The organism is Clostridium beijerinckii (assembly GCF_008705175.1).
Lineage (GTDB): Bacteria > Bacillota > Clostridia > Clostridiales > Clostridiaceae > Clostridium > Clostridium beijerinckii.
This window is the reverse complement of sequence record NZ_CP043998.1, coordinates 1,020,343-1,078,013: the sequence shown is the minus strand read 5'-3', so window position 1 is coordinate 1,078,013 and position 57,671 is coordinate 1,020,343. Positions and strand designations below refer to the sequence as shown.

Genomic DNA, 57,671 nt, shown 5'->3' with positions numbered 1-57,671 from the left:
GTGAATGCGTTATTAATTTGCCGACTAGAGAAATGGTTAAGATCGTTGATTATTGTGGAGTTCGCTCTGGAAAGAAAGAAGATAAAATTAAACATTTTGGTTTGCAACTTAATAAAGGTGAAAGTATATCCACACCTTCATTGCAAAAATCGCCGATAGCTTTAGAATGTAAGTTAAAATCAATTACGCCTCTAGGTACACATGATCTATTCCTGTTTGAAGTAACAAACGTAAAGGTCGACGAAGACTTAATTGATTCAAATGGTAAGATATGCTTTAACAAAGCCAACTTGATTTGTTATAGCCATGGTGAATATTATGGCCTAAACGCTAAACCATTGGGCACATTTGGATATTCAGTAAAAAAGAAAAAAAAAGTACATAAAAAATAATAATCCTCAATTTATTTTTATATTTATATGTTGCAATTCACAATGCACAATTTCAGCTAAAATTTTTGCGATATTTTTATAATTATGATGAATAATTATTTTGCAATATATATATTTAAATTTAAAGCAGTTACAATGTCTTTCGCTATGTAACTGCTTTCTTGTTTATATAATATATTTTCAATGTAGAATAAATTTAATATTAAAAGACAATCTAATAGTAAATCTTACAATTTGAAATTGTCATATGGAGGATTGAAATGAAAATATTAAAAAAGATACTATCGTTCATAATTATATTAGCTATTATACCTACTTATAATCTTAAAACTGCTTTATATGCAAATGCACAAGTTCTTCCAGAGAAGCCAGTAAAGGTAGCCACACTGTTATTTGCTTTAGATGATCCTTATATATCTTTAGTAAGAAATAGCCTTGAGGAAATTCAAAATAAAAGCAAAGATTCTATTAGCTTTACTTTTTTGGATGGCAGAAGAAATCAAGGTATACAAAATGCTTTATTAGATTCAGCTCTCCAAAGTGATTACGATCTTTTATTAATAAATTTAGTAAGCTTAGATAGAAATACTGTAGAATCAGTTATTAGAAAAGCAAAACAAAGAAATATTCCTGTGATTCTATTTAATACAGTACCTTTTGATACTGAACCCATCAAATCTTATAATAGAGCTCTTGTTGTATCAACAAATGCTGATCAATCTGGGATTTTGCAAGGAAATCTAATTGTTAAAGAATGGAATTCTGATAAAAAAACTATTGATAGAAATGGTGATAACGTATTACAATATTTTATGTTAAAAGGTCCAAATAATAGTACTGTAACAAATGCAAGAAGCACATACTCTATATCAACTATTAATGATGCTGGAATTAAAACACAAGAAATTTTATCTAAATTCTGTTATTGGGATGAAATATGCGCCAAAGATTCTACTGAATTACTATTTTTGAGATATGGAGATAAAATCGAGGCAATAATTTCAAATAATGATGCCATGGCTATAGGTGCAATTGAAGCATTACAGAAATACGGATACAATAAAGAAGATAAATCAAAATATATACCTGTTTTCGGAATTGATGGAATACCAGCAGCTAAAGACCTAATTAATAAAGGTGTTATGACAGGCACTGTTTTTCAGGATCCTAATCAAACAGCTGAAGCCCTTTATTCCATAGGAATGAACTTAGTTGGTAATAAAAATCCTCTTGAAAATACAAATTATAAATTTGATGAAACAGGAGTTACAATTCAAATGCCCTATCAAGAATATACTCCTCAAAAATAACACTATACACATTCTATTAATTAATAAGGCTGTTTTAAAGTAATTAAGATATATATACCCAATTAATTTAAAGCAGCCTTATTATATGTAGCTAAGAACCGAAATTTACAAATTAAAATAACCCAGCTCATCCCTATGTCCGCCAAGTAAATAATTAATGTAATTTTATGAACTTACTTATAATATAAAATGTTTTTCTAATTCTTCAATCATTTTAGATTTAAAAGCAGTAAATTTATTATTATATTTACAAATTACTTTTTCATGCTTCTTGTCATATACCACAAAAGAAATATAAACTGTATCATTATCATAACAAAGCAAATATCCTAGTTCTGAATTTTCTTCTAAATCTATTTTTTTATACTCATTGGATACTATTTCATATAAATTGGTTTCTTTTTTTTCTAAAATAACATATTGTGATCTCTTCTCATCATTTTCATTCATATTACAATATCTTTCATCACTTAAGTTTATAAAAATATTATCATCATTATATTTCCCAAATGGAAGATACAAATACCTCTTCTCTTTAATGAAAGAAATAACAGAATCTTTTATTTCGTCTTTTCTCCCCTTGTATTTTCTTCCATCCTTGTTGATTGAAAACATTAAATCCGTATACTTTCCATCCCATTTAAAATATTTCCTTTGCCATTCCTCAAGAAACAATAACATATTCAAGAAATCTAATTCACTGTACTTCTTTTTTATTAAATAGTCCTTCTTAAGTAAATTCTCTAACTGCTCCCCTACATTTTTATCTATTTCTTCTAAAATAGTAGCTTGTCCTCGCTTACTCAAAAAATCTCCAAATTCATCTCCAAAACTACTTGTTAAAATTATCTTAAGAATCATTTTGTTATACTTCAAGGATTTTTCTTTAATATTCTTAGCGTATGTATTTTCACTACAACTATCTAAATATTCTTTAATCAAAGTTGAATCTTTTTGAATATACCCTTCTTTTCTCAGCCTCATCTGGCTTAGATCCTTTTTTACATACTCATCCATAAGATGATTCTGCTTGTCCACATCTTTGGCTTTTATCGATGTAATTATAGGTATAGTCTTTGATACTTTTTCTTCTAAAGCTTCTTCCACATTAGTTAAGTAGCTTTTAGGAAATTTCAAAGCACATTTACTATCTAACTTTTCTTTAAATTTGTTAACTATATTTATTTCTTCCATAATATTTACTTCTTTTTTAGATACAACTTTTTCCTCAACTTCAGATATAATAAGCAATTTACTTCTTTCAAAAGCATACCCTAGTCCATAAGTTATAAGAACTTCATCATCGTGAGCCATATTTAATCTTCTCCTACACCAGCATTAATTTTTTAATATCATAAACTATCATTTTTTAAATTATTCATAATTACTCTATCTTAAATAATTATAATTTGCTTTTCTTCCTATAATCAACAAGTAAATATTACTAAACCTCTTTTATAGTCCCATTATTTATAATATACATGTATAAATATATTTTTTGTAAATTCTAATACTTATATTTACCTTATAATCTACCTATTCCACTTCATATATTGCCACTTATAAGAAAATAACGGATTATTTCTAAATAATTTCTTTAGAATAACCCGTTATTTTTACTGCTAACTTTTAATAGTCTTTTTAAGCTTTTACTTTATTATATGATATATGTATAATGCTAAATTATATACTAACGGAGCAATCATCACTGTCATTATTCCTGCAATGCCAATTGATAGACTACTCATTGCCCCTTCTACTTCCCCAAGCTCTAAAGCCTTACTAGTACCAACTGCATGAGATGCCGTTCCTATAGATACACCAACTGCAACCTTATCTTTTATCTTAAAAATTTTACATATAGTCGGTCCAAATACAGCCCCAACTATACCTGTGATTATAATTGCAAGGACTGTTATTGGAACAACTCCTCCTAATTGACTGCTTATTGATATTCCTATAGGAGTTGTTACTGATTTTGGAACTAATGATTTTATTACACTTGAATTAAGTCCAACTAAATAAGATATTCCTATTATAGAAATTATCCCTATAGCGCTACCAACAAATATACCTGTTAAAATGGCCTTAGCATTCTTTTTCAAAAGATCCAGCTGTTTATATAAAGGTACTGCAAGTACAACAGTTGATGGTCCAAGAAACATATTTATAAATTGACCACCTTTATTATATGTATCAAAATCAATATGAAATGCAAACAAAAAACATATTATAATTCCTATTGCAATTAATAGTGGATTTAAAATTGGTATTCTTGTATTTCTGTTAATGAATATACCAACTTCAAAAGCCGCAAGTGAAAGTACTAGTCCAAATAAAACATTGTTCGTTAATATTTGCATATATTCTCCTCTTTTCTTATCACTTTATCTGTACGTAAACTAACTATTTTTCCTTGGCTTTCTTGAAATAGCCTGAACGACAATACCAGTCACCCCAATTATTATTATAGTCGTCAATATACATACTAATAATAATTGCCACCATGTCGCTTTTATTATTCCAAGCGACGTCATTAAACCAACTCCTGCTGGAATAAAGAAAAACGCCAGATGGTCTAGTAAAAAATTTGTTATATTTGAAATGCTCTCCACTTTAATTACCTTTGTGTATAATAATATAAATAATATTATCATTCCTAATATATTTCCTGGTATCGGTAGATGAAGCATTGATGATATAAATTCTCCTAATAGATAAATTCCAAATATAATTAGTGCTTCTCTAAATAACTTCAATTTTATCACACTCCAATTATTTAAGCATATTTGTTAAAAAACCAACTTCTCTCTATTCTTAATATGACCTTTACAATTTAATTTACCATCATTACATGGATAAGTAAAATTCCTTTACACTTTAAGTAAAGGTTACCTTTTTGTTAAATATCCTTATATTTTCAGTATTATATATTAATTGCACTTTAAATATAAGTTTCTAAAAATATGTTTAATTTTATTCATTATAAAAATTAAAACGACTTATTTATTTTATAAATAAGTCGTTTTAAGAGAGTATTTGTAAAGTTTAATAGTATACTTTTAACTTCTATCCTTTACTAGTTTATTTTCTACTATTGCAACCACCTCATACATGATAAATGCAATTGCTGATAATATCACAATGCTCATCATTACCATATCTAGCTGAGCCACTTGTCCTCCATATACTATCAAAAATCCAAGACCATTCTTCGCTACTAAAAATTCTCCCATTATTACCCCAACCCAAGATAAACCAACATTTATCTTTAGAGCTGATATGAGGATAGGAATAGAGTATGGAAATATTAAATATCTTAATATCTGTATTTTTGTCGCTCTAAAAGTATTCATAAGCATAATTTTCTCTTTATCTATTTCATTAAATCCAGTTAATACACTTATAATTGTTGTTATTACTGATATTAAAAGAGCAATCACTATTATTGCTGGAATACCATTTCCAATCCAAAATATTATTATTGGAGCCAAAGCAACTTTAGGAAGTGCATTTAAAACTACTAAATATGGATCTAGTATTTTTGATACAAAAGGACTCCACCATAAGATTACTGCAATTAGTGAGCCTAGGATTGTTCCTAAAGAAAATCCTAAGATAGTTTCATAGCATGTGACTGCGATATGCTTAATTAAACCTCCACCTTCATATAAAGATACAAATGATTCAATTACTCTAGTTGGACTAGATGTAAGAAACGGATCTATCCACTTAAGATTTGCAGCTATTTGCCATAAGGCTATGAAAATAACCAATATAAGAATTCTAGTAATTAAAATTTTTCTTTTTGTTTTCTTTACCTTATTCAAATATATTTCATGTTCCTTAGACATATTATTTGATTCACTAACATTTACACTTTTCTTAGCCATTTCCATCATTCAACTCCTTCCATAACATGTTAAAATATTCACTAAACTCTGGAGCTCTTCTCTTTTGGAAAGGAGTTAATTCTTCATCACTAAAATGTATAGGAATTTCTGCCTTCACACTAGATGGTCTCTTAGATAATACTATTACTTTTTCAGACAAAGAAATCGCTTCTGCTATATCATGTGTCACCATTATTGCTGTCTTTTTTTCTGTTTTTATTATCTTATAAACATCATCACATACCAAAAGTCTCGATTGATAATCTAGTGCTGAAAATGGTTCATCTAAAAAGAGTATCTCTGGATTTAATGCTAAAGTCCTTATAAGTGCAACTCTTTGCCTCATACCACCTGAAAGTTCACTAGGATGATGGTTCTTAAATCTCGTTAACCCATAAGCATCTAATAATCCACTTACTCTTTCTTTTGATTCACTATTTAGCTGCTTTTTTATCTTTAATCCTAAGATTACATTTTCCCAAACCGTATTCCACTCAAATAAATGATCCTTTTGAAACATATATCCTATCTTATCCAAATTCTTTTTTACATCTTCACCTTTGTATAATACGCTCCCATTAGATGGTTCTAACAGTCCACTCATTATATTTAATAATGTAGATTTTCCACATCCTGACGGTCCTAAAATAGAAATAAACTTACCATCATCTACTTGAAAATTAACATTATTTAAAGCCTGTGTTTCACCTTTAATAGAATGATAATTCATTGATATATTTGATATTTCTAACAAGCTCAAATAAAATCACCACCTTTTCATCTTTATGTGACCTTTATTTAGCTGCCTTTTCAGCAAACGAATTATCCACAATCTTGCTAAATTCAGGTCTTTGCGGCATTAAGCTTGAATCATAATCAGTAATTATATCCATAAGTCTATTTAAATTTTCTTCTTTAATTTCTGGTGTATGAGCTATAGCATCAATCTTTTTATAGTTATCTATAACTGTCATAATTGTATCTTTATCTGTACCTGGGAAATAATCAATTATACTATCTGCAACTTCCTCTGTACTGTGACTAAAAAACCACTGTTGACCTTTATAGATAGCATTTGTAAACCCTTGTATTACTTGTGGATTTTTATCCATATAAGATTTTGTTGTAAAATAACAAGTATAAGGAATTAATCCTGATTCTTCACCAACAGATGCAAGAATATATCCAGTTCCTTCTTTCTGAATTGCAGAAGCTGTAGGTTCAAAGAGAGCCACATAATCACCTGTACCACCTTTAAATGCTCGGTACATGAAAAAGCGATTTTAGAAAACTGTATTTTGAGAATTGATTTAAAAGATGAGTTTAAAGATCTTCCAGCAAATACGGTTGCTGAAAATTTGGTTAGATTAAGAAAGTTAAATGATTTAACACAAAAAGAATTGTCATTAATTATAGGTATTAGCAAATCGATTATATCAAAATATGAACGTGGCGAGTTATTCCCCACAAAAGAGCAATCAATAAAACTAGCTAGTTATTTCAATATTAATAGTAAGTATTTTTTTGATTCGTATTTAGAATCTATGGATAACTTTCATCAATATTTATCCACCGTACTTAATAAAAATATCCACATTAATAAGGATAAGTTGTGTAAATCTTTGGATATATCTAAAAGAACTTTATATAGATATTGTTATCAAAATTATATACCTACTCGAAGTGTATTTGAAAAGATGAAAAGTTATTTGAATACTTAAAATTAAGATTTATTCTCTTAAAATCGTGTTAATCAATTATTTTATTGGAATATATTTTTATAACTTTATGTATATTTTATCTTAATAGTGTTAAAAATTAAGATACGATTTCCTATTTTTAATAAATAAAGAGATAGCTTGGATCATTATTCTCCTAATATTTTTTGCTATCTCTTTTTTGCGCAAAAAAATAAGGGTAATAAAGATTTCTCTTTACTACCCTACAAGACTTAATGCTTAAAAAAGAATCTTGTAATTATCTTGGGAGTCTAACGCTATCTACTATCGCTGTTAGCTTTGTGTGTAACATTATAATATCATAATTTCATGAATTATACAAGACTATTTTCATCTGATTTATAAGAATTATTATATTAAAGCAAAAAAGGTAGACTAAGTATTCTACCTAGTCTACCTTTACTAAACAGAGTATATGCAATTTAGTAATAATCATTATACCATATTACTTTATATCATAAAACCAGCTTCCCAAAGTTTCTTTTAACTCTAAACATTTGCTCATAGATAGATTTTGAGTTTCAATCCATACCCCTTTTTCGTTTCCCCTAAAATAACATCTAACTCCTTTAAAATATTGGAGCACATAATCAGCATCAACACCATTAAAACTATTATCTCCTTGATAGCCATTAGGTAAATAGTTTGTAACAACATATCCAGTAGTTTTATTTAATATTCCATCATTAAACTCATTCATATCACATTCTGTATTTATTCCGCTTAAAGATCCTGTTTCACTATATTGGTGTCCTACTCTATTAGTGAAGAAATTAGAATTTAATCTCCATGGATCATTATTATAGTTTGCTTCCCATAATGGATAATCTGCAATTCTATTATCTAAGTTATCCATAAAACTAGTATAAGTATAAATACCTATTTGCATATTAGATAGCTCTTTAAATTTAGCAATAAATCTTAAAATATAATCCATTAGTCCATCAAAATTAGTTTCCACATCTAGCATTGGAATGAGATCACTGGTTTTATCTTTTATGGCATTATAAAAATTATTAGCCTGAGTTTCTGGCTCACTAGTTCCAACTAAGAAATGATAGAACCCTGTTTTTAATCCTACGTAATGTGCGTTAGAATAATTTGTATCTAAATAGCTATCTTTAAACGTTGTTCCTTCTGTAGCTTTAATATAAACAGCCTCTACTCCTGCTGTTTTTACTTGGTTAAAATTTATATTTCCGTTATGATTACTTATATCTATACCTTTCATTTATATCTTCCTTTCTTATTTTAAATATAAAAATAAGAGTAACCTTAAAGGCTACCCTAAAAACTAAGCTTATACTGTTTGCTGCACATCTGCGTTTACTGTTGCTGCTGCAAGCGATTGAAATTTGCTTAATTGATCTTTTAGACTTGCGTTTTCTGCTTGTAATTTAGCGTTTGATTCTTGTAATTCCTTCATAATTACGGAATTATCTAATACTGCTTCCTTACCCACATTAACGCTTCCTGCAATTGCTTGCCTAAAATATATAACATCTTCATTAGTTAGTTCTGGAAATTTAGCAAGCAATAATTTATCGAATTCTTCAGTTTTACTTCTAAATTTATCTTCAACTTTTTCTGTAATCCTAAAGTTCTCATCTACAATGCTCCATACCTCTCTAGCTGCTGTCATGTATGTTTTATTTTTTAATATACTTATTACTAGTCCTAAAATTTGTTTTATCATTTTACATACCTCCAATTATTTATTAAATATTCCTGTTTGAACTGCATAAAAAAAGAAGCTAATTAAAGCTCCTCCCATTGCGGTTATAAACCACTTCATCGTGCTAGTTAAGTTTTTAAGATTTTCACATAGATTTTTAAGCTCCGTCTTTAGTTCTCTTCCATCTTGTTCAAGCTTATCAATCCTATCCCCATGATTATTAAGCCTTCTTTCGTGAGTTTCAATTTTGTCTTTTACTAATTCTTCATTCATATTACACCTCTTTTTACTAGTTATTTTCATAAAATAAAAGCACCTACATTTCTGTAAGTACTTATGTAAAATTTATTATTATAGAATACATATTTATAAAATTCTAATGTATTGCTTTTTTTGCATACTTTTTACCAGTTCCTTCAACACTTGTAATTGTAATTAATGCTCCCTTGTCAAAATGATGTACAATATTTTTTAATTTAGCAACTTCAAGTCTAGATAAAACTAAATATATAACTTCTGTTTCACTCCCACTATAAGCGCCTTTTCCATCTAATAAAGTAATCCCTCTGCCAAGTCTAGACATTATCGCCTCTGATATTTCTTTGTTTTTATCTGAAACAATAATTACCGCCTTGGACTCATTTATACCTTCAACTGTTATATCTATGGTTTTAAAAGCAATAAAATAAGCTATTAGCGAATACATCGCCCTATCCCATCCAAATAAGAAACCTGAAGATCCTAAAATAAATAAATTAAAAAACATAACTATTTCTCCAATAGAAAATGAAGTTCTTTTATCTAAAAGAATAGCGACAATTTCAGTTCCGTCTAACGATCCCCCATTTCTTATAATTAATCCTACCCCAACACCTAGTATTATACCTCCAAATATAGTAGCCAAAAGTGTATCTTGTGTTATACCCGGAACTGGATGAAGTAGAGTTACTACAATTGAAAAACACATTACTGAAAATATAGTTGAAAGAGCAAAAGTTTTACCTATCTGTTTATATCCAATAATTACAAATGGTAAATTAAGTACAAATATAAATATACCTAATTCTACATTGGTTAAGCGGCTTGCCATAATTGATATTCCAGTTATTCCTCCATCAATTATACTATTAGGTATTAAGAATATCTCTAATCCAATTGCAGCTAAAATTGAACCTAATATCATAAATACCACTCTACTAAATTGAATTAAAATGCTATTAGTCTTCTTCATTAAATTCCTCCCTTATTTAATTATAGTATTTTATACCTGATTTAATATCATAATTATATTGTAACATAGTTTTTAATACCTCATATTAATCATTTAAGAATTTACACTTTATTAACTTTTTCAATCAGCATAAAAGAACCATTAAAAGCTCCTAATGTTGCTCTGAATTTTTTAATACTACATCTAATTTTCCTATGATGCACTACTTTCTGTAGTTGTATCTTCCATAGCTCCCATATCTACAAGGACTAATTTTACCTGTTCTTGTAGATTCAAAAGATTAGGAACATCCTTATATTCGTAAGTACCTCCTACTATTAATGTAACCCATACTTTTACGCATCCACTATTTTTGTTAAATTGCATTTTAAACACTCTCCTTAAGATCAAATTTATTATACTAAGCATTAGTAGTTTCCATAGTTGCTACTATGCTTGTTAATTCTGCATTTGCTTGCGCTAAGTCATTTACTTTTTCCTTTAAAATCTCTGATTCTGTTTTAGGTATATCTTCAAATATTGCTTCTTTTGTTTCAATATTTACTGACTTTGTTATTTTTCAATCTGGAACTTCACAAGATAAATTTGTTAATATGTTATCTTCTAATTCGGTTCCACCTGATTGTGATATGCTCCCTTTATATTAGACAGTTAAAATAATAAAACTGTTAGTATGGAGGGAGTATATTTTTATGGATAGAAAAGCTAATTATGAAGAAAGAGCTGAGATTGTTGCATTCTGCATTTCGAATAATGATGATTATCAAGCTACTGCTGATAAGTTTAAGGTTTCTTATCAACAAGTTTATACGTGGGTAAAAAATAAAAAGCTAATGGATATGAAGAACTAATTGACCGTCGTGGTAAGCGTAAAGAGGCTGCTGAGCTTACTGAGTCTGATAAATTATCTGCACAATTAAAACTTATTGAAGCAGAAAATACACGTTTAAAGATGGATATTGATTTCTTAAAAAAAATTGAAGGAAGTAGAAAGAAAGCGATAGGTACTAGAATACTCCAAGAATATAAATATATTTCTATAAAAGAATTACATGAGCAAAATGGATATCCGATAGCTGATTTATGCAATCTATCTAATACTGCACGATCATCTTACTACAAATTAATCAACCGTTCAGAGACTGAATTAGATAGAGAGAATTCAATAATATTAAAAGAGATTGTTAAGCCTTATGAAGACGTAAATGGTATCTATGGATACCCTCGGATAACAATGAGTATAAATAGACTTCTGAATAAACAATATAATCATAAACGAATTTATAGATTAATGAAATCTATAGACATAATGTCAGTTATAAGAAAAAAGAGAAAGTCTTATATTCAAAGTACTCCGCAAATTACTGCTGAAAACAAATTAAATAGAGAATTTTATGCGAATAGACCAAATGAAAAATGGTTAACAGATGTTACAGAATTTAAGCTACTTAATGGTAAAAAGGCTTACCTTAGCGCAATATTTGATTTAGCAGTAAGTGCTAATCCGAATGCAAATCCACTGTTTCATAGTGACAGGGGATTTCAGGTGCGACAAGAAGTCGCGTAATACATTGTCGTTAGACTGCCCCATCCATTCGGGGTAACTCTATCGTGACTAGCGTGAATGGTAACGTTTGGGTTAGAAAGCTCACGAGACAATGTGGAAGTTCGAGTAGCCTAAACTGGGACAACTGCTAGAGTAAGAATGCTATGGAGAACGTAAAGTGAATCATTGTAGGCATCGTTACGCTGGAGAAAGCGAAATAGGCTGAAACGCTTTGACCAAAATGGTAAGGAGCTGAGCAAAGGCCAACTGTTAAACCAATGCGAATGGATAAAGAACTCCCGGTTTAAAGATGACTCCTAAGGCATTTACAATTATGTATTACGTGTAACTTGGTAAACCCTATATGTTCCTTCAGTGAGAGGTATCTAACCGCAAGGGGCGAAAAGACATAGAGGGCGGAAGAAAAGGATAAAAAGCGAATGCTGATTTTGTAATGGAAACAGATAAAGGTTCAAAATTTGCCTTAACTCGAAAGAGTGCAGACTTATCCTATGGTATTTCTTAGCAAGAAAGGATTATATATTTATGAATTTTAGTAATTCAACGACGGTTAAAACCGAGAGACTAAAAGACACGAAATCACTTGAATTTCAATGGGAAACAATTGACTGGAAGCAAGTTGAACTCGATGTTAATAGACTACAAACCCGAATCGCTAAGGCAACAAAAAATGGAGACAATAATAAAGCCAAAAGATTACAATACTTATTAACCCACTCTTTTTCAGCTAAGGCTTATGCTGTAAGAAAAGTAACAACAAATAAAGGGAAGAATACATCTGGAGTAGACAAAAAACTATGGTCTACCTCTGCCTCGAAGATGAAAGCTGTGCTTTCACTTACTGACAAAAACTATAAAGCAAAACCTTTAAAACGAGTATATATCGAAAAGAAAGGTAAAAAGCAGAAACGTCCATTAGGCATACCAACAATGTATGATAGAGCAATGCAAACATTATATGCATTAGCGCTTGAGCCAATTGCAGAAACAAAAGGTGATTCCATTTCCTTTGGATTCCGCCGTGGACGAAGTGCAAAAGATGCCTGTGAGCAGATATTTTGTGTATTAGCTAGAAAATGTTCTCCAACATGGATACTTGAAGGTGATATTAAAGGTTGTTTTGATAATATTAACCATGAATGGTTACAAAACAATATACCAATGGATAAAATTATTATGAAGCAGTTCCTAAAATCAGGATATATATATGAAGAAAAGCTGTTTCCAACGGAAACAGGTTCGCCACAAGGCGGTGCAATCTCAAGTATATATGCAAATATGACATTAGATGGACTCGAAAAAGTGATTCAAGATAAATATCATAGAAATTCAAAAGGTAAAATAGAAAATCATTACAGAGCCAAAACTAAAGTGAACTTGATTCGGTATGCTGATGACTTTGTTATTACTGCAAACTCAAAAGAAATTGCTGAAGAACTTAAAACTACGGTTAGTCAATTCCTCCAATCAAGAGGTCTAGCACTATCAGAAGAAAAGACTGCAATTACACATATAGATAAAGGGTTTGACTTTCTTGGCTGGACATTTAAGAAATACAGCGGGAAATTAATAGTTAAACCTTCTAAAAATTCAATTAAAAACATAATTAGGAAATGTTCAACAATAATCCTTAAGGAGGGTAAAGCTAGCACCCAATCTGACCTAATAAGAAGGCTTAACCAAGTCGTAAGAGGTTGGACAAATTACCACAAACATGTTGTTGCTAGCAAAGCCTTTTCAAATATTAACAACACCCTTTATCAGTTACTACAGCAATGGGCAAAACATAGACACCCCAATAAGAACAAATGGTGGAAATTAAATAAATACTGGCAGGAAAAAGGTTGGAAAAGATGGCTTTTCAAGACGGATGAGTACAGTCTAATTAATTTGAGACGGATTAAAATAGTCAGACATCCAAAGCAGGTTACAAAAACACCTTTCTTAGACAAGGACTATTTTGATAAAAGAAAGATAAAACTGCATATATTTGTTGCCGCCTGAAAGGGTGAAGAAATGCTTGAGCCGTATGAGTGGGAAACTCTCACGACGGTTCTTAGATTAGGGAAAGGGAGCAATCCCTTTTTCTTAATCGATTATACTAATAGAACTTTCAAAGCTAAACTTGATAAAATCAAAGCAACTCAAAGCATATCACGTGTCAGTAGGTGTATCGACAACGGACCAATGGAAGGTTTTTGGAGAATTCTAAAATGTGAGATGTATTATTTGCAAAAATTTTATACATATGAAGAATTGAGACAATCAATTGATGACTACATAGTATTTTATAATACAAAAAGGTTACAGACAAATTTAAAAGGTCTGACTCCAATTGAATATCGAAATCAGACCTTATCGGCATAAATTTTTATTTTTTCATCTGTCTACTTGACAGGGTACAGTTCATTATAAGTGCTTTTTAAGTATTATTTATTATGTTAATTTCTTGCATATCCATTTATATCTAAATTTATAGCTTTATCATAAATATCTGGTGTTATTAATGAATCTAATATATTTGTGAGCTTTTCTATATCATCTACATTTATTTCTTCCGTTCCTAAATCAACATCTCCATGTGCATATGAACATCTATCCAATATTATCATATCCAGAGGTTCAACCAAACCAGTTCTATCACTTATGAATACTCTTTCTACTTTAGCTAGTTTACTTGCCAAACTATGCATTGCGCAATCATTCCATTTACTATACTTAAATGCATAATATACTTGATAGTAATCTGCCAAAAAAATAAGTGCCAAGCATTTTGAAGCATTTAACGCAAGCACGTTATCAGTTTCAACTCTTATAAGCTCTCTAATTTGCTTGAGCTTATCTTTCAAATTATGGAAGTTCACTTTTAATTACCTCAACTTTTACATTTCCATATTTATTTGTGCCCAAAGCCATCATAGCTCTAGTAGCCACCAATGATGCTCTTCTTTTATCTAAATGTGTCTTTACTATAACAGTATTAGTAATAGGATCTACTTTTAAATCTTGAACTAATCCTTTTCTTACAAGCTCTTTTTTAACTAAATCAACATATTTATCTTTAAAAATATTAATCATTCTCTTACCTCCACATTTATTGAATAGCTATCAGCTTGATATTCTACATATAAAGCACCACTTATCATTTCCTCTATTTCAGCAGGATCTATACCTTTGCAAACATTAACTATTATTTTATCTGTAATATCATACGATTTTATTAGTTTCTCATCCGCATAAACATCTAACATATCTCTTATGAATTTACTTTCTTTTAAATCTACCATCACATTACTCCTCTCTAAAAAGATAATCATCTTTTATAGATAAGTACAATTTATTTATTGTTTTCTTTAATTATAACATTTTTTATAAGTAAAATCACAGGAAAATTTATTGAACATTATCTGCAAAACATTTTCAAACGTTCGTTTTTTTCGATTTGAATGTTTGATTATATAGGAGAATCACACATTCATTTTTAATTTTCTCTTCTTCTATATGTCTTTATTTTTTTACCTCGAATGTTAATACCTTCGAAAAATAAAAAATATCATCAATATTCAAAATCACTTAATGATTTTGAATATTGATGATATTTTTCTTTATATATAATTCTGTTTCCTGAGTAGTTCTATGGCCTAATAACTTTTGCACTGCTACGATATCCTTACCACTTTCAATATAGATCTTATAGGCGTAAGTTTTTCTCATGCTATGAGCTGAAATATCATATAAGCCAAAATACTCTCCTGCTTCTTTTAAGATATTGCTAACAGCTTGAACTCCAATAGGTTTATTAATGCCTTTTCTAGATTGAAATATATTCTTTAAGGAGCTTTGTGACTTTAGGTATTACTTCAACTGTTCTAGGCTTTCTGTTTTTTTCTCTAATATTTTTTGAATTCTTTTTCTTACCTTCAAAAATAGTAAATTCATTTCTCCTAAGAGCTTCCCTTATGTCTCTGGCTTTTAATTTAACTAAATCACCTGCTCTATATCCAGTAATTATACCAACTACGAATAAAACATAATCACGTTCATTTTTATATTTTATATAACTTCTGTTTCATCTATGTCTAATCTTTTTAATGCATTATCAATTCTCTTATTGGCAATTTCATTAAACCTTATTTTCTTTTCCAAAATTTCTATTTCATTCATAACATAATCATTATTTTTGCACTTCATTGAGCTTTGAACTTTTTCCTCATAATTCATTGTTCCAAGTTGCTCCCCAATTTTTAATTCTTCAACTTTCAGCTTCATATCATCAATTTCAATTTCTCTTAGTCTATATAATGCTAATTCCTTTTTTACTCTCTCGCTCATATTTTCCCACCTATCCTTTATAATACTTTTATGTTATAATCTAGATAGATTGATTAGAGAATTCACTTTCCATGATTCATTCTCTAATTAGAATAGGTGTTCATTATGAACACCTTTTATTTTTACCTTCACTACGCTAAATTTTAGAATTACGCAATAAAAAATCGCAAATTCAATTTCTTCTTGAATAATGCGATTTTACAATTTGTTATTTGCTTTTATTGATTTATAATTTACCAACATTATGAAGTAAAACAACTTCTAATTATTCTTAATATCTACGACGTGTGTAGGGAATGCACGGATTTGGGGCTGTATACATAACTACATTTTTCTAATCAGTCCAACCAAACGCAATCAACAATATCTCTATCAACTTTAACAAATTTTTCATCTACAAAAACAGCTGCCCAACCATGCTCTTCCTCCCACGGACAACTAAGTACGAATATCACACATACATCAACATTTTGTGATTCATACTTGTTCTTCTCTGTTTTACTTTTGGCATATATGCTGTCTTCCAAAGCATAAAGCGTAACATCTGTCCCAGTGTATTTTACAAGGTCTGCGGGTGACTTGATTTCCTGCCAATACTCTTTACTTTCTTCCTCATCATCAGGACCCCATTGTTCATACATATCATCATAATAAATGTTTATAAAGGCTTCTAACATCTGAGTTTCCAGTTCAGGTGTCCATTTCTCTATAAGCCTTTTGCAAGCGGCTGTCCCTTTTGCCATATCTTCGCAACATTCTTCATCAATCTTAAAATCGTTTGGATTTAGTAGCCTGCTATTTATCATCTTGTTTCCTCCAAAAATATAAATCATTTATAATTCATAATATCTTACTATTCTATATTAATTATAGCATATTTTGTAAAAATCATATTATTCAATTTTCAAAGAACATTATCTAAATTAAATACTACGCATTTTCTATAGTTTTCGCATTATTTAATAACTTTTAAAATAGGTTTATTTTTATTGTTTATATATTCTTCGCTGAACTCATTAATATAATAATCAACATTTGCTTTTACTTTTAATAATCCTTTTTGCTTGTCCCAACTTAAAGCATATATTTTATTTATCCTTACTTCTGTATCATTTTCACATACTGTCCAACTATCCTCCCACATATTTAGTGGCGGAATGTCCATATACAAATTAAAAGGAAGTATTAAATCTTGTGTTCTTATGCATCCTCTTGAATCCATACTAAAAAATAAACATCCAGTTTCATTTCTGTTTATATCCTTCCCATGACATTCTCCACCATGTCTATGATTCCGCTTACAATACGCACATTCTAATCGATTAGGTAAGTCTTTTGGTCTATCCATCCTAAACTCCCTCCACTCCACATACTACGATTTACTTCTAAACTTCTTCCTCTCTTAACCAATCTTCTGAATATATACCATTTCTTCAAGCTCCTTAATGAATTAAATTACTTGAATACTTTTTTTCAAATAGTACATAATATAATTGGTTGTTGATTATATTATTATTAAAAAAATCCATTGTATGCCCCTTAATTGGGGCATATTTTGCGTTTAATTGTAGTATTACGTAGTAAGTAAAATTTTTATTTTGAATATATTTTTTTAAATATCACATAATATAATTTGAACTCATCAATCTTGAGAAGTTGTAATCTGGGAGGTCAGTAAATATGATCAAAAAATTTATTACTATCTTTTCTATTTTTTTATTTCTGTCCTTTGCTATGAACTCATCAAATGCCATAGCTCAATATTCTCCTAAAACTCTTACTCAAGGACTTTATAGCTTAAAAGATACAGGTTTAGTAACTGGTTCAGCTTATAACGTTAAAAACTCATCTTCTACTGATAAATCTATTGTTATAATTTTTGATGGAAATCAGCAAATGCAAGAATTTATAAGATTAGAACCTAACTCCCCTGCGTATATTATTAAACCGCTTAATTTTGATTCCATAATCGTAATTATTGGTGGTGGCTCAGTTAAGTTTTCTTAAAAGGTACTGTAAAAGTATCTTTTTTATTTTTATTTATTTCGTCAAATCTACAGTTTGTGCATTATTTAATAACCCTTTTTGCTTACCCCAACTTAAAGCATATATTTTATTTATTCTAACTTCTCCTCCACTTTATCATCCTTCTGAATATATCCCATTTCCCTAAGCTCTTTATTTAAAGCTTCTTTAATATCTAATCCTTCTTCTTCCATTCTCTTTTGTACTCTTGGAACCACTATATCAACTATATCTTTAATAATTCCCATACTTATAGCTCCTTTTTAGGAAGAGAGCTTTAGTTAACTCTCTTCTTATTTATCTTTTGCAGTAACCTTAACATTAACATCGTAATCCCTGCTAATGCGCCTTCCAGTCCTGCAAGGTATTAATGAATATTTCTATCATATTTCCACATAATAATTTTATCTATTTAATTTACACTCTAAAATCCAAGAAAGAAGGCTCGTCAAATGAAAAAATTTATATATATTCTTTCTATATCATTGCTTTTATTCTTTACTTTCAACACAGTAACTACCGTAGCTCAGCCAAAAATGTATTCACAAGGTTTTTATAATATGAAAGATTTGAACTTAAGTGAAAATGTTAGTTATAAGGTTCAGAATAATCAGCCTTATGTTGAAGGGATATTAATAATTATTGATGCTGATAAAAAAATCCAACAACTTATACGAATACCCGCTAACGCAACTCAAATCCCTTTGGCACCTCTTAAATATGATTATAGATTTATAATATATAATAATGTTCTTCTGACTTTTTCTTAAATTATGAAAGGTGGCTTATCGAATGAAAAAATTTATATACATTCTTTCTATCCCTTTAATCTCATTATTTATTTTCAATACAGCAGCTACAGCAGCACCACAAGAAATGCATTCACAAGGTTTTTATAACATGAAAGATTTAAACTTAAGTGAAAATATCTCTTACAAGGTTCAAAATCATGAAGCATATGTTGAGGGATTATTAATAATTCTTGATTCTGATAGAAAGATCCAGCAACTTGTACGAATACCTGCCAATTCTAATAACATTTATATTTCACCTCTTAAATATGGCTATAAATTCATAATATATAATGATATTCTTTTAACTTTTTCTTAAATCATGAAAGGTGGCTGATCAAATGAAAAAATATTGACTGTACTCTCTGCTCTTTTACTTTTATCTTTTAGCATGAATAATTTAGCTGTTAACGCTGCACCACTAAATGTAAAATTAACTGAAGGTATTTATGATATAAAAGATTTAAAGTTAATGGAGAATACTACATACAATATTCAAAACACCTCTGCCGGAATTAATCTTATGATAAGAATGGATGGTCAGCAAGAAGTAATGGAATCACACCGTTTATTAGAAAACTCACCAAAATACACTATTGGTCCTTTCAGGTATGTTGACAAAATTGTACTCTTGGGTCCTGGTACTGTAACAATAACAGAATAAATATTTTCAAATTGCACATAATATAATGATTTAGTTAACATATTATTCATATAATCCATTTTGGCCCCATTAATTGGGGCTTTTTTTATGCACAAAATTATTTATCACCACTTGGAATTATTCGAAGTTAGTTTTCATATAATTAAATGTAGATTCTTCGCTATAACTTTATTTCTCTTTTATTTACTCTTTTGTCCATAATATTTTTTGCTTTTGCCTAGTAACTATAAGCCCCTTTTTAGGGGCTTCCTTCATGTTGCCCACCAATTAATTAAATTGCATTTTTCATATTTATTTCTTTAAGCTTCTTTACTGCTTTATAATAAAAAGCTGTCTGCTTACCATCCCATTTAACATTTAAGGTTTCACCATTGTTATAAATTCTTACTACCTTGCCTATATGCCTTTTGCCTTTATACTTTATTTCTACCAGATCATTTTCCTCAAAATCTATAAGGTTATGAGCAAATGTTGATGGTTTAATAGTGCTTTGCTCATCAATATCTGTTTCTGCACTTAAGATATGCAAGCCTATATTTTCTTTAGGAACCTCAATTTTATATACTTCGTCCTCATGGTATTTGGGTTTTTGCAAGTATTCTAGAATCCATCCTTTAGGATTTATAACAATTGCCTTATCTTGCTTTTGAATTATTATATTAGCATCACCTTTACGTTTAATGTATTCTGTAACGTGCATGTCTTTAAGTTTTTTAAGCTGCATATCATTTAAATTTCTATCTTGATTTACAAATAAAATTTCATCAGCTGGAAGCAGATCTATATCTTTTTTCAACTCCAATTCTTTTACTCCATCACTGTTAAAATACAATGTCTTTTCTTCAAGCTCCACAAGCAATGCTCCATATATTCTTTTAACTATTCTTGCTGCATTTGGTTTATATAGATTAATAATTTCTGCAAATTTATCTTTATGACTTTTGACTATTGGTGCATACTCTTTTTTAGGCTCTTTAACTTCATTAAGCACTAAATCAAATATGCTTATTTGGCCATCTAAAACTTCATCCATTTTATTTTTAATCATCGTTATCCCACCCAAGGAGCCTCTTTTCTAAATTGTCATAGTCATAGTTTCTTGGCTCGAAATTATTAAATCTGAGTGGCTGCACCTCTTTATTCTTAGCTGTCTTAACTGGATTTTCTTTATCTACGTAATTGCCTTCTAAGATCTTAATAAAATTATTTGGCTTCACTAACCAATCAAAGGTTACTGTCCAGTTCTTATTATTTTGACCTTTTAAGAAACTGCTGTATTTTATATTTTCTATAGCTTGAAGTATTTTATCTTGTCCATATTCTTTAAGTCTTGCTTGAAGTAATTTATATCTGTTAGTGCCTTTATTTATGGATATGAGCTTTTGGAGTCCAAGTTCATTCCACTTATCTATTATGGGTTGCACTTTAGTGCTACTAACTATATCTTTAGATATAGTATTTATATTATTAATTGTATTATTAAGTATTGTATTATTATCTTCACAGTTTTCCGAATACCCTCTGTCGATATCTCGAGTACCTCTATCGATATTTCGAACACCGCAGTCGATATTCCGAATACCCCCTATCGATAATTCGAGTAGCTTAATTATTCTACTTTCTATTGCTTTTGTGCCTGCTTTGTATTTATAAGAAACACTTAAAAAGCCTTTCTTCTCTAAAGATTTTATTATTTCACTACACCTGTTTTTAGATAAGCCAAAAAACTCAGCAAAATAGTCATTAGACGCAAAACATCCCTTTTCATTGTCTAAGCTATCTATTTCAACTAAAAATAATTTTTCATTCATAGTTAAGTGAGTATTCAGCCAAATTTCTTTTGGTATCCATATGCCTTTAAAATCTCTTTCCACAGTCTCGCCTCACTTTCATTATTTGTAATTTACATTAACTAAAAAACTTAGCTGCATCTACTTAAAGCAACACAGCACCTTTTACATATTTCAATAAATTCTTCAGGTGTAGTCTTTTTATTAAAACTTGTCCTATTAAACCTTATGTCTTCTCTTGTCATAGCAAAAATAATATTAAACTCTTCTTTGCTGACTTTTGATTTTAAATCATTTAAGAATTCTAAAACCATTTACTTTTCCTCCATTTCAATTTATAATGGAGATACGGATGGGCGTCCGTATCTCAAACATTGATTGAACCTTTATATAAGGTTCTTTTTTTATTTATAAAATTCATCTTCTTTCATGTTTTTATGTTCATAAAAATCAATACATTTTTTTGTATTCACATCAGTAAATTCAACATATAAATCTCCACATTGATTAAAACAAATTTCTCCAACAGTTACTGTATAGATATCATTAAGCAGCTCATTTTCAACTGTAATAGCTCCATCTTTTATCTGCTTCCACATACGTCTTTTTCTTTCTGGAGCATACATTATTGTATATTCACATTTTTCAGAATCACTTTTAATAACGTCATAGCCTATTTTCCATAAGATTTCTATTATATTCATCTTCTGAATTTCTCCTTTAATATGTTTAAAATCAGTTAATTTGCTTTTAATATCTTTAGAGCATTATTTAAAACCTGAAGTCTTAGCTCTGGAGGACACATTTTCATAACAGCAGCAACTTGTAACTCTGCCACAAGCTCATCAAAGCCTTTTTTATCTTCTAATCCTATAATGGTTACCTTTAATTCATCGCCTTTCATATCCATTCCCCCGTAAATATAAATCATTTCATAATATGTTTTCTTATCACAATGTGTTACCTAGCAAACTTTATAGTTATAATTGCACATACCATTTCATCAAGTGTTTTCATTATCATTTGCCAATCTTCTTTTTCATCTTCATCAACTTGACCATCACGTGAAATCTTAATCATTAATTTCTTAATGTTCTCTAGATCTTCAAGCTCATCTAAAAATGTTAATACTGCTTCAGCTAAATGTTTAACTTCTACCTTTGGAAAAAGTTCTTTTCCTATCAAAGTATTTTGATAATGCTGCAAAATTAAATATGGACGATTATATATCTTAGCCATATCAATTACTATGTTTTCTGGTGGTGTTCTCTTCCCTCCTTCATATGCTCTTAAACTATCAACAGATATATCTAGTAGTTCTGATGACTTTTCTTGAGTTAAGCTTGTACACTCTCTCGCTATTTGGTAAATATTTCTGTAGTATTGTTCCATTTCTTTCCTCCATCTTTTATATTAAAATAAAATTGCGTCTACACCAACGTTTTGTTGTATTGCTGATTAAAAAAAAGTTCCTCTATTGTTACTTTATAAAAGTTGGCTAGTGCATAAGCTACTTCTATTGACGGATTTCGTTTACCAACCTCCAGCATGCCATAATAGCTTGTAGTCTTCTTTATTGCTTTAGCTACATCTTGTTGAGTTAGACTATTTTTATTTCTTAATAACAACAACTTATTTTTCATACTATTCTCCTTTCCCAACACTTCGTTGTATTAAGATCACTACAACATTTAGTTGATGTCAACACTTTTTTACAACTGTTTGTTGGTATAGTTTATTAATACAACTTTTGGTTGTATAATTATTGTAAGAATCTAGATGGAGGTATTATAAAATGTTTGCACAAAGATTAAGGGAATTACGTTCTGAAAAAGGCGTTGTACAAAAGGATGTTGCAAATTTTCTAAATATAACTACAAGTGCATACGGTTTTTATGAGCAGGGAAAACGAGTTCCTGATACAGACATAATGATTAAATTATCTAATTATTTTAACGTTTCTTTAGATTACCTCCTTGGTAAAACCGATGTAAGAAATTATACTGATGATTCAAATATTACTATTGCACTTAATAGTGATACTGATTATGATGAACTTCCAAAGGAAGCTAAAGATGAGATTAATAATTTTATTGAATATGTAAAACAAAAATATAAAGATAAAAAATAAATATTAATTGATGCTTTTAAAAAAGGAATCCGTAATATAAAATAATTTATAAAAACAACAAGACTAAGATTCTATCTAAAACTAATTTTATCAAAGATAATTTAGACAATCTTAAGAAATATATTTTAAAAAATTATCAAATTTTATTAAATTTAAGATGTCAATAATTATTTGCAGAAATCTTGTGTTTAAAACTTACACCTAGAATCCAAGTTCTGTTATTTCCTTTCAAAAATAATAAAAAAGGGAGTGTCGCAAAATGATTAAATTTTAATCAGGAGCGATGCTCCTTTTCGGTTTAAGCCAGCAAATCTCCAAATATTTGAAATACAATATTAATTATTTAAAGAATTCTGATTTTTAAGCACACTAAAATAAGCCTAGTTAATTTATTCCATAATTAGGCAGTAGGTTTCAATTCATGAAGATGATTCTGAGTTTTTTCATTTTGTATTTTTGAATGTAATTTGTTAATATTATAACCAAAACAAAGCAAAATAAATTCAGTTTGAACGCTATTTTTTCCACGTGTTAAAAATCTATTGAATTCATAATCACTTTTTAGAACTCCAAATGCTCCTTCGACCTGAATAGATCTATTCATTCTTAATTTAGTTCCAAATTCAGTTGTAATATTTTTATAGGATATTTCACGCTTTTCCACAAAAGTTTTTGAAACCTGCATTTTTCTATTTCCTTTTGCTTTTGTGCATTTTACTTTGTAATCGCAATTATCACAGTTTTCGCATTCATACACAGTTACTTCTGATTTGTATCCACTTGCGGATTTTCTATAAATAATAGAGGTAGGTATTAATTTTCTATTGTTATGACAAATATAAAAATCCGATTCAGCATCATACTTCATATTTTCGCGCTTACTTATATCATTTTTAAAACTTCTTTTTTTCCACTTCTCATAAGTTTGTGGTTTTATATAAGGAGTTTGCTTATTTGATTCTAAGAATAAATAGTTTTCTTCGCTTTCATAACCTGAGTCTGCAATTATATTAAGATATTTACGACCAATTTTTTCTTTCATATTATTAAGCATAGGTATTAATGTTGCTATATCATTTCTATCATCAAATATTCCGACGCCGGTTACGTATTCACTTTCAACTGCGATTTGCACATTATATGCAGGTTTTAATTGACTATTTCTCATATGATCATCTTTCATATGCATGAAAGTTGCGTCTGGATCAGTTTTAGAATAACTATTTCTTTTTGAAAATATTTTTTTACTCAAATTATATTTTTCTTCTCTCTCTTTATATTCAGATAGTTGCTCTGTCCACTTTTGAATTTTGGTTTTTCTTTTACCAATTCCATGAACAAACTCTATGTTTCTTTTCTTTTTTTCATATTCAAGCCATTGAAGAATTTTATCAATATCATCTATTAATGTTTCTTTCTGAACAGTAAATTTTTTTAATTCTCCAAGGTTAATATTTTCTAAAAGAACAAGAATTTTATCAAACATTTTTTCTTCATTTTTTAAAATAGTTTTTTTCCAAACAAATGTATAACGATTAGCATTCGCTTCGATTTTAGTACCATCAATAAATGCATTTTCAAATAGTATTTCATTTTGATTTGCTAAATAATTAACTTGTTGATAAAATAAATCTTCAATTACCTCATTTGAAATATAGTCTTTACGAAATCTACTGATTGTAGCATGATCCGGTGCCTTATAACATTGAAGTAACCACTTAAAATTTATATCTCTTTTGCATGCTTTTTCGATTTTCCTGCTTGAATAAATATTTTGAGAATAAGCATATGATATTATTTTGAACATAATTTTAGGTTCCACTGCCGGTTTTCTTCCAACGGAAGAGTACGCCTTATACAACTTCGTGTAATCTAATCCCTCCAATACATGGCTTAGCAAGCGGACTGAATCATCTGATGGTATTAAATTTTCTAGATTTAATGGTAATATAAGTTGAAAATCATCATTAATCTCAGTATAATCTTTATTGTGTAATTTGGTTTTTAGCATAAGTAAATTATACAATGAATGTGAGTTCTTCGGAATTCACATTTTTTATATCTAAAAAAATGAGCCGCTACAAAACTAACTATGTTAGTTTTGCAACAGCCCCTTTTTTATTATTTAGCTTCTTTTATTATTTCAAAATATCTTTCAATCAATTCCTTATACTTTTTGTTTATTTCCTGCTCTGAGATTCTTCCTTTAGAAACTCTATTTTCAATTGTATATTTCAGCAAGCTTTTATAATCATCTCTAGCGGTAATACTACACACAAATGCGTCCTTATTAGCATAGTTATTGATATCTTTTTTATCATTTAAAGTTATTGGTGAAATTATTTTATATGAATGGCAGTTATAATTTCCAAGACCTCTAGATAATGTACCATCGATATGTACTGCAAGATCGAAATATCTCTCTATAGCTGGTATCATACTTCTTTGTCTCATCTCACCTATATTTCTAAATACTATTTCTTCCTCCCCTTCATGAACTAATAATTTTATAAAATATTCTTCTGTCTCATCATCCATTTTTACACCAATTCTATCGATTCTGCCATCTACTTTAAATAACAGTATTTTATCTACATTGTTTAGAACCTTAATTTCTTTTACTACAAGATCATTTAATAAACCTATAATCTCATTATCAACCAAAATTAAATTATTATCAATCTCAATATTATTAGATATAATATTTTCTAATTGTTTATATTGCTTTTTATAAGCCTTTTCATATAGACTTTGGTTATCTATTCTTATATATGAAACATCGGGGTATATCTCAAAAAAATCTTTCAAGTTTTTTTCTTTCATTATGAACTTCCCATTTTCTTTTTCCAACATCCATATTTTCTTCGAGTTATCCTTATTTTCCAACATTATATATTCTTTAGGATTAAATTTTTCTATCATCCTATTTCCCAATATTATAAAACCTAATTTACTTATATTACCTGCATTTCCCTCTTTATTTTCGTCTATTTTCTCTTTCAGCAAATTTAGATATATTTTTTTACATTCTTCAGCTATCTTTTTAATTTGATCATTTCCCTCTGATGTTAAATCTTTTCTACTTAATTTTAATGTCTTCTTGGTATCTAATCCATAAACATCGATTTGTACACTAGTAAAATCATCATAATATTTAGCGAAAATTCTATTAACAACCATTCCTTTAAAAACTATAAAAATATCACCATTGTTAACTTTATTTATGTTACTCATCTCTATAGTTACATACGAGCAGGATTCTTTATGCCAAATAGAGATATTGCTTAAATCTTCTGATATTTTATACATAATATCATTTTTTTCAATAAATTCTTTTCTTGAAACTTTAATAATACTTGCACGTTCGGTACTCATAATACTATCTTTAAACTTAATATCTATTGGGAACAAATCTCCCCCATAATTTTTAGCTATACTATCTAACATCTTGTATATATTGGAGCTTTTATACATTATTGGATCATACTCATTAATTATATAATTATGTTGATATCCATTCATAGGGTATGATATTTCTTTATTATCTATTATTAGACTTATATGAAATTCCGTTCCTCTTTTTATATCCTTATCACAATTCTTTACCTGTATATATCCATTTGATTTTCTCGATTCAAAAACCATTTCAATTGTGCTATTACCTTCAGTTTTAGTATAAGCACTAAATTTTTTCGTTACCAAAAATGCTGACTGCAATCCAATGCCAAACCCGCCAGTTGGTTTTAGCCATAATGGCATCTCGTTTATCTCTTTTTTTAGTTTATAGTTACCATTATAACTATTTCCAACATCACACAGAGACTTTAATGCCTCTAATGATATTCCTATACCTCTATCTTTTATAATTATTTCTACTTCTTTTTCATTCTTATCTTGAATTATAATCTCCAACTTATAATTTTTATAGATTTCTTCATTGATATCAAAGGGTAATAGATCATTTAAATTAACATTTTCTTCTCTACCGTAATTTGAATATAATTCATTTTTTAAATCTCTCCAAAGTTGTATCTTTGTAGCATCTAGAGCATTCTGTAAAAACTCTCTTATGAAAATATAATCTTCCCCATATATACTTGAACCCTCAATTATATTAAATGCCTTCTCTTGTGATATATTAAATCTTAAATCTGCAAGATTATTAAAATCTACTGAACCATTTAGAAAAACTTCTTTCTTAGTTAATTTGGGTGCATATCCGGTCAATCCACAAGGCACTATATCTATCCAATTCATTGTAAGATTTTTTATCTCATCTTCAATCCATGTAATCCAATTTCTTGCTTCTCTATATACTTCATCATTACAACAATCGATAGTTACTTCAATTTCATTAGGGGTCACCAAGACATGCTTGGTTGATTTATGTTTTTCCTTGTGATTTTTGGATACCTTAGGCAATTCGCCATTAACCTTTTCGATATAACTATTAAATCTTCCATTATCTAAATCTAATAAATCTCCAATTCTTATCATTTCGGCTATAAATCTTGGATGAATATAGTCTGATTTATAACCATTAGTCTTGTAGCTTAATTCCATTACTTTATTAAAATTTTGAGTATGCAAAAAAGATATTTCACCTATCAAAGATATTATTCTTTCTTGGATAAATTCATTATGACTTATATCTATATCCCAATCATTAAGCATACTTAGATATTCCTTAGTCAAATTGGAATGTTTTGCTCTAAAATAATCCGAAATTATGTATGTAACATACTTGCGAACTTTTAATGGCCAAATTAATTCAAACTCTTCATTTTGTAAATTATTTTTTAAATTTTTTATATATTCAATTGCTTCAATTAAATCGGTGTCATATGAATCTTTTTGATCATTAAGATATGACTGAAACTCATCTGTTGACCATTCTTCTTCAACTTTTTTGTACAGCAATGCCATCCCAAAATCATGTAGATATGAACAATGAAGTAGCATCCATGTATCTGTTGGTGATAATCTTCTTATTCTATCTTCTCCTAGTAACATCTCTATATTAGTAATTATAGTCTCTGAATGACTATCATCATGTAAACTATAATGTGGATAATTCATAATTACTGTTTTTAAAACATTTCTATACGTTTTTTTATTTAATTCCCATGTAGCATACAAATTTGTGTATTCATCATTAGAATCACTTATTGTTCTTAAATGAGTCTCTAATTTATACATATACTTTTGATAGTCTTCCACTTTTATCTTCCTCCATGATATACAAATAAAATTTCACGAATTATGTTATTTTACAGTTAAATCATTAAATAATTAACCTTTAAAATCACCTTTATTATACCATATATTTCAATAATGAGCATTATAATAGCACTGTTTACAATATATGTATATTAGTCTTACATATCTATAATCACTACTTAATCTACCGCTTGAACATATGTTCCTATTGCATTATAATGATATCATTAATACTGATAATGGCGGTGATAGACTAATGAGAAAGTTAAATGATATTTTTTGCATTGTTGAGAAAGAGAAAATTCATCTTGAGGAAAGGAATCTTAATCAGTATTCATTTAATGGAATTTATTTTAAAGCTCCAGATCTTCCTCCAGTTATAATAGTAGAAAAATCTATTATTAATGATAGATGTAAATACATATCTATTCTCGCTGAAGAGTTAGGACATCATTTTACTAGTTTGGGTAATTTAACTATTGAATCTAAAAACTATTCTGAAAAACTTATGAAAAACAAGCAAGAGCATAGAGCAAAATCATGGGCTGCTAATTTTCTTGTAAGTGATGATGAATTCCTACAAGCATTATGTAATTGCATATCTACTCCATGTGAGATATGTGATTTTTTTAATATAACTAATGAAATGCTACAATATAAGATTCATTCTATAGTTGTTGATGAAAATAGATATAATCATATAAGATCTGCATTAAAGAGAAAGGAAGTCCCATATAATAGTTGTGAAATATAGTATTTTTCCTACTACTTTTTAATAAATATATGTAGCTATACTCAATTAACTTAACCTATTTATAAAACTACAATCAATGTATAACACTTTGGAGGTATACTATGAAAGCAGCTATTTATTCTAGAAAATCAAAATTCACTGGCAAGGGTGAAAGTGTAGAGAACCAAATAGAGCTATGTAAGTCTTATGCTAAAAATAACTGCTATGATGATATTTATATATATGAAGATGAAGGCTTTTCAGGTGGTAATATAAACAGACCTGAATTTAAATCTATGATGAAGGATGCTGCCGCAAAAAAGTTTGATGCAATTATTTGTTATAGACTTGATAGAATTAGCAGAAATGTTTCTGACTTCTCTACCCTAATTGATGAATTAAAAGTCCTTGGCATTGATTTTATTTCAATACGTGAACAGTTTGACACTTCTAGTCCTATGGGTACTGCTATGATGTTTATTAGCAGCGTGTTTGCTCAATTAGAACGTGAAACCATAGCTGAGCGTATTAAAGATAATATGTATGAGCTTGCTAAAACTGGTCGTTGGCTTGGTGGCACTCCCCCTTTTGGTTTTTCTTCTGAACCTATATATTATTTAGATAATAATTCTAAGCAAAAAAAGATGATGAAATTATCTCCTATTAATGAAGAAATTTCTCTAGTTAAACTTTTCTTTGAGAAATATTTAACTCTTGGAAGCCTTGGAAAGCTTCAAAAGTATCTAATTCAAAATGATATTAAAACTAAAAGAAATTCTGCTTGGGATATAAAAGCCTTGCAGCTCTTACTTAGAAATCCTGTTTATGTTAAATCTTCTGAACTTGTTATAAGTTATCTTTCAATTAAAGGTGCAACTGTATTTGGTGATCCAAATGGTAATGGCATATTAAGCTATAACAAAAAAGATTCTAAGGATAAATATAAAGATATTAGTGAATGGATCCTTTCTGTTTCAAAACATGAAGGTGTAATTGATGATAATTTATGGATTAAAGTTCAAAGGCAATTAGATAAGAATAAAGATCTTGCACCTAGACTTGTTAATGGCAGCGAATATGGTGTATTCAATTCAGTACTTCATTGTGCTAAGTGTGGTGGAAGGATGATTCAAAAGCAAGGTCATGTTTCTAGAAAGACTGGAGAAACTCTTCGTTATTATATATGTATAAATAAGATTAATCCAAGTGATAATACTTGTGATTCTAAGAACATAAGACTTGATAAATTAGAAAAGAGTGTTATGAAAGAACTCTTTAAGGCTACTGATAATAAAGGCTCACTTATTAAAGCCATTGAAGAATATAAAAAATCTTTAGAATCTGAAGCTATAGATAAAAGCAGTATTAAATCATATGAAAAGCAAATATCTCAAAAGGAACTGCAGGTAAAAAACTTAATTGATAAGCTTTCTTTAAATCCTAACATATATGATTTGCTTTCTTCTAGAATTGAAGAATTAAATAAAGAGATTAAGGAATTGAAATTTAAAAAGTTTGAATTAGAAAATACTAATAGTAATTTAAAAGCAGCTATTAAAGAAATCAACGCTTCTACTTCTATGCTTTTGAATTTTAAGAAGCTATGGGAAAATGCTGATTATTCTATGAGAAAGCTCCTTATAAATTCTTTTGTTGATTATATTTCTTATAACTCAGATACTCAGGAAGTAGTTATAAAGCCATTTTGCACTAATAAAAAAAAAGGCGCTCTTTAATGTAGCGCCCAAATGCACCTGCAGTTGCAGCAAAATCTATATTATTTACCATATTGACATCTGTTTTTGGATTAATATTATTGTGTTTCATAGCATATTCAAAAGCCATTTCTGGAACACCACCCGGTCTTCCTCCTATAATATTTTTCCCTTTAATATTTTGCCACTTAAAATTGTCTTCCTTAGTTCGTCCAACCACGAAAGAGCCATCTTTTTGGGTAAGCTGTCCAAAAAGTACTGGGTAGTCTTCTCTTCCTTGATTATTAATGTAAATAGTTTGTTCTGGTCCACAAAAACCAATATCTGCTGATTTACTTAAAACTGCTTGCATAGTTTTATCTGCGCCTTGACCTGTTTGTAAATCAATTTCGATTCCATTCTCTGCAAAATAGCCTTCTTTCATTGCAACATACATAGGAGCGTAAAAAACTGAACGTGTAACTTCATTTAAGCGTACAGTTACTTTACCTTCCTTAGTTTTATTATTGCTACTACAGCCAAACATAGATATGGCAGTTATACTCGAAATCAATAAAGCAGTTAATACTTTTAACTTTTTTTTCATTAAATAAAGCATCTCCTAATACTGTTTTATGATGTATCATATGATATTTAATCAAAGATTGTTCTAATATATATGCTCTATTTGCTGGATACAATAAGTCTTAATTTATATAAACTATTTGGGCTTAAAACTTTATTTTGTAAACAATTCACATTTAACAATTTTAGCTTAAAGCAACGCACAAAGTATAAACTTCTAAATTTAATTGTCGATTTTTAAATAATATGATAATATAATCATATCGTTTTTATAAAAAAGGTATTTTATCCACTTATCATTTCTAAGAACAATATCAACAACATTAAATGTATAGAAAGGGGAATTTAATATGAAACTATGGTCCATTATAGCAATAGGAGTATATTTACTTATTTTGCTTACAATAGGATACTACTCTTACAAAAAAACATCTAATCTTTCAGATTATATGATAGGAGGAAGAGGACTCGGACCTCTTGTTACAGCATTATCAGCAGGCGCAAGTGATATGAGCGGTTGGATGCTTATGGGACTTCCTGGAGCAGTTTACCTAACTGGTATATCTAATATTTGGATAGGAATTGGTTTAACCGTAGGTGCCTACTTTAACTACCTTCTACTGGCTCCAAGATTTAGAGTCTACACAGAGATTGCAAATGACTCTATGACAATTCCAGACTATTTAGAAAATCGTTTTAAAGATAAGTCTAACATACTTAGGCTTGTATCTGGTATCGTAATACTTGTTTTCTTTATTCTTTATGTTTCATCAGGACTTGTTGCTGGAGGAAAATTATTCGTTGATACATATAAGCTAACTTATACAATGGGTGTAGTTGTCACTCTATCTGTTGTTGTTCTTTATACGTATTATGGTGGATTCTTAGCAGTTAGCCTTACTGACTTCTTCCAAGGGACTTTAATGTTTATATGTTTAATCACTGTTCCAGTTGTAGCGTATATGAATATAGGGGTAGATCCTGGAACATTTGTAAATAAGGTAAAAGCAATTGATCCTAAATTATTTGATATATTTAGAGGGACTAGCATAGCTAGTATTATTAGCCTTCTAGCTTGGGGCTTAGGCTATTTTGGACAGCCTCACATTATTGTTCGTTTCATGGCAATAAAATCTGCAAAAGAATTAAAATCAGCAAGAAGAATTGGTATTGGATGGATGGCAATAGGTCTTTTAGGTGCTGTTGTAAGTGGTATTATAGGTCTTGTATATTTTACTGAACATAACACTCCATTAAGTGATCCTGAAACAGTTTTTCTTAGACTTGGTGATATATTATTTCATCCATTTATTACAGGAATTATATTATCTGCAGTACTAGCTGCTATTATGAGTACTATCTCATCTCAGCTTTTAGTTTGTTCAAGTTCTATTACAAAAGATTTTTATCTAGCTTTCTTTAATAAAGAAGCTTCCGAAAAACAACAAATGGTAATAGGTAAATTAGCTGTATTAGTCATAGCAGCATTTGCGACAGTACTTGCATACCTTCCAAATAAGACTATTTTAGATATTGTTGGCCAAGCATGGGCTGGTTTTGGTTCGTCTTTTGGTCCAGTTCTTCTATTAAGTCTGTACTGGAAAAGAATGACTAAATGGGGTGCCTTATCTGGAATGATTGTTGGTGGTATAACAGTTCTTTTATGGATTGTTTTAGGTTTATCTAGTTTTCTATATGAGATGATTCCAGGATTTTCATTATCACTTCTATCTGTAATTATCGTTAGTCTTTTAACTAAAAAGCCAGATAGTGATGTCAGTAACCAGTTTAATAAAATGGAAAATATATTAACAGATATGAAATAATACATTTGTTTTCTAAAGGTATAGTATTCAATTAATATTGTACCTTTAACTTATAAAAAATAACAGTAAGACTAATAATTCTATGGTCTTACTGTTATTTTTTATCCTTATTTGCTTATTTTAAATTTTGATACTAACTCATTTAATCTATGGGCCAATTTCGCTAATTGATTAGCTGAATCTCCTATTTCGTCCATAGTAACAGCCTGTTCTTCAGCTGATGCTGATACCTCTTCTGTTGCTGATGCCGTGTGTTCTGATATAATTGATGTTTCTTGCATTTCTACTACTGTATCTTTTGCTGTTTTAATCATAGATTCTGTAGAATTATATACATCTCGAACTACATCAAAAATGTTTCTTATAGCTTTTTCTATATTATCAAAATGAGTTTCAGCCTTTAACGCTGTTTCCATACCAACAGTAATTTCCTTAGAACCTTCATCCATACTACTACTAATGGTCTCAATTTGATTTTGTATTCCACTTATTAAAGCCGAAATCTGACTGGCAGCAGTAGCAGATTGTTCCGCAAGGGTTCTTACTTCATCTGCAACGACGGCAAATCCTTTTCCTTGTTCTCCTGCTCTAGCAGCTTCTATTGCTGCATTTAAAGCAAGCAAATTAGTCTGACTTGCAATATTAGTTATAACTTCAACAATCTTACCAATTTCATTTGATCTGTCAAGTAACATTTTACTTTCTTCTAAATTGGTTTTATTATTTTCAACAATTAGCTTCATACTTTCAACAGCTTTATCCACCGCTTCAAAAGCAACCGCACTTATGTTATGTGATTCTTCAGCAGTTTCAAGCATATCATTACACTTATTAACAACAATTCTACTTACTTCTTCCATTTCACTTGTTTTCTCGCTAGCTAAAGTCACTTGTCTTGACTGCTCAGTTGTATTTTCTGCTATTACTTGTATTGCTTTAGCAACTTCTCCAGTGACTTTAATACTATCATCACACGAGTTTGCAAGATTAGTTGAAACTTCATTTACCTTTGATGATTCATTATTTATATCTGTAATTATGCCTCTTAATGCTTCTATCGTATGATTAAACGCTGTAGCAAGATTTCCAAATTCATCTTTGGATTTTACTTCTATTGAACCACTTAAGTCTCCAGTAGATATAACTTCCGCGAACTCATTAAGGCGTACTAAAGGTTTGATCAACTTAGTTGCTGCTGTAAATATAGCTGCTGATAAAATTACTATAATAGCTATAACTATCCCAATCATAATTAGTATCAAATGATTAGACGAAGCAAAAAGTTCATCCTCATAAACAACATTTATAACTGTCCACCCAGAAATCGGTGACTTTGCATAGAATGCAATTTTTTTCTCAGATCCACTTCCAAATTTAAAAACTCCTGGTTTATCACCTTGAATGGCTTCATTAAGTTTAGTAAGATCTGAATCGTTAACTGTATTTATTTTCTCTTTCATGGCCCAATCTTTATTTGGATGAACTATAAAAGTTCCGTCACTTCCTAATAATATTCCGTAACCTTTTTGACCATATTTTAGATTTTTCACTTGATTTTCTACTGCTTCAATAGCCAAACTTGAGGCAGCTCCGGCTGTAACTTTTCCTTGTGCATCTTTATTCCATGCAACCATCATTACAACATTCTTATCATAAGCTTCAGAATATGTAGGCTTAAATATTGCATCATAAGGAACGCCATTTGTCTTTGAATATCTTTCTGAAGCTTCTGTTGCAGCACCTTTAGCCCAATTAGCAGTTGCAAATTTTCCATTGCTTACATTATAAAATCTCGCTTGTAGCTTATTCAAACTATCAGCGTTACTCCATTCATTAGGCTCTAGGCTATTTAGTATATGCACTGCTGCATATTCGTCTGGATATGTATTTTTAATAAAATTAAATCTTGATAAATTTAAATCATCTATTATATTTAATGATCCATCTGTACTATTTAAATTTAAACCAGGATTTTTTTCCAAAACTTGTTTAAGCACTGGGCTTTGAGCTGTTTCTTGAACTTCTGCCATTCTACTCGTCAGCCATGTATTAATATGGCCAGTTGCTTCTGTTGTTCTTAATGACATGGAATTCACTAATTCGCTTTCTATAATGCTCCTAAAATTAATATATGCAAATCCTGTCAGGGATATCAATCCAACTATTACTAGCGGCAATATTATTACCATTAACTTTGATTTAAATGATATTCTCATGATTAATCATTTCCTCCTTAAGGTGTACAAATTTTTTAATCTTGAAATTCACCGTTATGCAACCATATATGCTTTAATTCTTCCTGATTTCTATCTAATGTTTTTCTCTCTCTCATAGCCTTTGCTGGTATACCCGCTACCAACTCATTTTTTTCAACATTTTTACCGACTAAAGAAGAAGCTGCTACTATTCCTTGTTTTTCAATTGTTACTCCAGGCAATATAGTTGAATTAGAATATATTTTAGCGTAATCTTTAATTACTACTTTTGCATATGTCCTTAATTCATGTTCATGCTCCTCATGAGAATGAGTAAAAATTGTAACGCCTTCGCCAATTCCTACTGAGTTACCTATTGTTATTCCACCTTTTGAATCTAGGAAAGCACCTTTGTTCATAAATACGTTATCTCCTATTTCTATATTGTCAGGAACATTGAAACGTACATTTTCTTCAGCTATAAAATTCTTTCCGCATGACTTAAATAATTTTTTTGCTAATATCTGTCTATAAGGAATAGCAAAATTGGCAATTAAGCACATAGGTGATTTATCTAGTACATCCCATAAAAAATGAAGATATCTTTTTTCTTCTGAAAATTCTAATTCATTATTTTTAGGTAAATAGTCCCCATATAATTTCATTTCATCTAATATTTCGTATGGAAAATAACATTTTAGAGAATTTAAAATTTCTATTACGCCCTCTTTATTTATCCCTTGTTTTACTATGACTTCTACTTCATTTAATAATTCGTCTATTTTACTCATATCATTTCAGATTATTAAAATCGCAAAAAATAATCTTTTCGCCTCCTTCATAGTCAAACTTTCAACGCGATTTTATAAGCAACATTAAGTCAAACTGTTTGTCTAACTTATTTTAGTTTTGCTACTAATTACTATGATTATATTTTATTAGCCTTCTCCACTCCCTTCTGATCTTTTAATATTATTTATAATTCAAACTTCGAATCTCTAGCAGCAAATACTTTGCACATGAAAAAATAATAAAAATAGCTTTCTTATTGTAAGTTTTAAGAGCGCAAAAATGGTGTCTACATAATTGTGGACACCAAAATTAAAATATAAAATTTATTATTCATAGATACATTTTGGCAACCTGACAATCATAGAAAATTAAATTTTTCCTTAGACTCATAGCTTTGCGACCCTATTTTTCAATAAGTGTGCCTATTGATATTATATTTTTTTCATTTTTATTCTATTATTACATCTTTTACAACATTTTTCAACTTATATACACTAAATTTAAGTTACAATATTGTAAAAATGGATATTATTTAATCGTTTAATTCAATATAATACCATTTATTCAATATAATATATTTATAAATTTAAATATATTATATATATTTTTCTTATCGCCATGCTAATAAATTCATTTAAAAATCAATAATTTTCTTCAATTTCATATATACCAATTCATGAAAATATATCTCCTAAAATTATTCTTTTATAGAATTTACTTTTTAAGTTCTGTATCAAACTCTCTTCTTGTCCAAGTTTTAAAATCAGCTGGATTTTCTTCATTAATTAAAAATACTCTTGCACCACGAGGAATTTTGTCATCTCCATATCCTCCGTATCCAGTATATCCAGCATATCCAAGCCTAACACCATCTAAAGCAGCACAGTAATTATTAAAATGATCATGCCCTACAAATATACCTTTCACATCACCAATTTTAACTATTTTGTTAAATAAGCATAAATTTATCTTGGCACAGCTCTCATCTTCAAGCCTTTCACCATTTACTAATCCAGTCTTACATGCCTTTTTAAACTTCTTTAAAGGTATATGAAAGAACATAAGCGCAGGTATTAATCTTTTATATTTTTTCTTCAAATTTATCGCTGTTCTTTTATACCACCATATTTGAGTAAGTTTTATCCAATCATATCCTCCAATAATGGCAGGAGCGTATTTTCCTGAATCTATCATATATATATTAAATTTAGGCGTTTTATCTTTTGAACTTTCTACAAGAAGATTATAATTACCTATCCTATCAAAAGTTTTATACCCCACTTGACTCAGATTATGTTTAAAGCTCATATATAAATTCATCATTTCTTCTTTCGTCATCATATTATGTTCATCATCATGATTACCAAAAACTATACACCAAGGTACATTTCTATTTTCCATTGGCTCCGCTATATGATTTATAGCTTTTTTTACATCTTCTGCTGTCTGACATTTGCCATCAATAATATCTCCTGATAATATAACCATATTGGGGTTTTCGTAATCTAATATCTTATTTATAAGCTCTATAGATTTGTCTCTGCTCGGTCCTTCATGTATATCTGTAAATTGAACTATTTTAAACTTGCCATTACTATCAAACCTAAGGTTATTTTTCATATATATTCACCTTTCTTAAAATATAATATTATATGAAAACTAGGTTGTATCTGACACTAACTATTTGCTAATTAGACCTTATTTTAAATTGTAAAAGGATCATTGCATTTTGCAACAATCCTTTATATCTTATAAAACATTAAATATATATTTTTTAATTAAATTTCTACATTTATCAATTAATTTATCACTTGGCTCACTAGAGTCTTAAACGTAAATTTATTATTACAACATATATATCATAATGATTTTATATTTTTATAGTTTAAATTCTTCAATTTTTTCTTTCAATTCCTCAGCCATATCTTTTAAATTATTAAAATTATCAACAAAGCTTTCTGTTGACGCTGTCACTTCTTGCGCTGTCGCTGAAACTTCCTCTGTTCCCGATGCTGTTTCTTCTAATATCGCTGATAAGTTTTCTACTTTTTCAACTACATCATCCTTCATATTATTTATGTTACTCACACCTTCAGCTATTTTACTCACCTTTTCTGTTAAACTTTCTATAGCTGTTACTATTTCTGTAAATATCACTTCTGATTCTTTAACTGCATGCTCTTGATCATCTACTGTTCCACTTGTTTCTAATACCCTGTCAACTGCTAATTCTGATTTACTTTTTATTTCTTTTATTATTTCATCTATTTGTTTGGCTGAAACTGATGTCTCTTCTGCAAGCTTTCTTATTTCATCAGCGACTACTACAAATCCCTTTCCTGCTTCTCCTGCTCTAGCTGCTTCTATTGCTGCATTTAAGGCTAAAAGATTTGTTTGCTCTGTAATCGCACTTATTGCCTTATTCATGGTGCCTATTTTCATTATACTTTCCGAAACTTCACTTACAACATCTTTTACTGATTCGGTACTTTTTTTAGTTTCATATGATTTATTTATAACGGTCTTTACAATCTTTATTCCATCTTTACCTAAATCATTTGCTTTTATTGCCATACCATTTACACTTTCAGTCGCTTCTTCTATCTTATTCATAGATTGAGATAGTAAGTCCATGCTGTGTGATATCATTTCTAAATTGTTAGAAGACTCCATAGTTCCACTTGATATTTGATTTATTGTCTCACTTACCTGATTCATCGACATTGCTACTTCTTTGCTCATACTAACTGAATTTATAGCATTTTTATTAACATTTATTGCCGAATTATCAACACTCTTAATTAATTTTGCAATATTTTTCTGCATTTTATTAAAACTATTTTCTAGAATTATAAATTCGCGAATATGATTATTTATAATAATTTCTTTGTTAAATTCTCCATTCGCAGTTCTTTCCATTCCATCTTTTAAGGAATTTACTCCTTTACTTATTCTTCTAGCAATAGCCATAGTTATAATTAATGTGATTACCGCTATTGCAAATATAATTATAATTGATGCTATAGTTGAATCATTTTCTGATTTCCTTAGCTCACTAGATGGGATTTTTAGTATTAACTTCCATCCAGTAAGTTCCGAGGTCTCAAAATACCCCTCATATGTACTATTATTATAATTGAATTTGATTTTACCTTTATCACCAGTTGATATCTGATTCCAGCAATTGTATTCAGTTGGCTCTGTTCCAGCAATTTTAGTTTTGTCATTGTCAGAAATAACTACACCATCTTTATCAGTAATAATAAACTCTCCGGTTTGTCCGTATTTTATACTTGATAACTGATCTGCTAGCTCACTTAGCTCTACATCTATAGCCATAACGCCTACCGGTACATTATTTTTAATCACAGCCTTATATATTGTTATTGCGCTTTTTCCAGTTATTTTATCTTGATAAGGACTATGAATAATATATTTATTCGGATTCTCTATAGTCTCTTTAAACCAGGATTTTTCTGTAGCGTTATAATCATCTGGCAATTTACTATCAAGTATTTGAAATACTTTTCCAGTGTTGTCTGAATAATATATATTTAAAATACTTTCATCAGTCTTCTTAATTAATTTCATATCTCCATTCAATTTATTATATGGTGATTCTTCAATATTAAAATTATTATTCTCAATTAATGTTTTCAATGTATCTTCATAATATGTAATCTTATTATTTATTATTTCCTGTCCTATATTTGAGAGTAAAGTTCTATTTTCATCAAAACTCTTTTCATTACTCCTCCTTGATGTCGTTGTAGAAATGATACCTAAAATAACTACTGGTATTATTGCTAACATAGCAATTGTAATCAGTAAGTATAACCTTATACTTACTGATTTAATTTGACTTTGTGCTTTATGCATATTTTCCCCCACCTCATAATTAACTTCAATTCATATTATATCGCAAAATATGCCAAAATATCTCATTTTATATTCTTTTTATGAAACTATGCTCAAAAATGACATTTTTTTTGACATTAGTCATGTTTATTAGCAATATTTTAATAAATCTTCTTATTTATTATCACATTCTCATTTAAATTGACAAATTTATATTTATTTTTGATAGAAAAAATTAAAAATCAACCTTTTTAGGTTATACCCTCAATTTTACTGGAATATAAATTCCTAAAGAAGAACAAAAGTGGCTGCGCCACGCTCTTTCTTTATACCATTTTTTACAGGTCAATATCCTTATACCCCATTGGTATCACTGGCTTTCAAAATCAAAAAATTCTATACTTTCCTAGACAATAAAAAAACAAAATCCAAGTTATATTAGTAACCTGGATTTTGCTTTCACTAAATTCTTATACATTATTTATTATTATGTTTCTACATATTTAATCCTGAATAAGCTTCTTCTCCATGTAAGGAAATATCTAATCCCTCTGCTTCCTGTTCTGAAGTAGCTCTTAAGCCCATTACTAAACTCATTACTTTAAGTATTACAAATGTCGCAACTGCTGCATACAAGGCAGTTGCACAAGTAGAAATTAAATGAGCTTTTAAAAGTGCAAAGTTACCATATATTAATCCATCACTCCCTGCTGGATTAATTGCCTTTGATGCAAAGATAGCTGTCGCTATAGATCCCCAAATTCCTGCTACTCCATGACAGCCAAAAGCATCTAAGGCATCATCGTATCCTAATTTCCTCTTCAATATAGCTATTGCGAAAAAGCTTAATGCTCCGCCAACTGCTCCAATAAGCACAGCTGATATAGGGCTCACGAATCCTGCCCCCTGAGTTATTGCAACTAACCCGGCTATAGCTCCACTTACTGTTCCTAAGGCTGTAGGTTTTTTATAGAGCAACCATTCACAAAGTACCCATGCAACTGCTCCTGCAGCCGCTGAAGTATTAGTTGTAAAGAATGCATTTACAGCTACATAATTCATTGCAAGAGCACTTCCTGCATTGAATCCAAACCATCCAAACCATAAAAGCCCTCCACCTAATATTGCCATAGGTATATGGTGTGGTTCAGGGATCGCTCTCTTTCTTTTACCAACAACAATTGCCGCAACTAGTCCAGAAACTCCTGAGTTTATCTCTACTGGATTTCCTCCAGCAAAATCAAGGACTCCTAAATTCCTTAACCATCCATTAGCTCCCCATACCCAATGAGAAATAGGATCATAAACAAATGTACTCCACAAAATAATCAATATTATAAACGCCGGGAAATTCATACGTTCAGCAACAGAACCTGAAATTACAGCTGCAGTAATCGCAGAAAACATTAACTGAAATACTACAAATTCTAAATGTGGTATTGTGCCTGCATAATCCGCATTAGGCGCCATTCCTATACCTTTTAGGAAACTCCAATCTAAACCACCTATTACTCCTTTTACATCTGGACCGAAGGCTAAAGTATAACCTATAAAAATCCATTGTAAAGATATAATAACAAGAGCTGCATAACTATGTACTGTAATACTTAATACATTTTTGCTTTTAACCATACCTCCATAAAATAAAGCTAATCCTGGCACCATTAGCATTACTAACGCTGCACTAATAATTACAAATCCCATATCTGCGCCGTTTAATAATTCCATTTTCTATTCCCCCTTGAATAAATTTAATTAAATTTTGAGTACAATTGCTTATTCTAAGTTGTTAAAAAATAAAAAAGACGCTTCACTCCAAAGAAGGTATACCCATACTAGATATATCTTTTTTGAAATGAAAACGCCATTGTTTTCTACATATTTCTTTAAATTTTTAAATTACTTTTATAAGTTTACTATCCCATGTTTTATATGTCAATATAAAATGATAATTTATTATTAGTTATTTTTAAATATGAATTATTTTTTTCATTATACATACGGGCCAGGTAAAATAACAAAATCTCAGACGACTTTGGCTAAGTTCAATATTGTGCTTCACACTCTTTTCATATATGTAGATTTTTTTACGCATTTGCCTTTTTAAACACATGTGAGAGAAATTTGGCAGGCGAATATGATTTATTTTTTATTCTCTTTGCAAACCATAACTTTCTGAGTTAGTCTTTTCCATAACTTATCCACAGATTTAACTTGAATATGAATTCCTAGAGAATAAAAAACTCTCTTGTTTTTACATTAAATCAAGAGAGTTCTAATTAAAAATTAAATTCTTATATACATATTATTGATTAATTTCTATATCCACATGAAAAATCTTCTCCAGGATTTATATCTAATACAACACGTTCGGGTTCAACAAGCGCAACTTCATGTCGACATTTCCACTTGCTATTTTCCGTAATTCCTTCTATGGTGTCTATTTCTTCAAGAACATCGCTATTTTCAAAAATGTAATATCCATAAGAATATAAAATATTCGATATTTCGCCTGGATCTAAATTTTTAAAATGGCATTGTAAATCACATAAACCTACTGCTGATAATCCTAATGTATCCATTACATACTCATTCTCATTATTTTCAATGTTAAATAATCTTACATTTAATATACCAATTAAAACATCATAATCATCATTTAGAGGATTGTTTTTTAAATACTCTTCCCTACTTATTACTTGTTCAGTAATATTAAAATGAATGCCTTCACATGGAATTAATTCAACTATAGAATAAAGAGTTTTTTGAAAAAGTTCTATTCTTTCAGCATAATTTAATCCTATAGCCATTATATCTGTAACCAAAACTCTAACATTACATTTTTCAAATTCTTCTTTATTCACATAGTCAAATGATTGTCCTAATGATTTTCTCAATTTATTAATTTCAGGCTTTTCTTCAATGACGCTAATAACAATTCCAACAGGCGCATTTACATTTTTATATTCTAATATATGATCCATAAATGCAAATGAAATATTGTTATCTCTATTAGATGTAACTTTAACATTTTTAAAATACTTTTGTATATTTCTTAGTAATTCATTTTCCAGAATAACAGGCTTTTCTTTCATCAAAAGTTCAACACTATATATTTCTGAAAAAGCATCAGCTACATTTTCTACCTTTCCATTTTTACTTACTTCATATCTTTTCATTCTATACAAACCCTCTTTCTTATTTTTAATTTTAATTGAAATAAATTCTTTATTCTTTGCTCCAAATAAAAAAGCTGTCTCAAAACATAATTAATTTTGAGACAGCTTTGTCTATGTAAATATTTATTAATTATAACACACTATATATAAATTTAATATACATTCACTTAAAATGTATGTATTATTATAATTATTTTTACATTTTCATTTAATTTGAAAATTAATTCATTCACAAATGGTTTGGTAAATCCATAATATTATTAATAGTATAGATATATTTAAGGAGAAAGCTATGCCCTTAAAATACAAGAACCACATAGACTTTGATAAATTACCCAAAAATTTTCCTCCACAACATCAGGATTGTCAACCAGGAATTGAAGCACGTATGGATCCACCGCCTATATTTGATAATCCTGATTATAAAGGAAGTGATAAATTAAAAGGTAAAGTAGCACTAATCACAGGCGGTGATAGTGGAATCGGAAGAGCCGTAGCTATTGCTTTTGCTAAAGAGGGAGCTGATATAGTAATTTCATATTTATATGAACATCAAGATGCAATAAAAACCAAGCAATATGTTGAAAAATATGGCAGACACTGTCTTCTCATGCCTGGTGATATTTCCTACAAAGATTTCTGCAAAAAACTAGTCGAATGTACAATTGAAAAACTAGGAAAAATTGATATTTTAATAAACAATGCTGGTGTTCAATTTCCTCAAGATAGTATAGAAGAAATATCATCTTCCCAATTAAAAACAACATATTCAATCAATATATTTCCAATGTTTTATCTAACCCAAGCTGCATTGCCACACATGAAAAGAGGAAGTACAATTGTAAACACGGCTTCTGTCACAGCTTACCAAGGTAATAAAACTTTAATTGACTATTCTTCAACCAAAGGCGCAATTGTAACCTTCACTCGTTCTCTTTCCCAATCCATAGTAGCCAAAGGAATTAGAGTTAATGCTGTAGCTCCAGGCCCTATTTGGACGCCACTTATAGTATCAAGCTTTTCTGCTGAAGAAGTTGCTAAATTTGGATCTGACGTTCCTATGAAAAGAGCTGGCCAACCTTTCGAATTGGCTCCAGCATATGTATATCTTGCATCTAATGACTCCTCCTATGTTACTGGGCAAGTACTTCATGTAAATGGTGGAACTATGGTTGATAGTTAGAATAAATTTAACAACCGAATATATTCTTTAGGACACAATAAGTAAGGGCTTGTTAACAAGCCCTTACTTATTGTCTATAAATTCAATCTTCCAATTAAAGTATCCACTCTCCTCATTTTTCTCATATTTGAAATATGCCGAAAATGTATTACCTTTTTTACTCTTAAGATTTCTAAATCCTACTTTTCCATTCTTAAGCAGAAGTTCAACCATTTCTTTAGATATTTTCTTACCGAAAGATGCTATATATCTATCATCTTTCCAAATCGTATATTTGCATCCATTTTTCCAGTTACTGCATCCAAAACTCTTTTCACCTTCAATTACTGGATTTCCACAGACTGGACATGGTCCTATATTCTCACTATCTTTAGGTATTTCTACTTTAAATCTTGATAATGCAGCATCATCTTTTTTTATCAATTCTACGGATTGGATTGTGAAATCTGTTATAAGTTTAATAAATTCACTTTTAGCAAACTTTCCTTTCTCTATATCTGAAAGAGTTTTCTCTAATCTACCTGTATACTCCAAGTCAAATAATTCTTTTACTGGAAAAGTCTCAACCAAATTTCTCCCAAGCTCTGTACACATAAGATTTTTACCTTTTGTCTTTAGGTATCCTATATCCTTTAATTTCTTTATTGTTTCTGCTCTAGTCGCTGGAGTTCCTATGCTAAACCCACTTAAAATTGCCTGCATCATTTCTTCTGAGTCTTCATCTTTTCCTTCAATACCTTTTCCGCAAGTCTCCATTACTCTAAGTAATGTTTTTTCAGTGTGATACTTAGGTGGCTTCTTAGTAACAGAATTCACTTTAGAATCTACAATATCTACAGTTTCATCTATTTCAATTTTGGGTAGAATTACATCTTTACTTTCTATTTTCTCTACTACTTTCCATCCCTCTACAAGCTTTACTTTTCCTTTCGAAACAAAAATTCCATTCATTTCTGAAACATTAGCTTTTAATGTAACTTTCGTTTCTTCAAATTCAGCTATAGGCATAAACTGCATTATAAATCTATTTTTAATAGCATCATATACTATTTTTTCATCAGACGATAAGCCCGATGGCTTTATATATGTTGGTGTTATAGCACTGTGACTCTCAACCTTCGAGCTATCAAAAATTCTTTTTGATGTACTAAATTTAATATCTTTTTCATATGGCAATCCAGCTTTTAATGTATCTAAAACTTTTTTCGCTCTATCCTTTAAACTTTCTTCTAAAACCACACTTGCCGTTCTTGGATAGGTAGTAAGCTTCTTTTCATAAAGAGACTGTGCAACTTTAAGAACTTTATCTGATGTCCATCCCTTATATTTACTAGTTATATGTCCTTGCAGATTAGATAAATTAAATAAGTATGGTGGATATTCTTTTTTTAATTCTGTCTGCTTATCAATAATCTTAGCAGTTGCTCCTTCAAGCCTTGAAATAAATTTATCCAAATCTTCCTTTTTCTCAAACTTTTCAGAATCATTCTCATAATAAAGTCCCTCAAATTCTTCATTGGCTGAAGTTTTGAAGTTTGACACTAGCTTATAATAAGTTGTTGCTGTAAAATTCTCTATTTCTTTATCTCTATCATAAATAATCTTTAAAGTTGGAAGAAGCACTCTTCCTATATTAATAGTCTTGTTTTCTTCAAATTTATATTTCAGTGTACTTACAGAAGTTAAATTAATCCCAATTATCCAGTCACTCCACTGTCTTCCTATTCCAGCATCTTGCAGTGGCTGCATTTCCTTATTATCTTTTAGTGATTCCATTCCGCTTTTAACTTCATCAGGTGTCCACTCGTTTAAAAGTAATCTATATATAGGCTTTTTCACCTTAAAATAGCCAAACAATTCATCAGCTATAACCTGCCCTTCCCGATCGAAGTCAGTAGCTGATACAATGCCATCAACATCTTCTTTATCAATTAAGGATTTTATTATTCCAAGCTGTTTCTTTGCACCCTTATCTTCAACAGTTCTGTCTACACTATCACATTTAACCTTATATAAAAAATGCTCTGGAATGAAAGGAAATTTCTCAAACCTCCACCCCTTCATATTTTCATCATAGTCTTTTGCATCATATAATTGTAAAAGATGACCAAACGCCCACGTTATGTAATAGCCATTTCCTTCAAAATAACCATCTCTTCTAGTTTTTACATTAAATGCATCTGCAATATTTTTAGCAACAGATGGTTTTTCCGCAATAATAACTTTTGCCATGATATATTTTATTATCCTCCTTTAAGCACAATTAAAAAAATAATGGACCATCATATCTGCATGTTCTGCACTTTAGGTCTATTATTTCCTTTCAGGTGCCTTAGTTATTACTTGTAGCACTTATATATATTAACACTAATCAAAAAATAAAACCAGCTGAAGTTCTTTATGTAAATATCAGGTATCAAAAACAGATAAATACTCTCATATTAATTATTTCCTTTACATATTAAAAGAAGGTATAAATGAACAAATCATTTATACCTTGCATCTAAATTATTCAAGCTTTTCTCACTAATAATATTTTAACTTATTCTTTTCTTTCAATACACAATGCTTTATCTGCCTCTTTAAGCATGTTTTCTATAACTTCCATTGAAGAATATCCTAATTTATTATTAAATATTTCTGTACCGCATACTAAAAACTCGCTTCCCAATTTAATGGCTGACTTTATAGTTTCAGTAGTAATTCCACCTTGCATCTGCACTGTTCCATCAAAGTTTCTAGTAAAATAATTAATGTAATCTGCTATTTCTTTCGAATTCAACATCCCAAATGAATTACTTGAACGTGCACCTGTAGCCTCCACTTGGAATGTTAACATTCCAATCTTATCTTGAAATGGCGATATAAATTCCAGTATTTCTTTCTTAGTTTTCGGAATAAATCTATCCGTTCCGACAACCTCAATCACAGGGCTTACGCAAGCTCCCATTTCAATTATCTCACCTATAATTTCCTTTAATTCCTGGCGATCTTTCACTACTTCTAGCTGAAAACATACAGCCCCAACATTTATGTGCTTAATCTCTTTTATATGAATCTTAGGATAATCCGTAAGTAAATGTACATTCAAAAATACCTCATATAATCCAGCTATCGTATTTAATCTTTCAAGAAAGCTTATGTTAAAAATGTGAGAATTAAGGCTTGGACCATCACTTCCAAAATTGCTATAATCATCGAAGTTTATATCCACATGTAATGTTTTTATATTACCTTGTTTTAGCAAAATTTCTACTTCTTCAATCACCTTACCTTGAATTGTATCAATATCAAGTGATTCATCTAATTTATCCAGTATAGTAATTAATGCAGGGTTTATTTTTATAACTTTTCCATTTATAACATCTTTTTTGTTATAAAATCTTAATGCCGATGTCCCATAAAAAATTTCCCTATTATTCTTCATTAAAGCCTCCCGCTAATTTAAGCTTTTATTAGTTTATTCTTATAATTTATCCCAAATTGCTAATCTTTAAATATCTACTCTATTTCTTTTTTCTCCTCTATTATACGCACTTATATTTTCTAATAAATCTGAAAACAACCTACTTCTAGCTTCTTCACTTGCCCACGCTACATGCGGTGTGAAAATCAGCCTATCTTTATTTTTTACTTTTAATAGTGAGTTTTCTACTGGAATAGGTTCCTCTTTAAATACATCCAAAGCTGCACCACCTATTATCTCCTCATCTAAAGCTCTGGTCAAATCTTCATCCACAATTATAGGCCCTCTTCCAACATTAATTAAAACAGCATCCTTTTTCATTTTAGTAAAAGCTTCATAATTTAATAATCCTTCAGTTTTTTCATTTAAAGGAGCATGTATTGAAATAATATCACATTGCTTTAACAAAGACTCAAACTCCACTCTTGCAAAATCTGAATCTGAATTTTTTCCTGAAGTTGAATAGTATACTACTCTTGCACCAAAAGCTTGAGCTATTCTAGCTACTCTTTTTCCAATGGCTCCAAGTCCAATTATTCCCCATATCTTACCACATAAATCTTTATATGGTGCTTCTAAATTTGTGAACATATCATATCTTGAGTACTCTCCAGATTTAACAAAGTTATCAAAATAACTTATATTATCGTATAAATGAAGTAACATAGCAAAAGTATGTTGAGCTACAGTCGTAGTCGAATATCCTCTTACATTAGTTACCGCAATATTTCTTTCTTTAGCATATTCTATATCTATATTGTTATATCCTGTAGCCATTTCGCATATTAATTCCAATTCGCTCGCATCTTTTAAATTTTCCCTGTTTAACTTAACTTTATTAGTTAAAACAATATTAGCATTTCTAATTCTTCCTGCAACTTCTTCTTCAGATGTCAAATCATAATAAATCACCTGGCCAAACTCATTTAATTTAATATAGTCTACATTTCCTAAAGTTCTTCCATCCAATACTACTATTTTCTTCATACTCAATCTCCTTTTCCAACTTTAAAATAATCCTATTTACTCTATAATGATAAAAAAAGAAGTTCTCAAAAATTATGATTTTACTTGCTAACTTTATGAATACATACCTTATTTTTCTATATTAATAATACCGTAAACAAATTTAAATGTAAACTTATACGTAATTATTTTACAACTCAACCAATTCCGTATTCATGTGTTAAAAATTGATTTTAAATAATTAAAAATGACTATAATACGTAAAAAAAGTAAAGAGTTATGGATATAAAATTTTTCTCTCTCCATAACTCTTAATTATTTTATTCTTAAATCAATAATCATTTAATAGGGGCTGGTTTTATATACCAAATCTCATCTGCATATTGATTTATAGTTCTATCACTTGAAAATGTTCCTGAACTATATAGATTAGCAAAACATTTTTGAGCCCATTTCTTTTTATCCTTATAATCTTCAAACACTCTTTCTTGAGTCTGCTTAAATGAATCAAAATCTGCAAGTACATAATATTGATCTCTTTCTTCTAACAAAGCATTATATAAATCTTCAAAGTATCCAGTTCTTCCATCATCTAGTGTACCATCGATTAAAGTATCAACTACTCTCTTAATACTTGGATTTTCTCTATAATACCATTTTGGATCATAGTCATGCTTAATTCTTTCAATATCATCTACTCTAAGTCCAAATATATAGTTATTTTCCTCTCCGCTTTCTTTAACAATTTCTATATTAGCACCATCATAAGTTCCAAATGTTGGAGTCGCATTCAACATAAATTTCATATTTCCTGTCCCTGAAGCTTCTTTCCCAGCCGTTGAAATTTGTTTAGATAAGTCTGAACCTGGAAATAGTTTTTGAGCATAAGACACCCTATAATTATGAACAAAAACAACTTTTATTTTCTTAGAAACTTCTGAGTCATTATCTACAAGTCTAGCTATTTCATTTATAAATTTTACAATCCCCTTGGCTCTTCTATATCCTGGGAATGCTTTAGCTCCAAATATAAATGTTGTTTTTGGTATATCTAAATTTGGATTCTCTTTTATTCTGTAATATAAATCTAAAATGTATAAGGCGTTTAATAACTGCCTCTTATATTCATGTAATCTCTTAATCTGAATATCAAAGAATGAATCTGGATCTATATTAATTCCCTCTTCTTGTTTAATATAATCTGCTAGTTGAACTTTCTTCTCATGCTTAATTTCCATAAGTCTCTCAAGCACTGCATCATCATCTTTAAATTTCTCTAGACCTTTAAGAAGCTCTAAATTTTTAATCCAATCTTCACTTTCTAACAAATCTGTAATAAGCTCGGATAATTCTGCATTGCAGAGCCTAAGCCATCTTCTTGGTGTAATTCCATTAGTTTTGTTTTGAAATTTATTTGGATATAAATGATACCAGTGATTTAATTCATTCTTCTTTAAAATTTCTGTATGAAGTGCTGCAACACCATTTACAGCTCTCCCAACAAATATGGCTAAATTGGCCATTCTCATCTGATTATTTGCAATAATTCTAAAATTCCATATTGCGCCTTCGTCATATCCTTTTTGTCTTAGCTCATTCATTAATGCTTCATCAACTTGATGTGCAATTTGAAGTATTCTTGGGAATAATCTTTCTATTAATCTTATATCCCACTTTTCTAGTGCCTCAGCAAGTATTGTATGGTTTGTATATCCAAAAAACTCTTTAGCTATTGATAATGCTTCTGAAAATTCTACATACTCTTCATCAACTAATATTCTTATAAATTCAAGAATTGATATTGTTGGATGAGTATCATTTAATTGTGCCACATTGTATTTTACAAATTCAGAAAAATCTGCTCCAAATTTAGCCTTATGTTTTTTTAGTATATCTTTCATAGACGCACTTGAGAAGAAATATTGTTGCCTAAGCCTTAATATCTTTCCTGCCTCTGCTGTATCATTTGGATATAATACTCTTGATATATCCTCTGCTTTATTTCTTGCTGATACAGCTTCAATATATTGTTGGTTATTGAATAGATTGAAGTCAAATTCTCTTAAAGCCTCACATTGCCATAATCTTAAAGTATTTATATTTTTAGTTCCATAACCAATTATAGGTACATCATAAGGAACTGCTTTTACTGTCATATCTGAATATCTAATTATTTGAATTTCATCATCTTTTCTAACACTCCATGAATCCCCATACTTTAACCATGTATCTTCACATTCAGTTTGAAACCCATTTTCAATGTTTTGTTTAAATAACCCATTGCTATATCTTATTCCATATCCAACTAAGGGCATGTTTAATGTCGCTGCAGATTCCACAAAACATGCTGCAAGTCTTCCAAGCCCACCATTACCAAGTCCTGCATCTTCTTCTATTTCTTCGATTCTATTTAAGTCTATATTTAACTCTTTTAAAACATCCTTAACTTCATCGTATAAACCTAAATTCATTAAATTATTACCTAGAGCTCTTCCCATTAAATATTCTGCTGATAAATAATATGCCATTCTTCCTTTGTTATAAGTTTCACTTGTTTCATTCCAATTATCAATTATCTCCTCCAAAATAGTTAATGAAAGCGCATTAAAAATTTCATAATCCTGAGCATCCTTCAACTTTACTGCATGTTTTACTTTTAAATATCTTTCTATACCATCTCTTATTCTTTGTTTATCCACACTTACTCACACCTTCCATAAATTCTAGTTAATCTATATATTTTATTTGCTAACTCATTAGTAAAAACACCGTCTTTTGCTCTCCATGTCCAATTTTCTCCAATAGTAGACGGTAAATTTATTCTAGTTTCATTTCCAAGATTTAAGAAGTCTTGCATAAGTGCAATAGATGTATCCGCAACACTGCTCCATATTCCTCTTATAAATCCCCAATTATACCCTTCTTTTTCTGTAAGATTTAAATATTCAACTGCATTCTCAACTTCATTCTTACTTCCTGTCGTTTGAATCCAGCCTTTTATAGTATCATTATCATGAGTCCCTGTATATGCCACGCAATTTCTTTCATAATTATGCGGTAGATATGGATTTTCACAATCACCTGAAAAGGCAAATGCTAATACTTTCATACCTGGAAAACCAGTCTCTATTCTAAATTTTATAGTATCTTCAGTTAATAGACCTAGATCCTCAGCTATAATCTCTATATCTCCAAGTTCTTTTCTTATTTCATTAAATAATTTCATTTCTGGTCCTTTTACCCATTCTCCATTTACAGCTGTTCTATCTCCATAAGGTATGGACCAGTATGCCTCAAAGCCTCTGAAATGATCTATTCTTATTACATCATAAAGCTTTAAGCTCTGCCTGATTCTATTTATCCACCATTTATAGTTTTCTCCTTCTAAATACTCCCAATTATAAATAGGATTTCCCCAAAGCTGCCCAGTTGAAGAAAATGCGTCAGGTGGGCAGCCTGAAATTTTTATTGGAGTTAACGTTTCTTCATCTACTAAAAATACTTTTGGATTACTCCACAAATCTGCGCTATCCTCTGCAACATATATGGGTATATCACCTATAATTTTAATTCCCAATTCATTAACATAATTTTTCAAGTTTATCCATTGTTTAAAAAATTCGTATTGGACAAATTTCCAGTATTGAATTTCATCTCTAAGTTCTTCTTTATAGTTCTTTAAAACATCATTTTTCCTTAATTTAATATCAGCATCCCATGTTTGAAAACTTTTTAGGTCAAACTTATTCTTTAAGGCCATAAATGTAGCATAGTCATCAAGCCACATATCTTCTTCTTTTTCAAAATTCTTAAAATCCTCAGATTGTTTCTGCTTAAAATTTTCATATGCCAATTTTAATACTTTCAATTTTTCTTTAAATAACAATTCATAATTTATACGCTCTGGATTATCACCAAAATTTATTTCATCATAATCGGACTTTCTTATCAAATTTTCAGACTCTAAAATATCAAAATCAATAAAATAAGGATTTCCAGCAAATGCCGAAAATGACTGGTATGGTGAATCCCCATAACTAGTCTGTCCTAAGGGAAGTATCTGCCAAAAACTTTGACCCGCTTTCTTCAAAAAATCCGCAAATTCATATGCCTCTTTTCCAAATGTTCCAATTCCATATCTACCTGGCAAAGATGCAATATGCATAATGATTCCACTACCTCTTTTCATTCTCATTCCTCCACCCTCTAGGAATATAATAATAACTTAAATTATTATATATATTATTTCCCTTTTTAATATTCTTTAGATATCAATAACCATTACTTTAACAAATTGAAGCATGAATCCCTCTCAATTAAATTAGTTTCTAATAATATATGTTGGTTTTCTTTTCTTTCATTAATCTGAGATATTAATAAATTTATACTCATAGTTGCCATTAGCTTGTCCGGCTGTTTTACTGTTGTTATACTAGGATTATAATATTCACTTTCATCCATGCCATCAAATCCGATTATTGATATATCCTCAGGAACTTTTAACCCACTATCAAGAATTGCTTTAGCAGCACCTATAGCCATAATATCTGAAAGAGCAAAAAATGCAGTAATATCCTTTCTTATTTTCAATAATTCCAGTGTTTCATTATATGCGCCTCTGCTTGAATATCCACCAACAATAATTAACTCATCATCAATTCTTATTTTACTTTTTTCTAATGCTTCCCTATATCCTTGCATTCTTAATATGCTTACGCCTATATCATCAGCTTCTCCTAAAATTAATGCTATTTTTTTATGACCTTTTTCTATCAGATATGAGGTTGCATCATATGAACTTTTAACATTATCTATACCAACCGATGAATAATATTCCTTGCCTTGTTTTGAAACAGTATTGACAGAAGTTAGTACTATAGGGACATTTATTTCTCTAAAACAGTCATCTGTAATATCAGCAAAATTACCGCCTAAGCAGATAATTCCTTGTAATTTCTTCTCTTTTATAAAAGCTATTAAAGTTTCAACCTCTTGGTCATTCTTATAATCATTTTGATGCAATATCATTGTATATCCATTTTGATTTATTATATTTCCTATGACATTAATCATTTGAGAAAAAAATGGATTGAATACGCCTTTTACTAAAACTCCTATATTTTTTGTGTTTTGTTGTTTTAGTATTCTAGCACTATTATTAGGTATATAATTGCTTTCTTTTATTACTTCCAAAATCTTTTGTCTTGTACTTTCTTTAACATCAGGATGATTATTTAATACTCTTGAAACAGTGCTGACTCCAACCTGTGCTAATTTTGCTATATCCTTTATATTCATATTTATCTCCTGCATCACTATTAAATTATAATAGTTCGGTATCGTTACCTTAATTTCCTGTTAATTCAAAAATCTTGATTAAATAGATATTTAAGCATACAATATTATATTCGTTTTATTCGTAATCATGTTTATATAACAATTCAGTTATTTAATTAACTTTAATAACATTTTAACAAACGCGGAATATTTATACAATAAATTCCTGAAATTATATTATATTTTCTTAATTTTCTATTTATGATTACATAATGGCTGTCTTATTAAGTATTTTTTTGTAATTACGATACTTATAAACCAACAATTTTTTTATTTATTCTTACTTGTTTATATTTACATGACTAAAAATAAAAAATCTTATCTGAAGATTACTTTTAACGATCTTCAGATAAGATTTCTAGCTATATCTATTAAATTTTATTCTTTTGAATCCAAATAAAGAAGGCTATCTTGAATAATGCAGCATCATTAAACTTCCTTATATCGTAACCTGTGTATTTTTGTATCTTATCTAATCTATAAATTAGAGTATTTCGGTGAACATACAATCCTTTTGAAGCTTCACTTAAATTTAAGTCCGATTTAAAGAAAACCTCTATAGTTTTTAACATATCTTCATCTAACTTCGAAAAACTTTCATTAAAGTTATTTAGTATTTTTTCCTTAATATCCTGATTTAAATTATCCATAACTTCTTCAAATAAAAGGCTGTTACATCCAAATACCATTTGAGATACATTATACTTTTTAGCTAAATTAATTTTATACATATTTTCATTATATAACTTGTTCAATAATTCATAATCCCCAATATGACAATAACTTATATAACACTTTTCGTAAAGTGAGAAGTATATTGTTTCACTTATACTAGATACATGCTCCTTTATATCTTCAAAAATTCCAATTAAAATGATTGTATCTTCAAATATAAGAATGGTTACATCATTATTATTATAAACATTTTTTAACGCCTCTAATGCCTCTGTTACTTTTTCTTTTAAATTTAAAGTAACTAAAAATGTTTCTTCTTTTATTGGCGGCATAATTTCCTTAATCTTTTCCTTAGATATACTTAAGCCTTGTAATAACTCAGAAACTATTTTCTCTTTTTTGTTATAACTATCTTTATACCTATCTTTGATACAAAATACTAATATTCTTATGAAATCCTTGCGGTCCCCTTCTGTTTTTATTTTGAAACTTTTGGGTCCAATAAAAAATGTATCTTCAAGTATATTTTCGCTAAAAGAATTAGGATTAGCCTTAAATATAATTTCATCGTCCACATAAACTTCAAATGGTATTTCACAATCTTCATATATTTCTTGTAAATATTTCACTAATCCCTTCATTCCCTCACCTCAATTGTCACTAATTTAATACTAGCAAATTCTCAACTCTGTTTCTTTATCAAAAACATGAATATTTTCATGTTCTACATATAATTTAATCTTGTCTTTAGGTTCTGCTTTAGTACTTCCATCAACTCTTGCAGTCATATTATTATTTCCTGACTTAAAGTAAATGTAACTTTCAGCACCCATACGTTCAACAACTTCTACATCTCCAGTTAAAGTTGCTGCAGGGTTATTTTCAATTATTTGAGCATTATCATCTAAATGCTCAGGTCTTATACCAAATACTACTTCCTTATTAACATATCCTTTTTCTTTTAGTACTTTAGCTTTTTCTTCTGGCAATAATATATTATTTTCATCAAATTTACAATATAACTTTCCTTCCTTTTCACTTACAATACCATTTATTAAATTCATTTGAGGACTTCCTATAAAGCTTGCAACAAATAAATTATTTGGCGTATTGTATATATTAAGAGGAGTATCAACTTGTTGTATTACACCGTCCTTCATTACAACAATTCTAGTTCCCATTGTCAAAGCTTCAACCTGATCATGAGTAACGTATATAAATGTTGTTCCTAAACTTTGATAAAGCTTTGATATTTCTGTTCTCATTTGAACTCTTAGTTTTGCATCAAGATTTGATAAAGGCTCATCCATTAAGAATACCTTTGGTTCTCTAACAATAGCACGTCCTAATGCAACTCTTTGTCTTTGACCTCCTGATAAAGCCTTTGGCTTTCTGTCTAGCAAATGTTCAATATCTAATCTCTTTGCTGCTTCTCTAACTTTCTTATCTATTTCATCTTTAGGTGCTTTTCTCAATTTCAAAGCAAATGCCATGTTATCATACACTGTCATATGTGGATATAATGCATAATTTTGGAAAACCATTGCTATATCTCTTTCTTTTGGTTCTACATCATTAACTAATTTTCCACCTATATATAATTCACCTTTAGATATTTCTTCAAGTCCTGCAATCATTCTTAAAGTTGTAGATTTACCACAACCTGATGGCCCTACAAAAACTATAAATTCTTTATCTTCAATTTCTAGATTGAAATCTTTTACTGCAGTTACATCCCCTTCATAAATTTTATAAATATGTCTTAGTGACAAATCTGCCATATTTATTTCCTCCCTTTTCTGCTTTAATTATCTCAATTTATATTTTATTTAATGTTTTCTGTATATTCATTTTACTATATGTAATCCTTTATATTCTATATTGAGAATTTACAAAACTCTCTTGTCTTTTTTGTGAAATAATATAAAAGGATAATAAAAAAAGCATATACTAATCAAAACTAGATATATGCTTTGCTTATAATATTTTAATGTTTATATACAACACTTCGATTAAGCAGTAAGATTATGTTACAATCACTTAAATAAAAGCTTATTTATAATATCCATTAAATGATTTAGGATACTTTTCTCTATCCCAAGTATAATTATTTTCAATTAAAGTACTATCTCCAACTAAAAAGTACTTATTCTTATCACTTGAATCATTGTTAGTAACATCTATATGATACCAATTCCCTTGAATTTTTACAGCATTCCATGAATGAGAAACATCCTTAATTTTCCCGACTACAATTCTATTTTCTATTCCTGCATAGTTAAACATTCTATAAGCAGTCATTGCATACCCCTGGCATACAGCTAATGAGGTGGTCAATGCAGAATAAACACTTGTAGATTTTAGAGTATAATCATATTCGTATCTATTTATAATATACTCATTTATAGCCTGTACTTTTTCT

General features: G+C 29.4%; 57 protein-coding genes, 3 pseudogenes and 1 riboswitch (2 of these 61 only partly in view). Of the genes and pseudogenes, 16 read left to right on the top strand and 44 right to left on the bottom strand.

The window, feature by feature from the left end; genetic code table 11:
• Together F3K33_RS04965 and F3K33_RS04960 are read left to right on the top strand one after the other, a co-directional pair.
• Positions 1-392 carry the 3' portion of a flavin reductase family protein gene (locus F3K33_RS04965; protein WP_017209861.1) on the top strand. It extends 193 nt beyond the left edge of the window, so the window shows 392 of its 585 coding nt (coding positions 194-585); the start codon falls outside the window, past its left edge; it ends in the stop codon at positions 390-392.
• A 260-nt stretch (positions 393-652) separates the two neighbouring features.
• Entirely contained in the window at positions 653-1,702 is a 1,050-nt protein-coding gene (locus tag F3K33_RS04960) for a galactose ABC transporter substrate-binding protein (RefSeq protein ID WP_039773907.1), read from the top strand.
• 177 nt (positions 1,703-1,879) lie between these two features.
• Here F3K33_RS04960 and F3K33_RS04955 read toward each other — a convergent pair whose 3' ends face one another.
• The 6 genes and pseudogenes from F3K33_RS04955 to F3K33_RS04930 all read right to left on the bottom strand — a co-directional run.
• The gene (locus tag F3K33_RS04955) at positions 1,880-3,016 is read right to left on the bottom strand and encodes a hypothetical protein (RefSeq protein WP_039773908.1); all 1,137 of its coding nucleotides are present in this window, start codon (positions 3,014-3,016) and stop codon (positions 1,880-1,882) included.
• Between the two features lie 335 nt (positions 3,017-3,351).
• A complete protein-coding gene (locus tag F3K33_RS04950; RefSeq protein ID WP_023975285.1) occupies positions 3,352-4,065 on the bottom strand; it encodes an LrgB family protein in 714 nt (237 codons plus the stop codon).
• A gap of 39 nt (positions 4,066-4,104) precedes the next feature.
• Positions 4,105-4,461, bottom strand: a complete 357-nt coding sequence (locus tag F3K33_RS04945; RefSeq protein ID WP_023975286.1) for a CidA/LrgA family protein — start codon at positions 4,459-4,461, stop codon at positions 4,105-4,107.
• Between the two features lie 303 nt (positions 4,462-4,764).
• Entirely contained in the window at positions 4,765-5,556 is a 792-nt protein-coding gene (locus F3K33_RS04940) for an ABC transporter permease (protein WP_039773927.1), read from the bottom strand.
• Between the two features lie 31 nt (positions 5,557-5,587).
• Positions 5,588-6,355: an ABC transporter ATP-binding protein gene (locus tag F3K33_RS04935; RefSeq protein WP_017209855.1), complete on the bottom strand. Its 768-nt coding sequence runs from the start codon at positions 6,353-6,355 to the stop codon at positions 5,588-5,590.
• A 34-nt stretch (positions 6,356-6,389) separates the two neighbouring features.
• Positions 6,390-6,857, bottom strand: a pseudogene (locus F3K33_RS04930) (ABC transporter substrate-binding protein); the annotation flags it as partial.
• A 36-nt stretch (positions 6,858-6,893) separates the two neighbouring features.
• Between F3K33_RS04930 and F3K33_RS04925 the strand changes: the two are divergent.
• The gene (locus F3K33_RS04925) at positions 6,894-7,316 is read left to right on the top strand and encodes a helix-turn-helix domain-containing protein (protein WP_039773909.1); all 423 of its coding nucleotides are present in this window, start codon (positions 6,894-6,896) and stop codon (positions 7,314-7,316) included.
• Between the two features lie 463 nt (positions 7,317-7,779).
• Here F3K33_RS04925 and F3K33_RS04920 read toward each other — a convergent pair whose 3' ends face one another.
• The 5 genes from F3K33_RS04920 to F3K33_RS04900 all read right to left on the bottom strand — a co-directional run bounded on the left by F3K33_RS04920 (position 7,780) and on the right by F3K33_RS04900 (position 10,606).
• Positions 7,780-8,565 (bottom strand): GH25 family lysozyme, encoded by a 786-nt coding sequence (locus F3K33_RS04920; RefSeq protein ID WP_039773910.1) that lies wholly within the window; start codon positions 8,563-8,565, stop codon positions 7,780-7,782.
• 69 nt (positions 8,566-8,634) lie between these two features.
• Positions 8,635-9,030 carry a hypothetical protein gene (locus tag F3K33_RS04915; protein ID WP_039773911.1) on the bottom strand — a complete coding sequence of 132 codons (396 nt, stop codon included), beginning with the start codon at positions 9,028-9,030 and terminating at the stop codon, positions 8,635-8,637.
• A 15-nt stretch (positions 9,031-9,045) separates the two neighbouring features.
• Positions 9,046-9,282 (bottom strand): hemolysin XhlA family protein, encoded by a 237-nt coding sequence (locus F3K33_RS04910; RefSeq protein ID WP_039773912.1) that lies wholly within the window; start codon positions 9,280-9,282, stop codon positions 9,046-9,048.
• Between the two features lie 103 nt (positions 9,283-9,385).
• Positions 9,386-10,192 (bottom strand): YitT family protein, encoded by an 807-nt coding sequence (locus F3K33_RS04905; protein WP_111938452.1) that lies wholly within the window; start codon positions 10,190-10,192, stop codon positions 9,386-9,388.
• Positions 10,193-10,432: 240 nt separating this feature from the next.
• A complete protein-coding gene (locus F3K33_RS04900) occupies positions 10,433-10,606 on the bottom strand; it encodes a hypothetical protein (RefSeq protein WP_023973953.1) in 174 nt (57 codons plus the stop codon).
• A gap of 326 nt (positions 10,607-10,932) precedes the next feature.
• Here F3K33_RS04900 and F3K33_RS04890 point away from each other — a divergent pair, with 326 nt between their 5' ends.
• The 4 genes from F3K33_RS04890 (at position 10,933) to F3K33_RS27105 (ending at position 14,174) form a co-directional block, all read left to right on the top strand.
• A complete protein-coding gene (locus tag F3K33_RS04890; protein WP_023973955.1) occupies positions 10,933-11,091 on the top strand; it encodes a helix-turn-helix domain-containing protein in 159 nt (52 codons plus the stop codon).
• A gap of 101 nt (positions 11,092-11,192) precedes the next feature.
• The gene (locus tag F3K33_RS04885) at positions 11,193-11,807 is read left to right on the top strand and encodes an IS3 family transposase (RefSeq protein WP_084670614.1); all 615 of its coding nucleotides are present in this window, start codon (positions 11,193-11,195) and stop codon (positions 11,805-11,807) included.
• Between the two features lie 525 nt (positions 11,808-12,332).
• Positions 12,333-13,811, top strand: coding sequence for a group II intron reverse transcriptase/maturase (gene ltrA / locus F3K33_RS04880; protein WP_039773913.1), 1,479 nt, complete (start codon positions 12,333-12,335; stop codon positions 13,809-13,811).
• Positions 13,812-13,823: 12 nt separating this feature from the next.
• Entirely contained in the window at positions 13,824-14,174 is a 351-nt protein-coding gene (locus F3K33_RS27105) for an IS3 family transposase (RefSeq protein WP_084670616.1), read from the top strand.
• Positions 14,175-14,248: 74 nt separating this feature from the next.
• Here the strand turns inward: F3K33_RS27105 and F3K33_RS04870 are convergent, their stop codons facing one another.
• The 7 genes and pseudogenes from F3K33_RS04870 to F3K33_RS04845 form a co-directional block, all read right to left on the bottom strand.
• Complete coding sequence (locus F3K33_RS04870; RefSeq protein ID WP_039773914.1) at positions 14,249-14,671, bottom strand: hypothetical protein; 423 nt, start codon at positions 14,669-14,671, stop codon at positions 14,249-14,251.
• Positions 14,658-14,885, bottom strand: a complete 228-nt coding sequence (locus F3K33_RS04865; protein WP_023973959.1) for a hypothetical protein — start codon at positions 14,883-14,885, stop codon at positions 14,658-14,660. Before F3K33_RS04865 ends, F3K33_RS04870 begins: the two co-directional genes overlap by 14 nt.
• On the bottom strand, positions 14,882-15,094 hold the full coding sequence (locus tag F3K33_RS04860; protein ID WP_039773916.1) for a hypothetical protein: 213 nt from the start codon (positions 15,092-15,094) through the stop codon (positions 14,882-14,884). The genes F3K33_RS04865 and F3K33_RS04860 overlap by 4 nt, the downstream gene beginning before the upstream one ends.
• A gap of 269 nt (positions 15,095-15,363) precedes the next feature.
• A pseudogene (locus F3K33_RS04855) lies at positions 15,364-15,873 on the bottom strand (tyrosine-type recombinase/integrase); the annotation flags it as partial.
• Complete coding sequence (locus F3K33_RS27100; RefSeq protein WP_039773930.1) at positions 15,861-16,139, bottom strand: hypothetical protein; 279 nt, start codon at positions 16,137-16,139, stop codon at positions 15,861-15,863. The pseudogene F3K33_RS04855 and the gene F3K33_RS27100, both read right to left, overlap by 13 nt.
• 338 nt (positions 16,140-16,477) lie before the next feature.
• The gene (locus tag F3K33_RS04850; RefSeq protein ID WP_039773917.1) at positions 16,478-16,945 is read right to left on the bottom strand and encodes a DUF6985 domain-containing protein; all 468 of its coding nucleotides are present in this window, start codon (positions 16,943-16,945) and stop codon (positions 16,478-16,480) included.
• Positions 16,946-17,094: 149 nt separating this feature from the next.
• Positions 17,095-17,487 carry a hypothetical protein gene (locus F3K33_RS04845; RefSeq protein ID WP_039773918.1) on the bottom strand — a complete coding sequence of 131 codons (393 nt, stop codon included), beginning with the start codon at positions 17,485-17,487 and terminating at the stop codon, positions 17,095-17,097.
• Between the two features lie 332 nt (positions 17,488-17,819).
• Here F3K33_RS04845 and F3K33_RS04840 point away from each other — a divergent pair, with 332 nt between their 5' ends.
• Complete coding sequence (locus F3K33_RS04840; RefSeq protein ID WP_373866802.1) at positions 17,820-18,146, top strand: hypothetical protein; 327 nt, start codon at positions 17,820-17,822, stop codon at positions 18,144-18,146.
• Positions 18,147-18,256: 110 nt separating this feature from the next.
• Here the strand turns inward: F3K33_RS04840 and F3K33_RS26265 are convergent, their stop codons facing one another.
• Entirely contained in the window at positions 18,257-18,412 is a 156-nt protein-coding gene (locus tag F3K33_RS26265) for a hypothetical protein (RefSeq protein ID WP_167514408.1), read from the bottom strand.
• 204 nt (positions 18,413-18,616) lie between these two features.
• Here F3K33_RS26265 and F3K33_RS04835 point away from each other — a divergent pair, with 204 nt between their 5' ends.
• Genes F3K33_RS04835 through F3K33_RS04825 form a run of 3 tightly spaced genes read left to right on the top strand, consistent with a single transcriptional unit; the run spans position 18,617 to position 19,619 of the window.
• Positions 18,617-18,934 carry a hypothetical protein gene (locus F3K33_RS04835; RefSeq protein WP_039773919.1) on the top strand — a complete coding sequence of 106 codons (318 nt, stop codon included), beginning with the start codon at positions 18,617-18,619 and terminating at the stop codon, positions 18,932-18,934.
• A 22-nt stretch (positions 18,935-18,956) separates the two neighbouring features.
• Positions 18,957-19,274: a hypothetical protein gene (locus F3K33_RS04830; RefSeq protein WP_023973968.1), complete on the top strand. Its 318-nt coding sequence runs from the start codon at positions 18,957-18,959 to the stop codon at positions 19,272-19,274.
• A gap of 33 nt (positions 19,275-19,307) precedes the next feature.
• Positions 19,308-19,619 (top strand): hypothetical protein, encoded by a 312-nt coding sequence (locus F3K33_RS04825; RefSeq protein WP_244620233.1) that lies wholly within the window; start codon positions 19,308-19,310, stop codon positions 19,617-19,619.
• A 271-nt stretch (positions 19,620-19,890) separates the two neighbouring features.
• On the opposite strand, the gene F3K33_RS04820 is transcribed toward F3K33_RS04825, so the two are convergent.
• The 7 genes from F3K33_RS04820 to F3K33_RS04795 form a co-directional block, all read right to left on the bottom strand.
• Complete coding sequence (locus F3K33_RS04820) at positions 19,891-20,667, bottom strand: hypothetical protein (protein WP_039773921.1); 777 nt, start codon at positions 20,665-20,667, stop codon at positions 19,891-19,893.
• On the bottom strand, positions 20,660-21,493 hold the full coding sequence (locus F3K33_RS04815; protein ID WP_039773922.1) for a helix-turn-helix domain-containing protein: 834 nt from the start codon (positions 21,491-21,493) through the stop codon (positions 20,660-20,662). Before F3K33_RS04815 ends, F3K33_RS04820 begins: the two co-directional genes overlap by 8 nt.
• A 47-nt stretch (positions 21,494-21,540) precedes the next feature.
• Positions 21,541-21,723 carry a hypothetical protein gene (locus tag F3K33_RS04810; protein WP_011968234.1) on the bottom strand — a complete coding sequence of 61 codons (183 nt, stop codon included), beginning with the start codon at positions 21,721-21,723 and terminating at the stop codon, positions 21,541-21,543.
• A 90-nt stretch (positions 21,724-21,813) separates the two neighbouring features.
• Positions 21,814-22,113 carry a hypothetical protein gene (locus tag F3K33_RS04805; RefSeq protein ID WP_084670618.1) on the bottom strand — a complete coding sequence of 100 codons (300 nt, stop codon included), beginning with the start codon at positions 22,111-22,113 and terminating at the stop codon, positions 21,814-21,816.
• A gap of 35 nt (positions 22,114-22,148) precedes the next feature.
• The gene (locus F3K33_RS26260) at positions 22,149-22,313 is read right to left on the bottom strand and encodes a hypothetical protein (protein ID WP_167514407.1); all 165 of its coding nucleotides are present in this window, start codon (positions 22,311-22,313) and stop codon (positions 22,149-22,151) included.
• Between the two features lie 56 nt (positions 22,314-22,369).
• The gene (locus F3K33_RS04800; RefSeq protein ID WP_039773923.1) at positions 22,370-22,801 is read right to left on the bottom strand and encodes a helix-turn-helix domain-containing protein; all 432 of its coding nucleotides are present in this window, start codon (positions 22,799-22,801) and stop codon (positions 22,370-22,372) included.
• 38 nt (positions 22,802-22,839) lie between these two features.
• Entirely contained in the window at positions 22,840-23,052 is a 213-nt protein-coding gene (locus F3K33_RS04795; RefSeq protein WP_039773924.1) for a helix-turn-helix transcriptional regulator, read from the bottom strand.
• 152 nt (positions 23,053-23,204) lie between these two features.
• Here F3K33_RS04795 and F3K33_RS04790 point away from each other — a divergent pair, with 152 nt between their 5' ends.
• Positions 23,205-23,540 (top strand): helix-turn-helix domain-containing protein, encoded by a 336-nt coding sequence (locus F3K33_RS04790; protein ID WP_039773926.1) that lies wholly within the window; start codon positions 23,205-23,207, stop codon positions 23,538-23,540.
• Positions 23,541-23,940: 400 nt separating this feature from the next.
• Here F3K33_RS04790 and F3K33_RS04785 read toward each other — a convergent pair whose 3' ends face one another.
• A complete protein-coding gene (locus tag F3K33_RS04785) occupies positions 23,941-25,551 on the bottom strand; it encodes an IS1182 family transposase (RefSeq protein ID WP_420808874.1) in 1,611 nt (536 codons plus the stop codon).
• 110 nt (positions 25,552-25,661) lie between these two features.
• Positions 25,662-28,760, bottom strand: a complete 3,099-nt coding sequence (locus F3K33_RS04780) for an HD domain-containing protein (protein ID WP_039769702.1) — start codon at positions 28,758-28,760, stop codon at positions 25,662-25,664.
• Positions 28,761-29,016: 256 nt separating this feature from the next.
• On the opposite strand from F3K33_RS04780, the gene F3K33_RS04775 reads away from it, so the two are divergent.
• Positions 29,017-29,514, top strand: a complete 498-nt coding sequence (locus F3K33_RS04775; protein ID WP_039769704.1) for an ImmA/IrrE family metallo-endopeptidase — start codon at positions 29,017-29,019, stop codon at positions 29,512-29,514.
• A gap of 101 nt (positions 29,515-29,615) precedes the next feature.
• The gene (locus F3K33_RS04770) at positions 29,616-31,229 is read left to right on the top strand and encodes a recombinase family protein (RefSeq protein ID WP_039769706.1); all 1,614 of its coding nucleotides are present in this window, start codon (positions 29,616-29,618) and stop codon (positions 31,227-31,229) included.
• Between the two features lie 10 nt (positions 31,230-31,239).
• Here the strand turns inward: F3K33_RS04770 and F3K33_RS04765 are convergent.
• Positions 31,240-31,734: pseudogene (locus F3K33_RS04765) on the bottom strand (ABC transporter substrate-binding protein); the annotation flags it as partial.
• A gap of 388 nt (positions 31,735-32,122) precedes the next feature.
• Here F3K33_RS04765 and putP point away from each other — a divergent pair.
• On the top strand, positions 32,123-33,598 hold the full coding sequence (gene putP / locus F3K33_RS04760) for a sodium/proline symporter PutP (protein ID WP_023973980.1): 1,476 nt from the start codon (positions 32,123-32,125) through the stop codon (positions 33,596-33,598).
• A gap of 107 nt (positions 33,599-33,705) precedes the next feature.
• On the opposite strand, the gene F3K33_RS04755 is transcribed toward putP, so the two are convergent.
• The 6 genes from F3K33_RS04755 to F3K33_RS04730 form a co-directional block, all read right to left on the bottom strand.
• Entirely contained in the window at positions 33,706-35,814 is a 2,109-nt protein-coding gene (locus F3K33_RS04755; RefSeq protein ID WP_039769708.1) for a methyl-accepting chemotaxis protein, read from the bottom strand.
• 35 nt (positions 35,815-35,849) lie between these two features.
• Positions 35,850-36,584 (bottom strand): acyltransferase, encoded by a 735-nt coding sequence (locus tag F3K33_RS04750; RefSeq protein ID WP_023973982.1) that lies wholly within the window; start codon positions 36,582-36,584, stop codon positions 35,850-35,852.
• Positions 36,585-36,927: 343 nt separating this feature from the next.
• Positions 36,928-37,018: riboswitch (cyclic di-GMP riboswitch) on the bottom strand.
• Between the two features lie 281 nt (positions 37,019-37,299).
• Positions 37,300-38,205 carry a metallophosphoesterase family protein gene (locus F3K33_RS04745; RefSeq protein ID WP_023973983.1) on the bottom strand — a complete coding sequence of 302 codons (906 nt, stop codon included), beginning with the start codon at positions 38,203-38,205 and terminating at the stop codon, positions 37,300-37,302.
• A 258-nt stretch (positions 38,206-38,463) separates the two neighbouring features.
• Positions 38,464-40,464, bottom strand: coding sequence for a methyl-accepting chemotaxis protein (locus F3K33_RS04740; protein WP_039769711.1), 2,001 nt, complete (start codon positions 40,462-40,464; stop codon positions 38,464-38,466).
• A gap of 474 nt (positions 40,465-40,938) precedes the next feature.
• A complete protein-coding gene (locus F3K33_RS04735; protein WP_023973985.1) occupies positions 40,939-42,171 on the bottom strand; it encodes an ammonium transporter in 1,233 nt (410 codons plus the stop codon).
• A 584-nt stretch (positions 42,172-42,755) separates the two neighbouring features.
• Positions 42,756-43,622, bottom strand: coding sequence for a DUF4261 domain-containing protein (locus F3K33_RS04730; RefSeq protein ID WP_023973986.1), 867 nt, complete (start codon positions 43,620-43,622; stop codon positions 42,756-42,758).
• A 292-nt stretch (positions 43,623-43,914) separates the two neighbouring features.
• On the opposite strand from F3K33_RS04730, the gene F3K33_RS04725 reads away from it, so the two are divergent.
• Positions 43,915-44,805, top strand: a complete 891-nt coding sequence (locus F3K33_RS04725; RefSeq protein ID WP_039769713.1) for an SDR family oxidoreductase — start codon at positions 43,915-43,917, stop codon at positions 44,803-44,805.
• 63 nt (positions 44,806-44,868) lie between these two features.
• On the opposite strand, the gene F3K33_RS04720 is transcribed toward F3K33_RS04725, so the two are convergent.
• The 9 genes from F3K33_RS04720 to F3K33_RS04680 all read right to left on the bottom strand — a co-directional run.
• Positions 44,869-47,037, bottom strand: coding sequence for a type IA DNA topoisomerase (locus tag F3K33_RS04720; protein WP_017211802.1), 2,169 nt, complete (start codon positions 47,035-47,037; stop codon positions 44,869-44,871).
• Positions 47,038-47,347: 310 nt separating this feature from the next.
• A complete protein-coding gene (locus F3K33_RS04715) occupies positions 47,348-48,232 on the bottom strand; it encodes a beta/alpha barrel domain-containing protein (protein WP_039769715.1) in 885 nt (294 codons plus the stop codon).
• 66 nt (positions 48,233-48,298) lie between these two features.
• Positions 48,299-49,258, bottom strand: coding sequence for a D-2-hydroxyacid dehydrogenase (locus F3K33_RS04710; protein ID WP_023973989.1), 960 nt, complete (start codon positions 49,256-49,258; stop codon positions 48,299-48,301).
• 317 nt (positions 49,259-49,575) lie between these two features.
• The gene (locus F3K33_RS04705) at positions 49,576-51,936 is read right to left on the bottom strand and encodes a glycogen/starch/alpha-glucan phosphorylase (RefSeq protein WP_039769717.1); all 2,361 of its coding nucleotides are present in this window, start codon (positions 51,934-51,936) and stop codon (positions 49,576-49,578) included.
• 2 nt (positions 51,937-51,938) lie between these two features.
• Positions 51,939-53,426 (bottom strand): 4-alpha-glucanotransferase, encoded by a 1,488-nt coding sequence (malQ, locus tag F3K33_RS04700; RefSeq protein WP_039769719.1) that lies wholly within the window; start codon positions 53,424-53,426, stop codon positions 51,939-51,941.
• 92 nt (positions 53,427-53,518) lie between these two features.
• Complete coding sequence (locus F3K33_RS04695; protein ID WP_039769721.1) at positions 53,519-54,535, bottom strand: LacI family DNA-binding transcriptional regulator; 1,017 nt, start codon at positions 54,533-54,535, stop codon at positions 53,519-53,521.
• Positions 54,536-54,945: 410 nt separating this feature from the next.
• Positions 54,946-55,890 (bottom strand): PucR family transcriptional regulator, encoded by a 945-nt coding sequence (locus F3K33_RS04690; protein ID WP_011968205.1) that lies wholly within the window; start codon positions 55,888-55,890, stop codon positions 54,946-54,948.
• A 30-nt stretch (positions 55,891-55,920) separates the two neighbouring features.
• Complete coding sequence (locus tag F3K33_RS04685; protein WP_011968204.1) at positions 55,921-57,030, bottom strand: ABC transporter ATP-binding protein; 1,110 nt, start codon at positions 57,028-57,030, stop codon at positions 55,921-55,923.
• Between the two features lie 271 nt (positions 57,031-57,301).
• Positions 57,302-57,671, bottom strand: partial view of a transglutaminase domain-containing protein gene (locus F3K33_RS04680; RefSeq protein ID WP_039769723.1) — the end only. The gene runs 398 nt beyond the window's last position; 370 of the gene's 768 nt are visible here — the last part of the coding sequence; its start codon lies beyond the right edge, outside the window; its stop codon occupies positions 57,302-57,304.

What these genes read in the sequence shown, in the direction of transcription:
- F3K33_RS04940 (WP_039773927.1), bottom strand. Translation starts at nt 5,556, where the DNA reads ATGTCTAAGGAACATGAAATATATTTGAATAAGGTAAAGAAAACAAAA.
- ltrA (WP_039773913.1), top strand. Translation starts at nt 12,333, where the DNA reads ATGAATTTTAGTAATTCAACGACGGTTAAAACCGAGAGACTAAAAGAC.
- F3K33_RS04805 (WP_084670618.1), bottom strand. Translation starts at nt 22,113, where the DNA reads ATGAATATAATAGAAATCTTATGGAAAATAGGCTATGACGTTATTAAA.
- F3K33_RS04710 (WP_023973989.1), bottom strand. Translation starts at nt 49,258, where the DNA reads ATGAAGAAAATAGTAGTATTGGATGGAAGAACTTTAGGAAATGTAGAC.
- F3K33_RS26260 (WP_167514407.1), bottom strand. Translation starts at nt 22,313, where the DNA reads ATGAAAGGCGATGAATTAAAGGTAACCATTATAGGATTAGAAGATAAA.
- F3K33_RS04905 (WP_111938452.1), bottom strand. Translation starts at nt 10,192, where the DNA reads ATGATATTAGGTTCAATTTTAGCTGCAATTGGATTAGAGATATTCTTA.
- F3K33_RS04740 (WP_039769711.1), bottom strand. Translation starts at nt 40,464, where the DNA reads ATGCATAAAGCACAAAGTCAAATTAAATCAGTAAGTATAAGGTTATAC.
- F3K33_RS04845 (WP_039773918.1), bottom strand. Translation starts at nt 17,487, where the DNA reads ATGGATAGACCAAAAGACTTACCTAATCGATTAGAATGTGCGTATTGT.
- F3K33_RS04900 (WP_023973953.1), bottom strand. Translation starts at nt 10,606, where the DNA reads ATGCAATTTAACAAAAATAGTGGATGCGTAAAAGTATGGGTTACATTA.
- F3K33_RS04745 (WP_023973983.1), bottom strand. Translation starts at nt 38,205, where the DNA reads ATGAAAAATAACCTTAGGTTTGATAGTAATGGCAAGTTTAAAATAGTT.
- F3K33_RS04885 (WP_084670614.1), top strand. Translation starts at nt 11,193, where the DNA reads ATGGATATTGATTTCTTAAAAAAAATTGAAGGAAGTAGAAAGAAAGCG.
- F3K33_RS04695 (WP_039769721.1), bottom strand. Translation starts at nt 54,535, where the DNA reads ATGAATATAAAGGATATAGCAAAATTAGCACAGGTTGGAGTCAGCACT.
- F3K33_RS04920 (WP_039773910.1), bottom strand. Translation starts at nt 8,565, where the DNA reads ATGAAAGGTATAGATATAAGTAATCATAACGGAAATATAAATTTTAAC.
- F3K33_RS04840 (WP_373866802.1), top strand. Translation starts at nt 17,820, where the DNA reads ATGATCAAAAAATTTATTACTATCTTTTCTATTTTTTTATTTCTGTCC.
- F3K33_RS04730 (WP_023973986.1), bottom strand. Translation starts at nt 43,622, where the DNA reads ATGAAAAGATATGAAGTAAGTAAAAATGGAAAGGTAGAAAATGTAGCT.
- F3K33_RS04820 (WP_039773921.1), bottom strand. Translation starts at nt 20,667, where the DNA reads ATGATTAAAAATAAAATGGATGAAGTTTTAGATGGCCAAATAAGCATA.
- F3K33_RS04790 (WP_039773926.1), top strand. Translation starts at nt 23,205, where the DNA reads ATGTTTGCACAAAGATTAAGGGAATTACGTTCTGAAAAAGGCGTTGTA.
- F3K33_RS04685 (WP_011968204.1), bottom strand. Translation starts at nt 57,030, where the DNA reads ATGGCAGATTTGTCACTAAGACATATTTATAAAATTTATGAAGGGGAT.
- F3K33_RS04785 (WP_420808874.1), bottom strand. Translation starts at nt 25,551, where the DNA reads ATGCTAAAAACCAAATTACACAATAAAGATTATACTGAGATTAATGAT.
- F3K33_RS27100 (WP_039773930.1), bottom strand. Translation starts at nt 16,139, where the DNA reads ATGAGCGAGAGAGTAAAAAAGGAATTAGCATTATATAGACTAAGAGAA.
- F3K33_RS26265 (WP_167514408.1), bottom strand. Translation starts at nt 18,412, where the DNA reads ATGGGAATTATTAAAGATATAGTTGATATAGTGGTTCCAAGAGTACAA.
- F3K33_RS04955 (WP_039773908.1), bottom strand. Translation starts at nt 3,016, where the DNA reads ATGGCTCACGATGATGAAGTTCTTATAACTTATGGACTAGGGTATGCT.
- F3K33_RS27105 (WP_084670616.1), top strand. Translation starts at nt 13,824, where the DNA reads ATGCTTGAGCCGTATGAGTGGGAAACTCTCACGACGGTTCTTAGATTA.
- F3K33_RS04890 (WP_023973955.1), top strand. Translation starts at nt 10,933, where the DNA reads ATGGATAGAAAAGCTAATTATGAAGAAAGAGCTGAGATTGTTGCATTC.
- F3K33_RS04915 (WP_039773911.1), bottom strand. Translation starts at nt 9,030, where the DNA reads ATGATAAAACAAATTTTAGGACTAGTAATAAGTATATTAAAAAATAAA.
- F3K33_RS04960 (WP_039773907.1), top strand. Translation starts at nt 653, where the DNA reads ATGAAAATATTAAAAAAGATACTATCGTTCATAATTATATTAGCTATT.
- F3K33_RS04750 (WP_023973982.1), bottom strand. Translation starts at nt 36,584, where the DNA reads ATGAGTAAAATAGACGAATTATTAAATGAAGTAGAAGTCATAGTAAAA.
- F3K33_RS04810 (WP_011968234.1), bottom strand. Translation starts at nt 21,723, where the DNA reads ATGGTTTTAGAATTCTTAAATGATTTAAAATCAAAAGTCAGCAAAGAA.
- putP (WP_023973980.1), top strand. Translation starts at nt 32,123, where the DNA reads ATGAAACTATGGTCCATTATAGCAATAGGAGTATATTTACTTATTTTG.
- F3K33_RS04795 (WP_039773924.1), bottom strand. Translation starts at nt 23,052, where the DNA reads ATGAAAAATAAGTTGTTGTTATTAAGAAATAAAAATAGTCTAACTCAA.
- F3K33_RS04715 (WP_039769715.1), bottom strand. Translation starts at nt 48,232, where the DNA reads ATGAAGAATAATAGGGAAATTTTTTATGGGACATCGGCATTAAGATTT.
- F3K33_RS04725 (WP_039769713.1), top strand. Translation starts at nt 43,915, where the DNA reads ATGCCCTTAAAATACAAGAACCACATAGACTTTGATAAATTACCCAAA.
- F3K33_RS04720 (WP_017211802.1), bottom strand. Translation starts at nt 47,037, where the DNA reads ATGGCAAAAGTTATTATTGCGGAAAAACCATCTGTTGCTAAAAATATT.
- F3K33_RS04690 (WP_011968205.1), bottom strand. Translation starts at nt 55,890, where the DNA reads ATGAAGGGATTAGTGAAATATTTACAAGAAATATATGAAGATTGTGAA.
- F3K33_RS04835 (WP_039773919.1), top strand. Translation starts at nt 18,617, where the DNA reads ATGAAAAAATTTATATATATTCTTTCTATATCATTGCTTTTATTCTTT.
- F3K33_RS04950 (WP_023975285.1), bottom strand. Translation starts at nt 4,065, where the DNA reads ATGCAAATATTAACGAACAATGTTTTATTTGGACTAGTACTTTCACTT.
- F3K33_RS04910 (WP_039773912.1), bottom strand. Translation starts at nt 9,282, where the DNA reads ATGAATGAAGAATTAGTAAAAGACAAAATTGAAACTCACGAAAGAAGG.
- F3K33_RS04860 (WP_039773916.1), bottom strand. Translation starts at nt 15,094, where the DNA reads ATGGTAGATTTAAAAGAAAGTAAATTCATAAGAGATATGTTAGATGTT.
- F3K33_RS04735 (WP_023973985.1), bottom strand. Translation starts at nt 42,171, where the DNA reads ATGGAATTATTAAACGGCGCAGATATGGGATTTGTAATTATTAGTGCA.
- F3K33_RS04865 (WP_023973959.1), bottom strand. Translation starts at nt 14,885, where the DNA reads ATGATTAATATTTTTAAAGATAAATATGTTGATTTAGTTAAAAAAGAG.
- F3K33_RS04755 (WP_039769708.1), bottom strand. Translation starts at nt 35,814, where the DNA reads ATGAGAATATCATTTAAATCAAAGTTAATGGTAATAATATTGCCGCTA.
- malQ (WP_039769719.1), bottom strand. Translation starts at nt 53,426, where the DNA reads ATGAAAAGAGGTAGTGGAATCATTATGCATATTGCATCTTTGCCAGGT.
- F3K33_RS04770 (WP_039769706.1), top strand. Translation starts at nt 29,616, where the DNA reads ATGAAAGCAGCTATTTATTCTAGAAAATCAAAATTCACTGGCAAGGGT.
- F3K33_RS04830 (WP_023973968.1), top strand. Translation starts at nt 18,957, where the DNA reads ATGAAAAAATTTATATACATTCTTTCTATCCCTTTAATCTCATTATTT.
- F3K33_RS04800 (WP_039773923.1), bottom strand. Translation starts at nt 22,801, where the DNA reads ATGGAACAATACTACAGAAATATTTACCAAATAGCGAGAGAGTGTACA.
- F3K33_RS04775 (WP_039769704.1), top strand. Translation starts at nt 29,017, where the DNA reads ATGAGAAAGTTAAATGATATTTTTTGCATTGTTGAGAAAGAGAAAATT.
- F3K33_RS04850 (WP_039773917.1), bottom strand. Translation starts at nt 16,945, where the DNA reads ATGATAAATAGCAGGCTACTAAATCCAAACGATTTTAAGATTGATGAA.